This window comes from Nesterenkonia sp. AN1, assembly GCF_000582475.1.
GTDB classification, from domain to species: Bacteria; Actinomycetota; Actinomycetes; order Actinomycetales; family Micrococcaceae; genus Nesterenkonia; species Nesterenkonia aurantiaca.
Genome location: NZ_JEMO01000015.1, coordinates 114124 through 171794 on the forward strand (window position 1 = coordinate 114124; position 57671 = coordinate 171794).

53 protein-coding genes and 1 pseudogene (2 of these 54 only partly in view) are annotated in these 57671 nt (G+C 67.4%); 28 read left to right on the top strand and 26 right to left on the bottom strand.

The features are described 5' to 3' along the window. The 8 genes from gyrA to BG28_RS08570 form a co-directional block, all read right to left on the bottom strand. Nucleotides 1-820: the 5' end (the start) of a DNA gyrase subunit A gene (gyrA, locus tag BG28_RS08535; RefSeq protein WP_051501204.1), read on the bottom strand. Its footprint begins 1928 nt before the window's first position; only the first 820 of its 2748 coding nucleotides appear in the window; the start codon lies at nt 818-820; the stop codon falls past the left edge of the window. 70 nt (nt 821-890) lie between these two features. After that, nucleotides 891-2969 carry a DNA topoisomerase (ATP-hydrolyzing) subunit B gene (gyrB, locus tag BG28_RS08540; protein WP_051501205.1) on the bottom strand — a complete coding sequence of 693 codons (2079 nt, stop codon included), beginning with the start codon at nt 2967-2969 and terminating at the stop codon, nt 891-893. A 264-nt stretch (nt 2970-3233) separates the two neighbouring features. Next, on the bottom strand, nt 3234-3797 hold the full coding sequence (locus BG28_RS08545) for a DUF721 domain-containing protein (protein WP_036475727.1): 564 nt from the start codon (nt 3795-3797) through the stop codon (nt 3234-3236). Continuing rightward, nucleotides 3784-5088 carry a DNA replication/repair protein RecF gene (gene recF / locus BG28_RS08550; protein ID WP_036475728.1) on the bottom strand — a complete coding sequence of 435 codons (1305 nt, stop codon included), beginning with the start codon at nt 5086-5088 and terminating at the stop codon, nt 3784-3786. The genes BG28_RS08545 and recF overlap by 14 nt, the downstream gene beginning before the upstream one ends. A gap of 21 nt (nt 5089-5109) precedes the next feature. Beyond that, complete coding sequence (gene dnaN / locus BG28_RS08555; protein WP_036475729.1) at nt 5110-6237, bottom strand: DNA polymerase III subunit beta; 1128 nt, start codon at nt 6235-6237, stop codon at nt 5110-5112. A 716-nt stretch (nt 6238-6953) separates the two neighbouring features. Continuing rightward, nucleotides 6954-8531, bottom strand: coding sequence for a chromosomal replication initiator protein DnaA (gene dnaA, locus BG28_RS08560; protein ID WP_369797216.1), 1578 nt, complete (start codon nt 8529-8531; stop codon nt 6954-6956). Nucleotides 8532-8731: 200 nt separating this feature from the next. Continuing rightward, nucleotides 8732-10381, bottom strand: coding sequence for an ABC transporter permease (locus BG28_RS08565; protein ID WP_051501206.1), 1650 nt, complete (start codon nt 10379-10381; stop codon nt 8732-8734). A gap of 5 nt (nt 10382-10386) precedes the next feature. Continuing rightward, entirely contained in the window at nt 10387-11403 is a 1017-nt protein-coding gene (locus BG28_RS08570; protein ID WP_084479599.1) for an ABC transporter ATP-binding protein, read from the bottom strand. Nucleotides 11404-11655: 252 nt separating this feature from the next. Between BG28_RS08570 and rpmH the strand changes: the two genes are divergently transcribed. The 8 genes from rpmH (at nt 11656) to BG28_RS16785 (ending at nt 19191) form a co-directional block, all read left to right on the top strand. Beyond that, a complete protein-coding gene (gene rpmH / locus BG28_RS14970) occupies nt 11656-11793 on the top strand; it encodes a 50S ribosomal protein L34 (protein ID WP_083504652.1) in 138 nt (45 codons plus the stop codon). A 183-nt stretch (nt 11794-11976) separates the two neighbouring features. Further along, a complete protein-coding gene (rnpA, locus tag BG28_RS08575) occupies nt 11977-12372 on the top strand; it encodes a ribonuclease P protein component (RefSeq protein ID WP_036475731.1) in 396 nt (131 codons plus the stop codon). A 182-nt stretch (nt 12373-12554) separates the two neighbouring features. After that, the gene (gene yidD / locus BG28_RS08580) at nt 12555-12851 is read left to right on the top strand and encodes a membrane protein insertion efficiency factor YidD (protein ID WP_235181045.1); all 297 of its coding nucleotides are present in this window, start codon (nt 12555-12557) and stop codon (nt 12849-12851) included. A 68-nt stretch (nt 12852-12919) separates the two neighbouring features. Further along, complete coding sequence (yidC, locus tag BG28_RS08585; protein ID WP_036475732.1) at nt 12920-13882, top strand: membrane protein insertase YidC; 963 nt, start codon at nt 12920-12922, stop codon at nt 13880-13882. 8 nt (nt 13883-13890) lie between these two features. Further along, the gene (locus BG28_RS08590; RefSeq protein ID WP_084479586.1) at nt 13891-14544 is read left to right on the top strand and encodes a R3H domain-containing nucleic acid-binding protein; all 654 of its coding nucleotides are present in this window, start codon (nt 13891-13893) and stop codon (nt 14542-14544) included. An 86-nt stretch (nt 14545-14630) separates the two neighbouring features. Further along, a complete protein-coding gene (gene rsmG / locus BG28_RS08595; RefSeq protein ID WP_084479587.1) occupies nt 14631-15380 on the top strand; it encodes a 16S rRNA (guanine(527)-N(7))-methyltransferase RsmG in 750 nt (249 codons plus the stop codon). A 147-nt stretch (nt 15381-15527) separates the two neighbouring features. After that, nucleotides 15528-16523, top strand: a complete 996-nt coding sequence (locus tag BG28_RS08600; RefSeq protein ID WP_084479588.1) for a ParA family protein — start codon at nt 15528-15530, stop codon at nt 16521-16523. Nucleotides 16524-18381: 1858 nt separating this feature from the next. Then, on the top strand, nt 18382-19191 hold the full coding sequence (locus BG28_RS16785) for a ParB/RepB/Spo0J family partition protein (protein ID WP_036475733.1): 810 nt from the start codon (nt 18382-18384) through the stop codon (nt 19189-19191). A gap of 106 nt (nt 19192-19297) precedes the next feature. Here BG28_RS16785 and trxA read toward each other — a convergent pair whose 3' ends face one another. The 5 genes from trxA to BG28_RS08630 all read right to left on the bottom strand — a co-directional run bounded on the left by trxA (nt 19298) and on the right by BG28_RS08630 (nt 25114). Continuing rightward, nucleotides 19298-19624, bottom strand: coding sequence for a thioredoxin (gene trxA, locus BG28_RS08610; RefSeq protein ID WP_036475735.1), 327 nt, complete (start codon nt 19622-19624; stop codon nt 19298-19300). 14 nt (nt 19625-19638) lie between these two features. Next, the gene (gene trxB / locus BG28_RS08615) at nt 19639-20649 is read right to left on the bottom strand and encodes a thioredoxin-disulfide reductase (protein ID WP_051501207.1); all 1011 of its coding nucleotides are present in this window, start codon (nt 20647-20649) and stop codon (nt 19639-19641) included. A 116-nt stretch (nt 20650-20765) separates the two neighbouring features. Beyond that, nucleotides 20766-22685: a hypothetical protein gene (locus BG28_RS08620; RefSeq protein ID WP_036475737.1), complete on the bottom strand. Its 1920-nt coding sequence runs from the start codon at nt 22683-22685 to the stop codon at nt 20766-20768. Nucleotides 22686-22753: 68 nt separating this feature from the next. Then, nucleotides 22754-24538, bottom strand: coding sequence for a murein biosynthesis integral membrane protein MurJ (gene murJ, locus BG28_RS08625; protein WP_235181046.1), 1785 nt, complete (start codon nt 24536-24538; stop codon nt 22754-22756). A gap of 21 nt (nt 24539-24559) precedes the next feature. After that, entirely contained in the window at nt 24560-25114 is a 555-nt protein-coding gene (locus BG28_RS08630) for an NUDIX hydrolase (protein WP_051501208.1), read from the bottom strand. 123 nt (nt 25115-25237) lie between these two features. Here BG28_RS08630 and BG28_RS08635 point away from each other — a divergent pair, with 123 nt between their 5' ends. After that, nucleotides 25238-26662 (top strand): CCA tRNA nucleotidyltransferase, encoded by a 1425-nt coding sequence (locus BG28_RS08635; RefSeq protein ID WP_036475740.1) that lies wholly within the window; start codon nt 25238-25240, stop codon nt 26660-26662. Here BG28_RS08635 and BG28_RS08640 read toward each other — a convergent pair. After that, nucleotides 26648-28060 (bottom strand): glycosyltransferase family 87 protein, encoded by a 1413-nt coding sequence (locus BG28_RS08640; protein WP_152539252.1) that lies wholly within the window; start codon nt 28058-28060, stop codon nt 26648-26650. The two genes, BG28_RS08635 and BG28_RS08640, sit on opposite strands and share 15 nt — an antisense overlap. A gap of 142 nt (nt 28061-28202) precedes the next feature. Between BG28_RS08640 and BG28_RS08645 the strand changes: the two genes are divergently transcribed. After that, the gene (locus tag BG28_RS08645) at nt 28203-29288 is read left to right on the top strand and encodes an inositol-3-phosphate synthase (RefSeq protein WP_036475741.1); all 1086 of its coding nucleotides are present in this window, start codon (nt 28203-28205) and stop codon (nt 29286-29288) included. A gap of 39 nt (nt 29289-29327) precedes the next feature. Here BG28_RS08645 and BG28_RS08650 read toward each other — a convergent pair whose 3' ends face one another. Then, a complete protein-coding gene (locus tag BG28_RS08650) occupies nt 29328-30194 on the bottom strand; it encodes a potassium channel family protein (RefSeq protein ID WP_036475742.1) in 867 nt (288 codons plus the stop codon). A gap of 115 nt (nt 30195-30309) precedes the next feature. On the opposite strand from BG28_RS08650, the gene BG28_RS08655 reads away from it, so the two are divergent. From BG28_RS08655 to BG28_RS08705, 11 genes are all read left to right on the top strand, one after another. Then, nucleotides 30310-31602: a DUF418 domain-containing protein gene (locus BG28_RS08655; protein WP_051501210.1), complete on the top strand. Its 1293-nt coding sequence runs from the start codon at nt 30310-30312 to the stop codon at nt 31600-31602. 35 nt (nt 31603-31637) lie between these two features. Continuing rightward, a complete protein-coding gene (locus tag BG28_RS08660; RefSeq protein WP_036475743.1) occupies nt 31638-32549 on the top strand; it encodes an ABC transporter ATP-binding protein in 912 nt (303 codons plus the stop codon). Beyond that, a complete protein-coding gene (locus BG28_RS08665; protein ID WP_036475744.1) occupies nt 32546-33448 on the top strand; it encodes an ABC transporter permease in 903 nt (300 codons plus the stop codon). The genes BG28_RS08660 and BG28_RS08665 overlap by 4 nt, the downstream gene beginning before the upstream one ends. 34 nt (nt 33449-33482) lie before the next feature. Then, a complete protein-coding gene (locus BG28_RS08670; protein ID WP_235181047.1) occupies nt 33483-34862 on the top strand; it encodes a sensor histidine kinase in 1380 nt (459 codons plus the stop codon). A gap of 97 nt (nt 34863-34959) precedes the next feature. Continuing rightward, nucleotides 34960-35763, top strand: coding sequence for a response regulator transcription factor (locus BG28_RS08675; protein ID WP_036475918.1), 804 nt, complete (start codon nt 34960-34962; stop codon nt 35761-35763). A gap of 289 nt (nt 35764-36052) precedes the next feature. Next, entirely contained in the window at nt 36053-37372 is a 1320-nt protein-coding gene (locus BG28_RS08680; protein ID WP_152539253.1) for a M18 family aminopeptidase, read from the top strand. A gap of 174 nt (nt 37373-37546) precedes the next feature. Continuing rightward, nucleotides 37547-37846 carry a 30S ribosomal protein S6 gene (gene rpsF / locus BG28_RS08685; RefSeq protein ID WP_036475747.1) on the top strand — a complete coding sequence of 100 codons (300 nt, stop codon included), beginning with the start codon at nt 37547-37549 and terminating at the stop codon, nt 37844-37846. A gap of 57 nt (nt 37847-37903) precedes the next feature. After that, on the top strand, nt 37904-38491 hold the full coding sequence (locus tag BG28_RS08690; protein WP_036475749.1) for a single-stranded DNA-binding protein: 588 nt from the start codon (nt 37904-37906) through the stop codon (nt 38489-38491). 114 nt (nt 38492-38605) lie between these two features. Beyond that, nucleotides 38606-38845 carry a 30S ribosomal protein S18 gene (gene rpsR / locus BG28_RS08695; RefSeq protein WP_036475751.1) on the top strand — a complete coding sequence of 80 codons (240 nt, stop codon included), beginning with the start codon at nt 38606-38608 and terminating at the stop codon, nt 38843-38845. Between the two features lie 32 nt (nt 38846-38877). After that, on the top strand, nt 38878-39330 hold the full coding sequence (rplI, locus tag BG28_RS08700; protein ID WP_036475753.1) for a 50S ribosomal protein L9: 453 nt from the start codon (nt 38878-38880) through the stop codon (nt 39328-39330). A 226-nt stretch (nt 39331-39556) separates the two neighbouring features. Continuing rightward, nucleotides 39557-40678, top strand: a complete 1122-nt coding sequence (locus tag BG28_RS08705) for an LLM class flavin-dependent oxidoreductase (RefSeq protein ID WP_036475755.1) — start codon at nt 39557-39559, stop codon at nt 40676-40678. A gap of 62 nt (nt 40679-40740) precedes the next feature. Here the strand turns inward: BG28_RS08705 and glsA are convergent, their stop codons facing one another. Together glsA and BG28_RS08715 are read right to left on the bottom strand one after the other, a co-directional pair. Further along, nucleotides 40741-41751 (bottom strand): glutaminase A, encoded by a 1011-nt coding sequence (gene glsA, locus BG28_RS08710; protein ID WP_051501211.1) that lies wholly within the window; start codon nt 41749-41751, stop codon nt 40741-40743. A 698-nt stretch (nt 41752-42449) separates the two neighbouring features. Beyond that, a complete protein-coding gene (locus tag BG28_RS08715; RefSeq protein WP_036475929.1) occupies nt 42450-43232 on the bottom strand; it encodes an alpha/beta fold hydrolase in 783 nt (260 codons plus the stop codon). An 84-nt stretch (nt 43233-43316) separates the two neighbouring features. Here BG28_RS08715 and BG28_RS08720 point away from each other — a divergent pair, with 84 nt between their 5' ends. Beyond that, complete coding sequence (locus tag BG28_RS08720; protein ID WP_152539254.1) at nt 43317-44882, top strand: peptide synthetase; 1566 nt, start codon at nt 43317-43319, stop codon at nt 44880-44882. After that, nucleotides 44879-46240: a replicative DNA helicase gene (dnaB, locus tag BG28_RS08725; protein WP_036475756.1), complete on the top strand. Its 1362-nt coding sequence runs from the start codon at nt 44879-44881 to the stop codon at nt 46238-46240. The genes BG28_RS08720 and dnaB overlap by 4 nt, the downstream gene beginning before the upstream one ends. A gap of 40 nt (nt 46241-46280) precedes the next feature. Here dnaB and BG28_RS08730 read toward each other — a convergent pair whose 3' ends face one another. The 5 genes from BG28_RS08730 to BG28_RS08755 form a co-directional block, all read right to left on the bottom strand. Then, a complete protein-coding gene (locus tag BG28_RS08730) occupies nt 46281-47273 on the bottom strand; it encodes an SDR family oxidoreductase (RefSeq protein WP_084479592.1) in 993 nt (330 codons plus the stop codon). Between the two features lie 66 nt (nt 47274-47339). Further along, nucleotides 47340-47609, bottom strand: a complete 270-nt coding sequence (locus BG28_RS08735) for a hypothetical protein (protein ID WP_152539255.1) — start codon at nt 47607-47609, stop codon at nt 47340-47342. A gap of 454 nt (nt 47610-48063) precedes the next feature. Further along, nucleotides 48064-48246: a hypothetical protein gene (locus BG28_RS08745; protein WP_036475763.1), complete on the bottom strand. Its 183-nt coding sequence runs from the start codon at nt 48244-48246 to the stop codon at nt 48064-48066. A gap of 124 nt (nt 48247-48370) precedes the next feature. Continuing rightward, nucleotides 48371-49030 (bottom strand): hypothetical protein, encoded by a 660-nt coding sequence (locus tag BG28_RS08750; RefSeq protein ID WP_036475765.1) that lies wholly within the window; start codon nt 49028-49030, stop codon nt 48371-48373. Between the two features lie 123 nt (nt 49031-49153). Then, nucleotides 49154-50383 (bottom strand): galactokinase family protein, encoded by a 1230-nt coding sequence (locus BG28_RS08755; protein ID WP_051501215.1) that lies wholly within the window; start codon nt 50381-50383, stop codon nt 49154-49156. 119 nt (nt 50384-50502) lie between these two features. Here BG28_RS08755 and BG28_RS08760 point away from each other — a divergent pair, with 119 nt between their 5' ends. From BG28_RS08760 to BG28_RS08780, 5 genes are all read left to right on the top strand, one after another. After that, nucleotides 50503-50925: an organic hydroperoxide resistance protein gene (locus BG28_RS08760; RefSeq protein ID WP_036475934.1), complete on the top strand. Its 423-nt coding sequence runs from the start codon at nt 50503-50505 to the stop codon at nt 50923-50925. Between the two features lie 129 nt (nt 50926-51054). Next, complete coding sequence (locus tag BG28_RS08765) at nt 51055-52242, top strand: pirin family protein (RefSeq protein ID WP_036475767.1); 1188 nt, start codon at nt 51055-51057, stop codon at nt 52240-52242. Between the two features lie 91 nt (nt 52243-52333). Next, nucleotides 52334-52726, top strand: coding sequence for a YidH family protein (locus tag BG28_RS08770; RefSeq protein WP_036475770.1), 393 nt, complete (start codon nt 52334-52336; stop codon nt 52724-52726). After that, entirely contained in the window at nt 52726-53052 is a 327-nt protein-coding gene (locus BG28_RS08775; protein ID WP_036475771.1) for a DUF202 domain-containing protein, read from the top strand. The genes BG28_RS08770 and BG28_RS08775 overlap by 1 nt, the downstream gene beginning before the upstream one ends. Before the next feature lie 90 nt (nt 53053-53142). Beyond that, nucleotides 53143-53940, top strand: a complete 798-nt coding sequence (locus tag BG28_RS08780) for a SurA N-terminal domain-containing protein (protein ID WP_051501216.1) — start codon at nt 53143-53145, stop codon at nt 53938-53940. A 36-nt stretch (nt 53941-53976) separates the two neighbouring features. On the opposite strand, the gene BG28_RS08785 is transcribed toward BG28_RS08780, so the two are convergent. The 4 genes and pseudogenes from BG28_RS08785 to BG28_RS08800 all read right to left on the bottom strand — a co-directional run. Then, nucleotides 53977-55191, bottom strand: coding sequence for a glycerate kinase (locus BG28_RS08785; protein ID WP_051501217.1), 1215 nt, complete (start codon nt 55189-55191; stop codon nt 53977-53979). A 30-nt stretch (nt 55192-55221) separates the two neighbouring features. Continuing rightward, nucleotides 55222-55650, bottom strand: coding sequence for a universal stress protein (locus BG28_RS08790; protein WP_036475773.1), 429 nt, complete (start codon nt 55648-55650; stop codon nt 55222-55224). A gap of 38 nt (nt 55651-55688) precedes the next feature. Then, complete coding sequence (locus BG28_RS08795) at nt 55689-56609, bottom strand: sugar phosphate isomerase/epimerase (RefSeq protein WP_036475775.1); 921 nt, start codon at nt 56607-56609, stop codon at nt 55689-55691. Next, nucleotides 56606-57671, bottom strand: a pseudogene (locus tag BG28_RS08800) (dihydrodipicolinate synthase family protein); it runs 148 nt beyond the window's last position. The gene BG28_RS08795 and the pseudogene BG28_RS08800 overlap by 4 nt, the downstream one beginning before the upstream one ends.

The following is a 57671-nucleotide window of genomic DNA, read 5'->3' on the forward strand; positions in this document are numbered from 1 at the left end:
CCGCACGCATCGTGATCGATCCACGGCCGGTGCGGTAGGCGTCCTCGATCCCGCGGGTCCCCAGGATCTGCGCGCCGGTGGGGAAGTCGGGGCCCTTGATCCGCTGCAGCAGCGCCTCGAGCAGCTCTTCACGGCTGGCCTGCGGGTTCTGCAGGTACCACTTCACGCCGTCGGCGACCTCGCGCAGGTTGTGCGGCGGGATGTTGGTGGCCATGCCCACAGCGATGCCGGAGGAGCCGTTGACCAACAGGTTGGGGAACCTTGAGGGCAGCACGACGGGTTCCTGCTGCTTGCCGTCGTAGTTGTCCTGGAAGTCGACGGTGTTCTCGTTGATGTCCCGGACCATCTCCATGGCCAGCTGAGCCATCTTGGTCTCGGTGTAACGCGGGGCCGCGGGGCCGTCGTCGCCGGGGTTGCCGAAGTTGCCCTGGCCGGTGGCCAACGGGTAGCGCATGACCCAGTCCTGGATCAGCCGGGACAGGGCGTCGTAGATCGCCGAGTCACCATGCGGATGATAGTTGCCCATGACGTCGCCGACCACGCGGGCGCACTTGTTGAACGAGCGGTCCGGGCGGTAGCCGCCGTCGTACATGGCGTAGAGCACCCGGCGGTGCACCGGCTTGAGCCCGTCGCGCACATCGGGCAGCGCGCGGCCCACGATCACGGCCATCGCGTAGTCCAGGTAGGACCGCTTCATCTCGGTCTGCAGGTCGATCTGGCGGATCCGGTCGGTGGTCACGACGTCGTCGACGACGACGCCCTCCACGGCCTCGGCGGGTCCGCCCTGCGGGTCCTGGGGTTCTTCGGTGTTGTCACTCACGTGTGGTGTTCTCCCTTAGGCAAAGATCGGCGTCGTCTCGCGGCTGCGCCCTTCACGGGCTGGCAGCGGCTCAGATGTCGAGGAAGCGGACGTCCTTGGCGTTCTGCTGGATGAACCCGCGGCGGGACTCGACGTCTTCACCCATGAGGATGGAGAACACCTCGTCAGCGGCAGCGGCGTCCTCCATGGAGACCTGGAGCAGCGTGCGATGGTCTGGATCCATGGTGGTCTCCCACAGCTCCGAGTAGTCCATCTCACCGAGACCCTTATAGCGCTGAATCCCGAGCTCCTTGGGCAGCTTGCGCCCCTTGGCCCGGCCTTCAGAGAGCGCCACGTCCCGCTCGGCGTCGGTGTAGACGTAGTCCTGCGGGCCGGTCTGCCACTTGATCTTGTACAGCGGCGGCTGGGCCAGGAACACGTTGCCGTGCTCGATCAGCGGGCGCATATAGCGGAAGAGCAGGGTCAACATCAGCGTGGTGATGTGCTGACCGTCCACGTCGGCATCGGCCATGAGCACGATCTTGTGGTAGCGCAGCTTGGCCTGGTCGAAGTCCTCGCCGATGCCGGTGCCGAACGCGGTGATCATCGACTGGACCTCCTGGTTGCCCAGCGCCCGGTCCAGCCGGGCCCGCTCCACGTTGAGGATCTTTCCGCGCAGCGGCAGGATCGCCTGGGTGCGCGGGTCACGGCCGCGCTTGGCCGAACCACCGGCGGAGTCACCCTCGACCAGGTAGATCTCCGATTCCGAGGGGTCCTTGGAGGAGCAGTCGGCGAGCTTGCCGGGCATGCCCATGGTCTCCAGCGGGGACTTCCGGCGGGCGTTCTCACGGGCCTTGCGCGCCGCCACCCGGGCATGGGCGGCGGACTGGGCCTTGCGCACGATGTCTCGGGCCGGGCCGGGGTTGCGCTCCAGCCAGTCTCCGAGGTACTCGTTGACGACCTTCTGCACGAAGCCGCGGGCCTCGGTGTTGCCCAGCTTGGTCTTGGTCTGACCCTCGAACTGCGGCTCGCGCAGCTTGATCGAGATGACCGCGGTGAGGCCTTCGCGGATGTCCTCGCCGGTGAGGTTGTCATCCTTTTCGCGCAGGATCTGCTTATCCCTGGAATACCGGTTGATCAGCGTGGTCATCGCCGCGCGGAAGCCCTCTTCGTGCGTGCCGCCCTCATGGGTGTTGATCGTGTTGGCGTAGGTGTGCACCGACTCTGAATAGGACAGCGTCCACTGCATGGCGAGCTCAGCGGCCATGCCGCGCTCGGTGTCCTCGGCCTCGAAGGCGATGACGTCGTCGTGGACCACCTCGGCCCGCTTGGTGGCGTTGAGATGATTGACGTAGTCAAGCAGTCCTGCGTCGTACTGGTAGACGACGACGCGGCCGTTGGGGGTCTCGATGATGCCGTCGCTGCCGCCGCCCGCCTCGGTGGGCTCCAGCTCGGCTGGGGTGTCCTCGTGGTGTTCCTCGAGGATCTCGTCGTGGACCACCTCGTTGCCGGGGATCTTGCGCTCGTCGCGCAGGGTGATGCGCAGACCCTTGTTCAGGAAGGCCATCTGCTGGAACCTGGCGCGCAGCGTCTCGAAGTCGAACTCGATGCTCTCGAAGATCTCTGGGTCCGGGAAGAAGACCATCGTGGTGCCGGTCTCATCGGTCTCCCCGCCCTGAGACAGCGGCTGGGTGGTCTCGCCACCGTTGCCGAAGCCGATGCTCCACTCGTGGCCCTGCCGACGCACGGTGGTGCGCACCTTCCGGGAGAGGGCATTGACCACGGAGATCCCGACCCCGTGCAGGCCGCCGGAGACCGCGTAGCCACTGCCGCCGAACTTGCCGCCGGCGTGCAGAACGGTCATCACGACCTCGACCGTGGGCTTGCCCTCGGTGGGGTGCATGTCCACCGGAATGCCGCGACCGTCGTCTTCGACCCGGACGCCGCCGTCGTCCTGCATCGTGATCTGGATGTGCGAGCAGTAGCCGGCCAGCGCCTCATCGACCGAGTTGTCGACCACTTCGTAGACCAGGTGGTGCAGACCGCGCTCACCGGTGGAACCGATGTACATTCCGGGACGCTTTCGGACTGCTTCCAGGCCCTCCAGGACGGTGATGTCCGAGGCGCCGTAGTTGCCCTGATGCTGCTTGTTCTCGTTAGCCGAGGTCACGGGCTATGCCGTCTCCTTGAGTTGCCGGGAAGGTCGAGGATGCTGACCTTGTCATGACACAGACCAGCCCGAGTGGTGGATACGCTCGGGCCGTCCTCCCAGTCTACCGCGCCAGGGACGCAAAATCTCATTCCTAGAGCGCCGTGGGCGCACAGACTCTGCGATCAGCGGCCGAGGAACACCCCTGGAACCAACTCGGGGATGCCCGGGTGAGGTTGGGTTCCACTGTGAGGGCCCGAGCGCGGCATATCGCAGCCTGGCGTTTCAGCCGTAGGTGTCCCGGGGACCCCGCCCGCGGACCGAATACCGGCCCTTCTTCCAGCTGGGGGCCGCCGGACCCCGGATCGAGAGTCCGGTGACGATCCCCGGACCGAGCTGAGTGTTGAACACGTCCATGAGCTGCGGCTGCATGAGCTTGAGGTTCGTGGCCCAGGCGGTGGAGTCGCAGAGGACCTCCACCACCCCGTTCTCGAACTTCTCGGGTCTGCAGTGCGCAGCGATCGCGGAGCCGACGAGCTGTTCCCAGCGCGCTATCACCGAGCCCACGGCCACCGGGGAGCTCCACCCGCGGGTCTTGATCAGCCCGCCGACCACGCCGCCCAGCAGATTGGGGTCCCGCCGGTCGGCCCCGGACTTCGAGCCGCCGCTGCTCCTGGCCTGGGCCGGGGAGTCCTTGGAGGCGCTGCGCGGATCACCGGCCAGTGAGGAGCCGCGCGGGAGCCCACGCATCCGATGCTCGCCGCGGCCGCGTGCGGCGGCGCGCATCCGAGCCAGCAGGATCTTGGCGGCATCCTCATGGTCCTGGATCTGGTCGTCAATCGCGTTCATGGAGGGTCACCTGGCTGATCTGGTCCACCGACTCCACGCGCAGCGCGCTGCGCATGAGGCTGGCGGGGACGTCGTCGTCCACCGCCGCGGTCACGATGAGCTGCTCGGCCTCCCCGGCGAGCTCGGCAAGCCGACGACGCCGGCGGGCATCGAGCTCGGCGAACACGTCATCGAGGATCAGCACCGGCTGGGAACCTTCGCTGGTATCGTCGTCGATCATCACGCGATAGGCGGCCAGCCTCAGGGCCAGGGCGAAGGACCAGGTCTCGCCGTGGGAGGCGAAGCCCTTCACCGGCACCTCATCCAAGGTGAAGGCGATATCGTCGCGGTGCGGACCTACCAGGGTGATCGCTCGCTGCCGTTCTTCGCGCCGGGCACCGGCCAGCCCGGAGAGCATCAGCTCGGCCAGCTCCTGGCGAGAGGCGGACTCCAGCACCGAGGCATCGGCCGAGGGATCCACCGACCCGGCCCGGCTCGAGCTCCCACTCTCGGGCTCAGCCTCGGCGTCCAGCGGGGGTTCAGCCTCGGCGTCTCCACGCTCGTCGAGCTGCGCATCCTGGGGCCGGGAATCCTGGTCCGGTCCCGTTTCGACCTCGAGAGAGCTGAGGTACCGCAGCCGCGCCGTGCGGATGCTGCCCGAGAGCTGCTCATAGGCGGTGGCCGTATGGGGTCGAAGCGCGGTGAGCATCTCCAGTCGGGCCTTGAGCAGATGCGATCCCGCCTCAGCCAGCTGGTGGTCCCACACCGCCAGCGTGGACTCATGGGTGGCGGTGAACGACTCATGGCGCAGCGACTTGAGCAGGGCGTTGCGCTGCTTGAGCACCTTCTCGTAGTCCAGGCGCACCCTGCCCAGCGCCGGACGCAGCTGCACCGCGAGGTCATCCAGCAGCCGGCGCCGCACCGTGGGAGAACCCTTGATCAGGTCCAGATCCTCAGGTGCGAAGAGCACGGTGCGCAGGATTCCCAGCACGTCGGTGGCCCGCACCGGGTTGCCGCGGTTGATCCTGGCCCGGTTGCTGCGTCCCGGATTGATCTCGACCTCGAGCCGAGCCTGCCGAGATCCCCGGTGCGCCTCGGCGCGGATGAAGGCCTGCTTCTGTCCGTGTCGGACCAGGGGCCCGTCCTGGCTCACCCGGTGCGAGCTCAAGGTGGAGAGGTAGCCGATGGCCTCGGCGATGTTGGTCTTGCCCACCCCGTTGAAGCCCAGCAGCACATTGGGGCCAGGCTGCAGCTCCAGCTGCGCCTGGGCGTAGCTGCGAAAATCCGTGAGCGTGAGCTGTGAGAGCCGCATGGTCTCCTAGGCTGCCAGCCGCTACGGGTTGATCAGGCGCACCGGCATCAGCAGATACCGGAAGTCGATCGCCTTCTCACCCTCGGCCTCGGCCTGTCCGGTGATCATGGCCGGCTTGGGCGCCGAGACGAAGGAGAACCGCAGGAAGTCAGTGTCGATGACGTTGAGTCCCTCGTTGAGGTAGGCCGGGTTGAATCCGACGGTGATCGCTTCACCGGTCAGGGTCGCGGGGATGACCTCCGAGGCGGAGGCCGCGTCGTCGACCCCGGCGTCCAGGATGACCTCGTCGTCCTGGGTGAACTGCAGCCGGACATGACCGTTGCGTTCCGAGACCAGGGAGACGCGGCGCGCGGCCTCGATGAACTCAGCCGTGTTCACCACCGCGTGGATCGGAGTCTCTTCCGGGAAGAGCTGACGGATCTTCGGGTAATCCCCGTCCACCAGCACCGAGGTGGTGCGGCGTCCCCCGGAGGAGAAGCCGACAAGCTCGGCCGTCTCGGAGAGCGCGATCTGCAGCGAGCCGGCTCCGGCCAGGGACTTCGCCACGTCATTGAGCGTTTTGGCCTTGATCAGCACCGAGGTGGAGATGTCCGGGTCAGCGGGAGACCAGTTGATCTCGCGCATCGCCAGTCGATAGCGGTCAGTGGCGAGGAAGGTGATGGTGTCTCCCTCGATCTCGACCTTGACGCCGGTGAGGATCGGCAGCGTGTCGTCCTTCGATGCGGCCGTGATCACTTGGGAGACCGCCCGGGCGAAGACGGCGCCGTCCACGGTTCCGGCGAGTTCTGGCATGCCTGGAAGTTCCGGGTACTCATCCACCGGCATGGTCGAGAGCGTGAACTTCGAGGAGCGGCAGGTCAGTTGAACGCGAGAGTCCTGCAGGTGAACCGTGACCGGGGCGTTGGGCAGGGACTTCACGATGTCGTTGAGTAGCCGTCCCGAGACCAGGATCGTGCCCTCCTGCTTGACCTCAGCCTCGATGTGCAGCTGCGCCGAGATCTCGTGGTCGAAGCTGGAGATCGTGACGGTCTGATCTGCCGCAGTGATGTGCAGTCCGGCCAGGACAGGAGCGGGCGGTCGGGGGGACAGCGACCGGGCAGCCCATGAGACTGCTTCGGAAAGAACGTCCCGCTCAACAGTGAACTCCACTGATCCCTGCCCTTCTTGTGGCTCTCGGACAGCTCCGCGATGAATGTCAAGCATCTGGTGGCTGTGTCGAGTGTCGAGCTTACCTGCAAGAGCGAGTCAGAAGCCAGCAAAGAAGTTAGCGACCACCATATGAGCCGCAGCATTGTTCAGGAGCCACAAGATCTGGGATCAGGGCAGCTTCTGAGGCGTCGCAGCGAGGGAGGAACTGGAGGGAGTCTCCGGCCTCGGGGCGTTGTTCTTGATCGTTGGTCCTTCCTCGTTGGGACCGGCCAGGTGATTGTTCTTTGTCATATAAGGGGTTAAGGGTCAGAAGTGTTAACAGGTGCTGTGGAATCTGTGGATAACCCACTCGATCTCTGGGTCTGCCTGATATTTCCTGTGCACTCCGTGGTGGACCGACACCGCTTGGGCTGTGCATCACCAGGGGAGATTCTTCGGCGTGCAGATTGCCCGCTCCCCAACGCTGGCGTGGTTATCCACAGAAATCGAGGGTTCTGCACCGGTGGATGCACCGATTTATCCACAGCTGTTAACAAGAATCGGGAAAACTCCACCGCTGCTTGTGGATATGTGGGAAAACCTGTGGAGATCGCCGCTGTCAACCGCGCTGAATCCCAACCGGGAGAGGAAATGACAACGGTGTGAGTTGTGGAGCAGGAGTCTCTCCACAGGTGTCAGCCATGGGCTTGACTTAACTGCGGCCGATCTGCCGCAGGTCAGCGTTGCTGTTTGATCTTGTTCGTCAGTTCCGTGACCTGGTTGAACACGGCCCGCCGCTCCGCCATCAGCTCTCGGATCTTGCGTTCGGCATACATCACAGTGGTGTGATCGCGTCCGCCCAAGGCCTGCCCGATCTTCGGAAGTGACATCTCCGTGAGCTCGCGCAGCAGATACATGGCGATCTGGCGTGCCGTCACCAAGGTGCGGTTGCGCGACTTCGAGGTCAGCTCCTCGACCGTGAAGTTGTAGTAGTCCGCGGTGGCGTTGATGATCTGCTCGGAGGTGATCTCCTGGGCATGGTCATCGGAGATCAGATCCCGCATCACCTGTTCGGCCAGCGAGAGGTCCACCGCCTGCTTGTTGAGCGCAGCGTAGGCGGTGACCCGGATCAGCGCGCCTTCGAGCTCGCGGATGTTGGTGGAGATCTTGGAACCGATGTACTCCAAGACGTCGTCCGGGCAGGAGAAGTTCTCCGCGGTGGCCTTCTTGCGCAGGATCGCGATGCGCGTCTCCAGCTCAGGCGGCTGGATGTCGGTGATCAGGCCCCATTCGAACCGCGACCGGAGCCGCTCTTCGAACCCGGAGAGCTGTTTCGGCGGCAGATCAGAGGTGATGACGACCTGCTTGTTGTTGTTGTAGAGGGTGTTGAAGGTATGGAAGAACTCCTCCACTGTGCGTTCCTTGTCCGCGAGGAACTGGATGTCGTCGAGCAGCAGGATGTCGACATTGCGATAGAGATGCTTGAAGCTGGCGCCCTCGTCGTCGCGAATGGAGTTGATGAAGTCGTTCGTGAACTCCTCCGAGTTCACGTAGCGCACGCGGATGCCGGAATAGAGCCGCTGCGCGTAGTGCCCGATGGCATGGAGCAGGTGAGTCTTGCCCAGACCGGAGTCGCCATAGATGAACAGCGGGTTGTACGCCTTCGCAGGAGCCTCCGCCACGGCGTTCGCGGCGGCATGGGCGAACCTGTTCGAGGAACCGATGACGAAGGTGTCGAACGTGTAGCGCGGGTTCAACCGGGAGGTCTCATAGGACTCACCACCGCCGCTGGCGGTGAAGGACTCCGAGGGAGCCGGACGGCTGGGAGGGCGGCGCTCGACCATGCGTGGGTCCCGCTGCGCCGGCTCGGGCCGTTCGTACTGTGAATAATCGGTGGGTGCGAAGCTGGGCTGCCCGAACTCGTCACGCTCGCGACCCGAACCGATGCCCCGGCGTTGAGGGGACCGCTCGTCCCGGGCATATGGATTGGTCTCGGCCACCGGGCCCCGGCGCGGAGGCTCGACCACGGTCTCGCTGGGGTAGAGGTCATCCACCGCCGTGGAGGAGGCCGATGCGGCTGAGGGCGCCGAGGGCGCCGAGTGTTCGCTGGCTTTCTCCCGCTGGCGCTGGGACATCCCGAGGTCAACCACGTAGGCGCAGAGCACCTCCCTGCCGAACACCGCGCGCAGCGCCTCGCTGAGCTGCACGGCCAGAGTCGCCTGCATCAGTTCCCGCACCCGCTCATGGGGCACCGCCACTGTCAGCAGCAGCGTCTCACCGAGGAGCTGCTCCCCTTGGGGCACGGCGCGTCCCACATCGGTCAGGTTCAGCGCCCCGATGCCATGGTTCTCCCGGAGCTCTGCGAGCACCTGCTGCCACTGGCGCGGCACATCGATCTCTGACTCAGCAGGCACGCTGCTCCCCTCATGTACATCGGCGAAATTCTGCCCATAGTATTCCACAGCTTCTGTGGACAGCCCTGTGGAACAACTCGGTTCTTCCGCGTCATGGCAGGTCAGCCGCTGTTGATGACACGGCGCCGCCATCCTGTGAATCCCAGGAGGATCCCGGCCGTGCCGATGCCGCTGAGCCAGAGCACCGGACTCCATCGGACGGCCTCGACCGGGTATTGCGCGAGGTGCCCGAACACATTGAGCTCGGAGAAGACCGTCGGCAGATCCAGGAGCGGACCGAAGTTCGTCATCACTGCCGCATAGCCGAGCAGCAGCCACCCCAGCAGTCCGGCGAACCGCGGCACCCAGCCGTAGGCGGCGAGAGTGAGTCCCACTACGGCCAGGACAGCAGGTCCCTGATGCAGACTGGCCCACAGGATGTCGTTGAAGTATGCGGAGGGATCGTCCTGGAGCACGGCCACCGCCGCAGCGGCGGTGGCCAGCCCGGTGAACGAGAGCATGATGCCGAGTCCACCGAGGAGCACGGTGAGGTGCGCGCCCAGCCAGCGGGTGCGGCTCAGCGGAGCGCTGAGCAGCAGCTCGGCCCGCCCATGCTTCTCCTCGCCGCGCAGCTGTTGGATGCCGCCGACTCCCGCGGCCGCGACGAAGAGCGCCAGGAACATCGCCATATAGGCCAGGTATCCCAGCAGCACCGTCTCTCCGGCGAAGAAGCTGCGGAACTCTTCGGGGAGGCTCGCGGCGGTATCGACCATCGATTGGGCGTAGCTGCCGAAGAGCGCGCCGCAGAGGATGACGGCAGCGCCCCAGCCGCGCAGGCCTCCGCGCAGGGTGTGAGTCGCCACGCCGAGCGGGGTGGTCAGCCGGGGGCGTGCCTGCGCCCGCCCCAGCCGAGAAGGGAGCAGTCCGGCCCCGAGGTCACGCCGGGTGCTCAGCCCGAAGGCCCCGAGCACCGCCGCCGCGGCCAGTGCCAGGCAGAGCAGCAGGGGCCACCAGCGGTCCTCGACATAGGGCGCGGTCTGCTGGGACCAGCCGAGCGGGGAGAACCAGGAGAGCGCAGTGCCCTGAACGGCGGCCATGTCCCCGACCATCCGGATCAGATATGCGAGTCCCAGCAGTGCACCGGTCAACCCAGAGGCCGCGCGGGAGGTCTCGGTCAGCTGGGCGGCGAGGGCCGCCACGGTGGCGAAGAGCAGTCCGATGGCGGCCCCGGATCCTGCCACCAGCAGCGATCCCTCCTGCGCGAACCCGCCCGAGAGCGCACCGAGCAGCACCAGCATCGCAGCCGCTGCATTGGCCAGCAGCACCAGAAGCAGCGCAGCGGTGAGCGTGGCGTGCCGACCCAGCACGTCGGCGCGCAGAAGTTCGGCCCTGCCGGAGGCTTCTTCGGCACGCGTATGCCGGACCACGGTGAAGATGCTCATCAGGGCGGTGAGGATGTAGATGAACAGCACATACCCCGCCGCGTAGAAGCGTTCGAAGGTGGGCGACTCCATGCCATAGGCCGGACCTGTCATCAGGCGGCCCACCGGATCCGCGAAGAGCCCCGCCATCTGGGCCAGCTCCGCCTCGTCGGTGACCAGCGCCTGCACGGCGTTGGCCACATAGAAGCTCATCAGCCCGATGCCCAGCACCCAGAGGCTCAGCCGCACCCGGTCCTGGCGCAGCATGAATCGCAACAGGACTCCGGTGCCGGCCATGCCTGTCCGGGCTGAGTCGGTGGTGTCGGTCTTGTTGAGGGACCGGTTCTGCATGGTCGTCATGGTGCGCAGGGGTCGGGGGCTGGCGTGCGCGAGGTTGGAGAGTCAGCCGCGCCTTCGGTGGCCGGGGTAGTTGCGGCGGGGGTGGTGGATTCCGGAATCACACCGTAGTGCCTGATCAGCAGTTGTTCGAGGGTCGGAGGGTGGGCGACCAGGGACTGAACGCCCAGAGCTGCCAGGTGCGCAGTGATCGTAGCCAGCCGATCGCTGTCGACCTCCAGAACCGTCCGGCTGGCACCAGCTGTGTGTGTGATGCGCAGATCATGGACCCCCTCGAGATGCTGGAGCACGGCGGCGGATCGTGTGGTCTCGACCTCGATCGTGGTGCGTGTCATGTGGCGCATCTCAGAGAGGCTGCCGGATTCCACGGTGCGACCTTCGCGAATGATCGAGACCCGGTCTGCAAGTGCCTCGACCTGCGCGAGGATGTGGCTGGAGAGCAGCACGGAGCGGCCCTGCAGCCGGGTCTCGGCGATGACCTGCTGGAAGACCACTTCCATGAGCGGGTCCAGGCCTGAGGTGGGCTCATCGAGCAGCAGCAGGTCGACGTCGGCGGCCAGGGCCGCGATCAGCGCCACCTTCTGCCGATTACCCTTGGAGTAGGTGCGGGTCTTCTTGCGAGGATTCAGCGCGAAGCGTTCGATCAGCTCATCACGTCGCTGAGTCACATGCCTGGTCCCGGCGGCGCGGCTGCGCAGCCGCAGGAACACGTCGATGACCTCCCCGCCCGTGAGGTTGGGCCAGAGCTCCACCTCCCCGGGGACGTAGGCCAGGCGCCGGTGCAGCGCCACGGCGTCTCGCCACGGGTCTCCGCCGAAGACCCTGACCGTGCCGGAGTCGCGATGGAGCACACCCAGCAGCACGCGCAGCGTCGTAGACTTTCCGGACCCGTTGGGTCCCAGGAAGCCGTGCACCTCGGCCTCGTTGACCTGCAGGGAGAGCTTGTCCAGGGCGCGGACATCACCGAATGACTTCGTGAGGTCAGCCACCTGGATCACGGGATCATGACCAGCCATGTCCAGTCCCTTCTCGACCCCGACCAGCGCCGGGACATCCACGATGGAACAGCCCGGTCCCCGGTCCAATGGGTCACTGCCCGGTCTATCCACAGTGCTCTGCACAACTGTTGATAGTCGGATCCGCCTCGACTTGACGGCGCAGGGAAAGAACCCCTAGTGTTGGCAGGTCGCCCCAGAGTACTGCCGTGCCTGCACGCAGATCCTTTCCGGGGCCCGAATGACTTCAAACCATCCAAGTGGGAGTACACAGTGAGCAAGCGGACTTTCCAGCCGAGCAACCGCCGTCGCAGCCGTAAGCACGGCTTCCGTTCCCGTATGCGCACCCGTGCCGGCCGATCCATCATCTCGACCCGCCGCGCCAAGGGCCGCAAGGAACTCTCGGCCTGATCCAGAGCAATTCACGCTGACCACCTGGTCAGCAGGTCCCGGCGCAGTGCGCCAGGACCGACACCGCGGCCCGTCCCATCATCAGGGACCGGGCCGTTCGTGCATCCCGTGCCCCAGTCGTGGGCGCAGGTCCGAGACCCGGCACCGCACCCTGGCGGTCGCCTCGAAGGGAGTTCACACGCTGTGCTTCCCAAGGAACACCGCCTGACCTCCTCGGGCGATCACCGCGCCACCATGCGACATGGTTCGCGCGCCGGAGGCGACGGGCTGATGGTCTCGGTTCTGCTGCGGACCGAGGCTCCCGCCGCAGGTGGATCATCTTGGCGGTGCGGGCTCGTCGTGTCCAAAGCCGTGGGCAATGCCGTGGTCCGGCATCGGGTGCAGCGGCGACTGCGCCATATCGTGATGGATCTGATGCGCCATGAGGCGCTCGCGACCGATCCCGGGCACACCATGGACCTTGTGATCCGTGCCTTCCCCGAGATCACGAGGATGGACCACGCACAGCTGCGCGAGGAGGTTCTCCGGGCGGCTCAGCGCGCGCACCGGAAGTCCCTCCGCCGGGCGGTCCGCACGTGAACCAGCCTCCAGAGCCGGACCTGACGCCACCGCCCGGGCAGGCTCAGGGCCACGGACCGGAGAACGCGATCTGGGTCCGGCATCGAGACTTCTATGTCGAGCAGGGGATGGCCCCCGGGGTCCCCACCGTGGAGGTCACCGAGGCCGAGCTTCGGCGCGGCCACTGGGGATGGATCCGCTCCATGGCATCGATCCTGCTCTCCTGGCTCCTGCGGGCATACCGCAAAGTCATCTCGCCCCTGTACGGTCAGGTATGCAGCTTCTATCCGAGCTGCTCTGCCTACGGGCTGGAAGCGGTGACCGCTCACGGGGTCATCCGCGGCATCCCACTGACGCTGTGGCGAATTCTTCGCTGCAATCCCTTCACCGGTGGTGGAGTCGACCCGGTGCCACCGACGGCGAGGATTTGGCCGCAGGGTGGAGTACCGACGATCATAGAGACAAACCACCCACCGATACCCCGCGGCGATGATGACTGACGCCATCAACTCCCCCGAGCCGGCAGGCTGCTTCCGCATGACGCCTGGCCACGACATCTGAGAGATTCATGGGCTTTTTCGACACAATCATGTGGCCCTTCACCTGGGCCGTCTCCTTCATCCTGAGCACCTTCCACGGCGTCCTGACCGCGGTGGGGCTTCCGTTCGACTCTGGGTGGAACTGGGTGGTGTCCATCGTTCTGCTGGTGCTTGTCATCCGCATCATCTTGATCCCGCTGTTCGTCAAGCAGATCAAGTCTCAGCGCGGCATGCAGATCATCCAGCCCGAGGTGCAGAAGCTGCAGGCCAAGTACAAGGGCAAGAAGGACCCTGTCTCGCGGCAGCAGATGGCACAGGAGCAGCAGGCGCTGTTCAAGAAGCACAATGTGAACCCGTTCATGACGTGCCTTCCGCTGCTGGCCCAGATGCCGATCTTCTTCGCGCTGTTCTGGATGCTCAACCGGATGCGCGAACCACAGAACCAGGCCGAGGGCTACGGAGCGCTGAGCGCCGCGGAGGTGCAGAGCTTCGACGGCTCAGAGATCTTTGGTGTGGGGATGTCAGACATCTTCCTGCCCTCCTTCAGCGAGGATCCCACCCGGTGGGACGTGGTCATCCTGACCTCGATCATGATCGTGGCCATGGTTGCCACCCAGTTCTTCACGCAGAAGCAGCTGATGAGCAAGAACATGTCCGAAGCGGCCCTGACGGGTCAGTTCGCGCAGACCCAGAAGATGATGCTCTACGTGCTGCCCCTGGTCTTCGTGGTCGGCGGCGTGAACTTCCCAGTCGGCGTGCTCGTCTACTGGACCGCGACAAACTTCTGGACCATGGGCCAGCAGTGGTGGGTCATCCGCAACAACCCGACTCCCGGGTCCCTGGCGGAGAAGGAACTCAACCTGCGTCGTGCCGCGCGCGGACTGGCGCCGTTCAATGAGGCGCCCAAGCCCGTCGTCGAGGAGCCCAAGCCGACCGGAAAGCATCTGGGTCAGACTTCCCAGCCCGCGAAGAAGAAGAAGAAGAGGAAGTAGCAGCAGCTATGAGCGAGAACGTGACCCAGCGCAGCGAGACCGACACCCATGGCCAGGCAGCAGAGACAGAGCGCGACGCGCCGTCGGAGCAGCTGCTCAGCGCCTCAGCGTCGGGCGAACCTGCCCGGGAGGGCCAGGAGAGCGCCGAGGCCGGGAGCAGCGATGCTGAGGCCGGTCAGGGCGATCAGGCCGCCGTTGGAGGTGCCACGGATGAGGGTGACATCGCCGCTGACTATCTCGAAGAGCTGCTGGACATCGTTGACCTCGACGGCGACATCGACATCGAGGTCCGCGGGGGCCGCACCTACGTCTCGATCGTGACGGAAGAGGGCGGTGAGGAGCTGGATGATCTCGTCGGGGACGGGGGCGAAGTCCTCGATGCGCTGCAGGAGCTGACCCGGCTCGCCGTGCTCACCGCCACCGGGGAGCGGACCCGGCTGATCCTGGACATCGCGGGCCATCGCGACCAGCGACAGGACGAGCTCAAGGACCAGGCCGAGAAGGCGATCGCCAGGGTCAAGGATCGTGGTGAAGACGAACACCTGGAGCCTATGAGCGCCTACGAGCGCAAGATCGTGCATGACTTCGTCGCCGAATCCGGTCTCCTCAGCGAGTCCGAGGGTGAAGGCAAGCGTCGCCACGTGGTCATCTCACCGGCCTGAGCGCCGCCACGCGCCGCGGAGTCCGATACACCGAGGCCGGGGCTCAGCGCAGCTGAGGATCCGGTCCTGCAGCCAAGGAGCAAGACATGAGTGAGCCCCAGGACGACCGCGAAGCAGCCACCCACGAGGCGGTCAATGACGCCCAACTGGGTGAGCCGGAGCTCCCCGGGCAGGGGCCCTCGCTGGAGGCGCCGGAGCTGAGCGAGCAGGAGCAGCGGGCTGCCGAGTTGCTCTTCGGTGACCGGCTGGACCTGGCCAAGCAATATGTCGCGCATCTGTGCTCCACCGGTATCGAGCATGGACTGCTCGGGCCCCGTGAGGTGCCCATCATGTGGTCCCGCCATGTGCTCAACTGCGCCGTGCTCGGCCCTGAGCTGAGCGCAGGCACCACGGTGGCAGACGTCGGCTCAGGTGCCGGTCTCCCGGGACTTGCCCTGGCGATCGCACGTCCTGATGTGGAGTTCATCCTGATCGAGCCGATGGAGCGCCGCGTCGAGTGGCTCAGCACGGTGGTCCAGGACCTGCAGCTGGACAATGTCCAACTCATCCGCGCCCGCGCTGAGGAGGTCACCGACGAGGTCATGGCCGATGTGGTGACCGCCCGCGCCGTGACAGGTCTCAAGAAGCTTTTGCCACTGACAGTTCCGCTGCTGGACGACGACGGCGAGCTGATGCTCATCAAGGGGCGCAGCGCCCGTGGTGAGATCGCCGCGGCGGGCAAGTCCTTCAGCAAGCACAAGCTGACAAACCCCACGGTCGAGCTTCTCGGCGAAGACCTTCTGGAGGAGCCCAGCACCGTCGTGCGCTGCCGGCGACGCTCCGCCGGGCCGCGGTAGCCTCGCAGGCCTCCCGATCTCGCAGCGGGCCTGCAATCGTCTTCAGACGCGTTGCTACGGGTGTCCGGGTCACCCCCGTGGCCTAGACTCTTAGCTGTGCCCACCCCCGCTTGTCGGGGTGGTCTGCCCGACACAAGTGGTCCAGTCATGACAAAGGAAGGGTGGCTCGTGCAGGAGAAGCGCGTTTCACGTGAAACCAGTGGCGCCGCCAGGGCCGCAGAGGCGGCAGCGAGCACGGCGGAGGGTTCCTCGATCCTGGAGTCCCTGGCCGCGTCCTCTCCCCTGGCCGCCGAGCTCGCAGACGAGAATCGTCGCCGCAAGAAGCTCACGACCACCGAACTGAACCGACCCAGCCAGACTCGGGCGATCACCGTGTCGAACCAGAAGGGTGGAGTGGGCAAGACCACCAGCACCGTGAACCTCTCGGCCGCGCTGGCCGATCAGGGCTTCAACGTTCTGGTGATCGATATCGACCCGCAGGGGAATGCCTCCACAGCCCTAGGCGTGGACCACTCTGCAGATGCCGACTCGGTCTACGACGTGTTGATCGAGGACTTCGCGCTGGCCGATGTGGTCGCCGACTGCCCGGATGTGCCCCGGCTTCAGGTGGTGCCGGCCACGATCCATCTCGCCGGAGCCGAGATCGAACTGGTCTCCCTGGTGGCCCGAGAGCAGCGGCTGGCCCGGGCGCTGGCGGAGTACTATCGATACCGAGAGGACAACGGACTCGAGCGGCTGGACTTCGTATTCATCGACTGTCCGCCCAGCCTTGGCCTGCTCACCGTCAATGCCTTCGTCGCCGCCCAAGAGGTTCTGATACCTATCCAGTGCGAGTACTACGCCCTGGAAGGCCTGAGTCAGCTGCTCAACAACATCGGCATGATCCAGAAGCATCTGAACCCTCCGCTGAAGGTCTCGACGATCCTGCTGACCATGTACGACGGACGCACCAACCTTGCCTCCCAGGTGGCCGGAGAAGTGCGCGAACACTTCCCGGAATCGGTGCTGCAGTCGGTCATTCCACGCAGCGTGCGCATTTCCGAGGCTCCGTCCTATCAGCAGACCGTCATCACCTATGACCGGTCCTCTACCGGTGCCCTGGCGTACCTGGAAGCTGCCGCTGAGCTGGTCCAGCGCTCCTGACCAGGGACGATAGTCCTTTCTGAGCTCGTTCGGCGCCTGCACCCGGGGTGGCCCGACTCTGAAGCACGGGACGCTGAATTCGGTTCCACGTGAAACCCCGCTCCCCTGTGACGGAGCCTGCGACGGCGCGACGTGGTGTTCGCGCGCTCCCGGACCAGGGCATCTTTGCCACAATACGAGCGAGTCGAGGATATGCGGCGGGTTTCACGTGAAACCATCCCGTCGACCGCCATCATCGACTGGCCGTCCCGGACGGGGGTCTGTTTCACGTGAAACCAGCACCACGTACTTCCGGGCTCCCTGGGCCGGAGGACCTGGAGACAGCATGGGGTCTGGAGCGAGTGCGGTCCCACGGACGGAGGCTGCAGGACCCGCGATCACAGGAGCTGGGGTTTTCGCACCGAACGCCGCAGTCCGCGCGTTTCACGTGAAACCTGCGATGGACTCGAATACCCAGCTCGGCGCACCAGGTGGGACGTGGTTCCACGTGAAACCGACCTCAGATACTTGGGTTCCTGGAACGGACGGTCCTGCACGCCGCACGGGGTCTGGATCAGCGGGAATCCCGCGGGGCTGTTGATTCCAGGATCCGTGGTGTGAGCGCTGACCACCGGTATGTGCAAGTTTCATGTGAAACCCGTAGTGACATGCAAGTGATGAACCAGGCGCATCCTTCGGGTTCGGGTTTCACGTGGAACCAACACATGGCGCACGAAAGCATTGTCTCATACAAGTTGCACGCGGTCGGGATTCTGCATCGTCAGCATCATGCGCGTGAACTCGCTGCGGCACACTCTTCGAGAATGGTCACATCTGGGCGCGGTCGCCGGCCGTCCACGAGTTTCACGTGAAGCAACGGGTCAGCAAGCTGGAACCAGCAGCAGGAACGTAGGAGAGAAGTCCAGAGTCACGGTTTCACGTGAAACACGCCGAAGTGACATCTATCAGTGACAGCCAAGACCAGGATAGGGGCTCTCAAGTCGCCACCCGCCCCGTGGTGTCCCCCTGAGCTGGGGCTTTACCGCGCCATTCAGTCCCGAGGCAGAGATCACCTGCGGTGACACGCTGTTCCACGTGAAACCTTCCTGGTTGGGCGCCCGCCTACAGGGGTCTGACCGGTTGGCTCCGTAGAATAGATCGAGTTGCCGTTCCCACCGTGCGGCTCTAGTTCTATCCCCTAGGAGGCTGCCGAATGGCAGAACGAAAGCGGCGTGGTCTCGGTCGAGGCCTGGGCGCATTGATCAACAGCGATGCCCAGGACGCGGAAGCCGCAGAGGCCCTCCGTGCCGCTGAGGCGGCCGAGGCGGTCGAATCGGCTCAGGCCGCCCGGGTCGAGGATGGCCGCCCCGAGCCTGCTGGCGCCGCTCCGGCGGAGGCATCCGACTCTGCCACCCGTGAAGCGGCACCAGAACCAAGCGCGTCCCGCGAGGCGGAAACACGGTCGAACACCCGAGAGGCAGGGGCCCCAGCCACTCGTCAATCCGCTTCCCAGTCAACCCACGCCGTTCCACGTGAAACACGCGAAGCGCGTCCGAGTGCTCCTCGCCCCATCGATGTGTTCTTCTCCGCCAAAGCTGACCTCGACAGACAGGTCATTGCTCGGGAATCTGCCACCATCTCCAGGCCGAACACCACATCACGCCGCGCAGGCAGCGGCCAGCGGGCTCCGATGCCCGATGTATTGTCTCGAGGTGGAGCGAAGTCGACGTCCTCCAAGCGTTCGGCGGCTGAGGAGGACCTGCCGGAGGCACCGGTGGGGCCCGCGGTCGAGGGAGAGACGACTGCGCCGACCTCGGAGCGAGTTGCTTCCGTGCCGGAGAGCGCGTGGACCAGCTCCGTTTCACGTGAAACCTCCGGAATGGTGGATGGCGCCGAGTTCCGTTCCATACCGGTGGCCTCGATCGTGCCGAACCCGCGCCAGCCGCGCCAGGAGTTCGATGAAGAGCACATGGACGAGCTCGTCCACTCGATCCGTGAGATCGGTGTTCTGCAGCCCATCGTGGTGCGTCCCGCGGGTCCGGACCAGTTCGAGCTGGTGATGGGTGAGCGGCGTTGGCGGGCGTCCAAGGCCGCAGAGCGCGAGACGGTCCCGGCGATCGTTCGCATGACTGCGGATGATGACCTGCTGCGAGACGCACTTTTGGAGAATATCCACAGGTCACAGCTCAATCCGTTGGAGGAAGCAGCTGCATATCGCCAGCTTCTGGACGATTTCAACTGCACACAGGATGAGCTTTCCGAGCGGATCGGTCGGTCTCGGCCTCAGATCAGCAACACCCTGCGTCTGATGAAGCTGCCCCCCGCGGTGCAGCGCCGGGTGGCCGCCGGGGTCCTGTCCGCGGGACATGCCCGTGCCCTGCTGGGGCTGAAGTCTCTGGAGCAGATGGAGCAGCTCGCCGGACGCATCGTGGCCGAGGGCCTTTCGGTGCGTGCGACGGAGGAGGCCGTGACGCTGGCGCAACGAGATCAGGGCACCGGGGATCTCGGCCGTGAACGGGCAAAGAGTCCGCGGGTGCGACAGCTCGAGGAGTTCTCCGACGCCTTGACCGATCGGTTGGACACCCAGGTCAAGATCACTCTGGGAGCCAAGAAGGGTCGGATCGCCATCGATTTCGGGTCCATCGACGATCTGCACCGGCTGATGGAGATGATCGGGTCGCGGTCGTGATCCTGCGCTCTGGCCGAGCCAGACGTTTCATGTGAAACAAGTGGGGCCCGGGACGCAGATGCGTCCCGGGCCCTAACTGTGCGGCCTCATGTGTTGAGGCCCGTGCTTACTTCAGCAGGTCAGCGAACTCCTGTTCCAGCGCCTGCTTCGGCTTCGCGCCGATGGAGGACTGGACATGCTCGCCACCCTTGAAGGCGTAGACGGCGGGGATCGAGGTGATGCCGAACTTGGCGGCGGTGCCGGGATTCTCATCCACGTTGACCTTCACGACCTCGATCTTCTCGGGGTTCTCAGCGGCCAGCTCCTCGAGGATGGGAGTCAGCATGCGGCAGGGGCCGCACCATTCGGCCCAGAAGTCCACGAGGACCGGCTTGTCGGCCTGCAGGACATCCTGCTCGAAGCTTGCATCGGTGACGTTCTTGAGATCTGACATGTAGATCTCCTTTCTTAGGACGGGACGGGGGCAGTGTTGGTCGGCGGGGTCGGGACTTTCGCGGCCTCAGAGTTCAGCGTGTCGGCCAGCCAGTGTTCGACGTCGAGTGCTGCGACGCACCCGGAGCCTGCGGCGGTGATCGCCTGGCGATAGGTGGGGTCCAGCACGTCTCCGGCTGCGAAGACTCCCGGCAGCGAGGTCCTGGAGGTGCGACCCTCGACCCAGGCGGTGCCCTCTTCGGTCAGGGTGATCTGATCCTTGAAGAGCTCGGTGCGCGGGTCATGACCAATCGCGACGAACAGTCCTGTCACGTCCAGCGTGGAGGGCTCGCCGGTGGTGGTGTCCCGCAGGATCAGGCGGCTCACCTTGCCTTCACCCTGCACCTCGGTCACCTCGGTGTTCCAGATGAATTCGATCTTCTCGTTGGCCTTGGCCCGGTCGATCATGATCTGCGAGGCGCGCAGCTCCTGACGGCGGTGCAGGACCGTGACCTTGGAGGCGAACTTGGTCAGGAACAGCGCCTCTTCCATGGCGGAGTCGCCGCCGCCGACCACGGCGATGTTCTGTTCCCGGAAGAAGAAGCCATCACAGGTGGCGCACCAGCTCACCCCGTGTCCTGAGAGGGCCTTCTCGCCGGGAACGCCGAGCTCACGGTAGGCCGAGCCTGTGGCAAGCACCACTGCGCGGGCATGGAGGACGTCTCCGGCTCCGGTGGTGATCTGCTTGATCGGGCGGTCCAGGACCAGCGTGGTGGCGTCCTCGTGGCGGATGTCGGTTCCGAAGCGTCGAGCCTGCTGTTCCATGTTCATCATGAGATCAGGCCCCATGATGCCGTCTGGGAAGCCGGGGAAGTTCTCCACATCGGTGGTGTTCATCAGCTCACCTCCGGCGGTCACAGAGCCGGTGAGCATGACGGGTTTGAGGTTCGCGCGCGCCATGTAGACGGCAGCGGTGTAGCCAGCAGGGCCTGAGCCGATGATGACCACGTCGTGAACCTGGTCAGGGGTCTGTTCAGTCACAATCACATGTCCTTAGCAACGGTCGTGGTGTCTGGAATATTGAACATCATCGATGTTCAACATATTCCGTCACCCGCCAGCCTACTGGAGCGGTGCGTGCGGCCCCACTGCGGCGCCGAGGGTCAGTCGAGGCTGATCTCGGCCAGTTCGGTGCTGAACGGCAGGCCGTCGGCATTCGGGGTGGCCTGACTGGGCAGCTCGGTGATGTTGAGGATCACGTAGCCGACCTCGCCCTCCGACTCGACCTCCACGGTGGTCTCGTTCCAGTTCAGCGTGCCGCTTCCGACCTGCTCGGCGCCCTCGAAGCTAGGGGTGTCATTGACCAGGATCTCGAAGGATCCGCCCGAGGACTCACCCTCCTGGGTGACGGTGACCGCGGACAGCTCGGCGGGCTCCTGGAGTTCTGCCACCAGTCCGACGCCGGAGCTGAAGCCGCCGAAGTCAGCGGTCGCGAAGGACAGCGTGACCCACGTGGTGGCGGGGTCCCCGTCCAGGAGGTTGGCGAGCTGGCCGTCCCGGTCCGAGATCAGGTCTGGGGAGTCGGGGACCACTCGGTTGATGTTCGCGATCTCCGGTTCCGCAGCGTCGGCCTCGGTCGGGGTGGACTCCTCTGCGCCTGGCTCCTGATCGCCCTCGTCACCGCCCTCCTCCGCGCCGGTGTCCTCTGCGCCGGTGTCCTCTGCGCCGGCGTCCCCGGTGTCCTGCTCCGGGTCCTGGCCCTGGTCCTGCTCGTCGGAGACGTCCTCCGTCTCACCGCCGCGCAGGTTCATGAACATCACCAGGGCCGCGACCAGCAACACCGCGGCGAGCACCGCGGCGGTGATCCATCGGCCGATGCTGGGCCTCTCGTCCTGGAAGTCCTTGTCGGCGGGCTCGGCCGCCGGTGGTTCTGCGCCGGCCCCGGAGAAGCCCGCAGCGAGCGGGCCCTCGGAGCCGGAGTGCTCGGTGTGGGCCGGGCTGGAGCCCTGCAGCTCAGCCGCGGGGGCGGAGGTGGGGGCCCGCAGGGCCGCGTCATCCTCGATGCGTGGCACTGGCCGGATCAGCCCGGTGAAGGAGACCGCGTCACTGAGTCCTCGAGAGCGCGGGGGACCGGGAAGCGGGGCCAGCGGCGCAGCGGCGGGCGCCAGGGGGAGATCCTCGTCCTCCACGAAGGAGTCTGGCGGGTCGTCTATGACCTCGTCACCGTCGAGCCGCTCGGCGTCCTGGGCGGGCTCTGGCTGGGCGGGGTCAGAGTCCTGGGGCGCGAACCCTTCCGAGTCACCGGATGCGGCGTCCGCGCCGGCCTCGGTGGGCGCAGAGGAGCGGTCCTCGTCGGGGGCTGTGGGCTGGAGGCCCTCGGAGGGTTCGCTCGAAGCGGTCGTGGAGGCGTCCCGGGTGCCGGAGAAGTCCTCTGCGGTGTCCGCCGCAGGGTCTGCGCTGGTGACCTCCATGTCGCTGCGCAGATAGGCCGCGGCGGCCGCACGGCCCTGTTCTGCCTGGCCTGCCGCAACGGCGGCGGCGTCGCTCTCGGTGTTCAGCCGGCGGTTCAGCGAGTCGGAGACCTTGTCCAGGAAGGCGGGACGGCGTCGGCGGAAGCGACGGGCGGGATCCTCGGAGCGGTCCTCGGCGGAGCCGGCATGGAGTCCGGCGTAGTACTCGTCGTCGTCCTCGTAGGTCTCGGGCTCCATGATGCGGGACTGTCCGAAGAGCTCGGAGCCCAGCGAGTCGGTGAAGAACGGCTCCACGTAGGGCGCGGTGTCCGGCACCACCAGATCCAGCAGGGTGTTGGGATCGACCAGCGAGGAGATCAGGTAGGTCCGTTCCTCGGCGAGGCCGAGATCAAGCACCTGGACGTCGGAGTCGCGAGAGCCCATCGCGAGTTCCCGCGCGGAGGTGGCCACCTGTTTGGCGTTCGAGCGTGAGGCCAGCAGGATGCTCACGTCCCGGTCGAGGACCTCGTCGCTCGCCTGGAAGACGATGTCCTGATCAGCTGACGTCACCACGTGGTGGGTGATGCGGTACCGCCCGCCCACCACATCGCCGACGCCGAAAGGCTGCGCCACAAGTCCTCCTCGGTCCGGTAAACATCCTGGCCGCCTATCGCAGACAGCCAGGTCAGATCAGGTCAAGCCTACCGGGCCAGGCGGGACAGTGCTGGCACGCGCCTCGCCAGCGGTGCGATCGCCGCGGTGAACTCCTTGACCCGCAGCGCGCGCAGCATCAGCACGAAGACCACCGCCATCACCACACCGACGACGGCGCAGCTGATCACCGCGGTGAAGATCGAGTTCCAGGCGAAGCCCCAGTGATAACCGCCGAGCAGCCACAGCGCGGCTGCGCCGGCGAGTCCTGCGACGCCTGCGCAGGCCCCGGAGCGCAGATACGCGCTGAGCACGGAGGCGAAGTCGAAGCCGCCCCAGCGCCGGACCACGAGCAGGTGAGCGATCAGGTACTGCAGCATGTGCAGCGCGCTGAAGAGCCCGATCACCAGATAGGGGATCTGCTCCTCCGGGATGACCCCGGCAAGACCATAGGCGGTGCTCAGCCCGACCACGGCGATGATCGCGTAGATCAGCATCGGGGTCTTGGCGTCCTCGGCGGAGTAGAAGACCCGCATCAGGTAGAAGCTGGCGGAGCGGAACGGCATCCCCAGGGCGAGCAGCACCAGCAGCTGCCCGATGGCCGCGCCGGCCAGGTTGGCATCGGCTGCGGCGCCGCCGAAGATCCGGCCCAGTGGGCCGGCGAGCACCAGCACCGCCACCATGGCGAACATCACCGGGATGGCGAAGATCCGCAGCCCTTCGTTGATGATCTCCCGAGCCCTGCCATAGCGGCCGAGGTCCATCGCGCGGGCCAGCTGGTTGAACAGCACCGTGGCGATGGAGAGCACGAACACCGAATGCGGCAGGATCGCGATCAGCTCCGCGACGTTGGCCGCGTACTCCCCGGGCACCCCGGCGCCGAGCGCGCCCATCTCCTCACGCACCGCGGTGGCACCGGAGATCAGCCGCATGTAGAGCAGGTTGGCGATATTGCCGATGAGCATGGTCAACAGGGTCCAGCCTGCGATCCGGCCGGTGGAGGCCAGGCCCATGCCCTTGAGTCCGAACTTCGGGCGCAGCTTCAACCCGAGCCGGGACAGCGGCCACAGCAGCAGCAGCGCCTGGGCGATGATGCCCACGGTGTGACCGGCCGCGAGCCAGATGGTCTGCTGGGTGGTCCACTCGGTGAGCTGATCGTCACTCGCGGCGTATTGGCCGAAGGTGACGATGAAGCTGAGGATGACCCCGATGGCGATCACGTTGTTGAGCACCGGCGCCCACATGTACCAGCCGAAGCGGGCGTTGGCGTTGAGCACCTGTCCGGTGACCGCGTAGAGGCCGTAGAAGAAGATCTGCGGCAGGGTCCAGATCGCGAAGGCGGTGCCCAGCGCGAGCATCGGTTCGGTCCAGTTGCGGGTCAGCGTGAGGATGATCGGGTAGGCCGCGAGGGTGAGCAGCACGGTGAACGCGGCCAGCACCGTGATGGTCAGTGTGAGCAGCCGGGAGGTGTAGTCCGCGCCCCGATCGGAGCGCCGCGCGGCCTTGATCAGCTGCGGGACCAGCACCACGTTGAACATCCCGCCGGCGAGCAGCAGGTAGACCACGTTGGGAACCGTATTGGCCTTCTCAAAGACGTCGCCCACCAGGGTGGTCGAGCCGATCGCCACCGCCAGCAGCGCCGTGCGCACGATGCCGAGCACCCGGGACACCAGGGTGCCGGCGGCCATGATCGCACTGGCGCGGGCCAGGCCCTTCGCGGGGAGGTGGCTCTGGTCATTCGAGGCGTCAGGGGCCGTTGGGTCCGGGGTCGAGGGAGTCGAGGGCGGAGTTGGCGGTGGACCGGTCTCGGTCTGTCCGGGAGAAGCAGCAGTCATCGTCAGTGGACTATAGCCGGATCAGCTGGACTGGACCGACTCATCGATCACCGCACGGGCGAGATTCACGATCCGACGCTCGTTGGGGAAGGAGAGCGTGCGTTCCAGCGCATCCAGGTCCACCCAGGCGACGTCGACGGCCTCATGGTCGGGATCGTTCTCGATGCTGAGCTCCCCGCCCACGGCCTCCATCAGATAGTGGTGCACGGTCTTGTGGATCCGATGCGAGGGGACGGTGAACCAGTACTCGATGCTGCCCAGAGAAGTCAGGACAGCACCCTCGATCCCGGTCTCCTCGGCGACCTCGCGCAGCGCGGCCTCCTCGAAGGTCTCGTTGCCCTCCGGGTGGCCCTTGGGCAGGCACCATTCCAGGCGTCCACCGCGGTTGTACCGAGCGATGATCGCGACCTCGAACCCGGCGGCGGCCGGGCGGATGATCACCCCGCCGGCGCTGACCTCCTCCACCGTGGGGAGGCTGCCCTGCTGCCGCGTGGACTGCCGGGCCGGCATGCGCCGGGCACCCATTGACACCGTCAATGGGGTGCGCCGTTCATCGCCGGTCTCCGGTCTGTTCATACCCGACACTCTAATAGGAGTGCCGTGCAGATCACGGCGTCCCGCACGCACCGCAGCGCGCATGCCGGTGCTGGCGCGGATCCGGGCCTCCCCGGGCGCGGCATATGGGACACTGTTTGCGCTATGCCTTACCTTCCCTCTGGTTTCCCCGACGGCGCCTGGCTGCCCGAGGTCGTCGTCGAACTCGGCGAACGCTTCGCCGCCCGCGGCTTCGAACTCTCCCTGGTGGGCGGTCCCGTCCGGGACCTCTTCCTGGGCCGGACCTCCCCGGATCTGGACTTCACCACTGCCGCCACCCCGGATCAGATCATCGAGACGGTCTCCGGCTGGGCTGAGGCGCACTGGGACATCGGCCGGGACTTCGGCACCATCGGGATCCGCAAGGGTGCCGACACCATCGAGATCACCACCTACCGGGCTGAGGCCTACGACCCGGGCTCGCGCAAGCCCCAGGTCAACTTCGGCACCGACCTGGGCGAGGACCTCGTCCGGCGTGACTTCACGGTCAACGCGATGGCGCTGAAGCTGCCCAGCTTCGAACTGGTGGACCCGCACGGCGGGGTCAAGGACCTGCACCTTCGACTGCTGCGCACCCCCGCCACCCCCGAAGAGTCCTTCTCCGATGACCCGCTGCGCATGATGCGCGCGGCCCGCTTCGCCTCCCAGCTGCGCATGGAGGTCGCCCCCGAGGTGCGCGCGGCGATGACCGAGATGTCCCAGCGACTGAGCATCGTCTCGGCGGAGCGGATCCGCGAGGAGCTGGTCAAGCTGATCTGCGGTGCCGACCCGCGCGCCGGGATCGACCTGCTGGTGGACTCCGGCCTGGCCGAGATCATGCTCCCGGAGGTGCCCGCGCTGAAGCTCACCGACGATGAGCACCACAGGCACAAGGACGTCTACCAGCACTCCCTGCAGGTGCTGGAACAGGCCTGCGCCCTGGAGACCGACGACGAGGGCCCGGTGCCCGGCCCGGACTTCGTGCTGCGCTTCGCGGCCCTGATGCACGACGTCGGCAAGGCCAAGACCCGGCGCTTCGAACCCGGCGGCGGGGTCAGCTTCCGGCATCACGACGTGGTCGGCGCCAAACAGACCCGCCGGCGGATGCAGGAGCTGCGCTTCGACAAGGCCACCATCGCCGCGGTGAGCCTGCTCGTGGAGCTGCACATGCGCTTCTACGGCTACGGCGACCAGGGCTGGAGCGACTCGGCGGTGCGCCGCTACGTCACCGACGCCGGTGACCAGCTGCAGCGGCTGCACCGGCTCACCCGGTCGGATGTGACCACCAGGAACAAGAAGAAGGCCGCCCGGCTCGATCACGCCTACGACGACCTCGAAGCACGGATCGCCGAGCTGGCCGAGCGCGAGCAGCTGGACCGGATCCGGCCGCACCTCGACGGGGAAGCGATCATGGCCGTCCTGGAGATCCCCCCGGGCCCTGAGGTGGGCCGGGCGTATAAGTTCCTGCTCGAACACCGCATGGAGCACGGGCCGGTGTCCCGCGAGGACGCCGTGCAGATCCTCAAGGAATGGGCCTCAGCCCAGCTCTGAGCTCGGCACCGGTTCCTGCCGGCCACCCGGGGCTGGATCCGGGATCGCGCGTCGCACGGGATCGCGCTCCGGGCGCAGGATGTCGAGCACCACCTGGACCATCAGATAGATCGTGGCGCCGATGTGGCCCAGCACCGCGGCGATGTAGAGCGCGGTGTCGAAGGAATGCTGCGGATCCTGGTCCCCCACGATGCCTGCCAGGTACATCCACACCGCCCAGAAGTGCAGCAGCTGGAACCCCTGCCAGATCAGCGCGTCGCGCCAACGCGGTGCCGCCAGCGCGATGAGCGGGATCAGCCAGATCATGAACTGCGGCGAATAGACCTTGTTCAGCAGCAGGAACCCCGTCACGATCAGGAACAGCAGCTGCACCATCCGGGGTGGATGCTTCGCCAGCAGTCCCAGCACCAGCACTCCGGCGCAGGCCGCCACGAAGAGCCCGAGCGCGAGGCCCGAGATCATCTCGGGACTCGGGCCGCCGCGATCCCCGGCGAGCAGCTGCCAGAGGTGCCAGGGTGAGGAGTATCCGGCCCCGCGCTCGGCGGAGAGCTCGAAGAACTGGGACCAGGAGGTGAAGCTCAGCGCCATCGCCGGGATGTTGAGCACCAACCAGCTGGCCGCCGTGCCGCCGAGCACGCGCAGGAAGACCTGAAACCCCAGCCGGGTGTCGCGGCGCAGCACCAGGACCAGCACGGCGCCGAGCATGAACAGCGGGAACAGCTTGAAGGACACGCCGACGCCGATCATCACCCCGGCGCTGACATGGGCCCCACGCTGGAAGGCCAGGATCGCCAGGGCCAGCGCGGTCACGGCCCAGATGTCCCAGTTGATCCCGATGCCGAAGATGATCGCCGGAGAGAGTGCCACGATCGCGGCGTCCCAGGGACGCGCACCGGCGGCCTTCATCACCACCAGCACCAGCACCAGCCACACGGCCGCGGCCGCGGCGAAGCTGAGGTCCCAGTAGAGCAGCGAGGCGCGCTCGGCGGACCAGCCCAGCGCCACGGTCACCTCCTGGGTGAGCAGGAACCGGGTCGAGGCCGCCAGCAGCGCCGCGACCAGGCTGGTGAGCACCGGGTACTCGAAGTAGCTCGGGCCGATCAGCGGACCCCACGGCGCCTGGCCGAGTTCACGCTGGGTGAAGAGCGCGCTGATGTCTGAATAGCAGCCCGCGTGGTAGACCCCCACCCCGCCCCAGCCATTGATCCGACAGTACTGGCTGGTCAGCGCCGAGAGCAGGATTCCCAGCACGGTCAGGCCCAACAGCACCCGGGTCGGGGTGCCCCGAGGGCGCAACCGAGCCCCTGCGGGTCCGCCGAAGCGTTCCGAGAGGTGCCGCAGCAGCGGGTCATCCCGGGTCGGAGCGACCGGGGGTCCGTCCTTCGGGGGCTTGGTCATCGGGTCCACGATAACCTCCGAGGTCGACTCGCTATAGGCTTCTGACTCAGAGACACCAATATGACTGAGATCACCTTCCAGCTGGCGGCGGGACCCCCGCCGCGCTGGGAGACAGAGCTGCAAGACCCCAAGGAGAGCACTTTTGGCAGATCATCCCATCCGAGTCGCCGTGGTCGGCGTCGGAAACTGTGCGGCATCACTGGTCCAGGGCGTGGAGTACTACAAGGACGCCCCCGATGATCAGCGAGTTCCCGGGCTGATGCATGTCCGATTCGGGGACTACCACGTGAGCGACGTCGGGTTCGTCGCGGCCTTCGATGTGGACGCGAAGAAGGTCGGGCTGGACCTGGCCGAGGCGATCACCGCCTCGCAGAACAACACCATCACCATCGCAGAGGTCCCTGCCACCGGGATCACCGTGCAGCGCGGCCCGACCCTGGACGGACTCGGGAAGTACTACCGGGAGACCATCGAGGAGTCCGCGGCCGAGCCGGTGGACGTGGTGGCCATGCTGAAGCAGGCCCAGGCCGATGTGCTGGTCTGCTACCTGCCGGTGGGCTCCGAGGAAGCCGCCCGGTTCTACGCCCAGGCCGCGATCGACGCGGGCGTGGCCTTCGTCAACGCGCTTCCGGTGTTCATCGCCGGCACCCCGGAATGGGCGAGCAAATTCACCGACGCCGGGGTCCCGATCGTCGGGGACGACATCAAGTCGCAGATCGGGGCAACGATCACGCACCGCGAGCTGGCCCACCTGTTCGAAGACCGCGGGGTCCACCTCGACCGGACCTACCAGCTCAACGTGGGCGGGAACATGGACTTCAAGAACATGCTCGAGCGCGATCGGCTGGAGTCCAAGAAGATCTCCAAGACCCAGGCGGTGACCTCGAACACCTCCGCGCCGCTGGCCGACCGAGATGTCCATATCGGACCCAGCGACTACATCCAGTGGCTCGATGATCGGAAGTGGGCGTTCATCCGGCTGGAGGGTCGCAATTTCGGGGACGCTCCGGTCTCCATCGAGCTCAAGCTCGAGGTCTGGGACTCGCCGAACTCAGCCGGGGTGATCATCGATGCGATCCGGGCGGCGAAGATCGGGCTGGACCGCGGCATCGGCGGACCGCTGCTCTCGGCGTCGAGCTACTTCATGAAGTCCCCGCCGGAGCAGTTCCACGACGATGTCGCCCACGAGAAGGTCGAGGCCTTCATCCGCGGCGAGATCGACCGGTAGGAACTTCCCAGCTCGCGTCTCGGCAAGCCGCTGGAGGGTTCAGCGGGAGCTGGAGTGGTCTGCGGCATAGGCCGCGAAGATCTCATCCAGGTCCCGGCCCGAGACGAAGCTCGGGCTCAGCGTGGAGCCCAGGTGGTCCAGCAGCGACCCGAGCCTCGCGGCGCTGATCCGCACCTCCGGCGCGCTGCTGTCTGCTGCGGCTCGACGCAGCGCCAGGGCATGGTGCAGGTGCTGCGAGAGCGCGACGGCGTCCGCGTCGACTCGGAAGTAGTAGGTCTCGCTGTGCTGGGTGAAGTCCACACAGATCTGCGCGATCTGCTCCGAGAGCCGGTCAACCTCGGTCTGGACCGAAGCCGGGTCCAGTTCGGAGAGCTGCTTCAGGAATCCGGATTCCTGAAGCGCGTTGAGCATCAGCGCGGCAGAGCGCCGGCGGAACAGCGGCGGATAGATCTGCATGAACCAGGTGAGCGCTCCGGTGAGCAGCGCGAAGCCGGTCAGTCCCTGGACCGGAGCCACCAGCCTCAGCCCCGGCTCCACCGCGACCACATCGCCGAAGCCGAGCGTCGCCAGCGAGACCAATGAGACGTAGAGAGCCTCGGCGAAGACCGGGTAGTCGCCGGGGTTGACACCGTCGGCATAGAGGAGGCCCTCAGGGACATGTGGGTAGTAGATCAGTGCCCAACCCACCGCTTGGATCATCACCCACATCATGATGACGGCAACCATCGTGGCGGGACCGAGCGCGTAGCTCAGCCGATGCTTCGTGGTCCTGGAGAGCTTCCACACCGCTGAGAAGACCAGGCCGCTCAGCGGACCTGACCCGCGCGGGTGCAGTAGGTGGTGGAACATGTCCCAAAGGCCCACCAGGATGACGGCGATTCCGGCGATGGTCAGTACGGTGCCCAAAGAAGACTCCTGAGACTCGAAGGTGTCCTGCGACCTTAGCGCCACAGGGCCAGCCCAGATCCAGCCTGTGCCCCCTGAAGGGATCGTGTCCGGCAAGTCCCGGTATTTTGAGGGGATGGAACGACTTCACGCCGTGGACGCGCTGCGCGCGCTGGCCCTGTTGGGCATCTTGTCCGTGAACATCTGGTACTTCGCCTTTCCGGAGAACCTCGTCGGCGGCGGGCGCTCCGCCGGACTGAGCGAGACGGGCTCCGGAGACGACGGCGGGGCCTTCGCCGCTGCTGATCAGTGGGTGGCCTTCGCCGCGACAGCGGTCTTCGAGGGCAAGTCCTATGTGATCTTCTCCTTCCTCTTCGGTCTGGCCTTCGTGCTGCAGTGGAGCTCCGCGCACCGCGCCGGGGTCAGCGAGGTCTCCCGCTCACAGCGTCGCTTCACCGGACTGGTGGTCCTCGGGCTGCTGCATGGGGTCTTCCTCTTCGTGGGCGACATCCTGCTCGCCTACGCCGTCCTGGGCTTCGCACTGCTGGGGCTGCGCCGGATCAGCACCCGGGCCGCGCTGCTGCTCGCCGCCGGGCTCTGGGTCGTGGTGGCGCTGGCGCTCCTCGGACTGGGCGCACTGACCTGGTGGCTGGAGTCCGCTCCGCTGATGGACGGCGCGGCGATGAGCCCGGAGTCCATGGAGAGCTCCGGGCTGATCATGGCCAGCGAGGAGGCCCGGGCGGCCTATACCGGGAGCCTCGGCAGCTACCTGGCCTTCCAGCTGGACGCCTACGCGCTCGTGGCCCCCTCGATGCTGCTGGTGCAGGGGCCCATCGCGTTCGCGGCCTTCCTGCTGGGGCTGGTGCTCGGACGCCTGCGGATGCTGGAGCGGATCCTCGCCGGAGAGATCGCCACGGCGCGGCTGGTCTCGGTCATGCTGCCCGCCCTCGCGGTGGGAGGCGGGCTCAGCGTGACCGCCGCCTGGATGGTCTGGGGCGGCGAGCCGGGAGCCGGTGGACTGGGCGCTGGGACGCTCAGCGCCGGACTGATCTTCCTCGCAGGACCGGTACAGGCCACCGGCTATGTCCTGGCGGCACTGCTGGTCACGCGCCACCGCGGGTTCAGCTGGCTGGTGCGCCTCCTGGCCCCGGCCGGGCGGATGTCGCTGAGCAACTACCTGGGCCAGTCCCTGGTGCTCGCCCTGATCTTCTCCGCGCTGGGCGCCCCGCTGGGCCTGGGACTGGCCGGGCAGCTGAGCTCGAGCCAGGTGGGCGGCGTCGTCGTCGTGCTCTGGCTGGGCCAGCTCGGGCTCTCGCACCTGTGGCTGCGCTTCTTCGACCGCGGCCCGATGGAGGCGCCGCTGCGCGCCTGGACCTACGCGGTGAAGCCGCTTCACGTGAAACCGGCCCAGGATCATCCTTCAGCGTGATGCGCACCGCACCGGTGCGGACCTAGCGTGGAGCCATGATCACAGCCAGCGGCCTGCGCAAGACCTACGGGGAGCGAACCGCGGTGGACGGGATCAGCTTCGCGCTGGAGCCGGGCCGGGTCACCGGCTTCCTGGGTCCCAACGGGGCGGGGAAGTCCACCACGATGCGGCTGGCCATGGGGCTGGACCGGCCCAGCGCCGGGCAGATCACGATCAACGGCAGGCCCTACGCCGAACACCGCGCCCCGCTGCGCGAGGTCGGGGCGGTGCTCGACGCCGGGGCGTGGCATCCGGGATGGACCGGGGAGCAGCAGCTGCGCATCCTGGCCGCCACCCACGCCATCCCCAAGGCTCGGGTCCAGGAGGTCATCGAGATGACCGGACTCAGCTCCGTGGCCACCCGACGGATCAAGAGCTACTCCCTGGGGATGACTCAGCGGCTTGGGATCGCCGCTGCGATGCTGGGTGACCCCGGGGTGCTGATCTTCGACGAGCCCATCAACGGGCTGGACCCTGAGGGCGTGCGCTGGGTCCGCCAGCTGGTCCGCCGACTCGCCGCCCAGGGACGGACCGTGTTCATCTCCTCTCATCTGATGTCGGAGATGGCGCAGACCGCCGATCATCTCATCGTGCTCGGACAGGGGCGGATCATCGCCGATCAGCCGCTGGGCGATTTCATCGACCCGGCGGGAGAGACCCGGGTGCTGGTGCGCACCGAGGACGCGCAGGCGCTCATGACCGCGCTCGCCGGAGCCCAGATCACCCTGGTCTGCCAGGACGCCGAGACCTTCGAGGCGCGCGGCATCGACGCCCGCAGCATCGGCCGCCGGGCACTGGAGATCGGCGTGGTGATCCACGAGCTGACCCCGCTGCACTCCTCCCTGGAGGAGTCCTACCTCAGGCTGACCGGGAACTATGTCGAACACCGCTCCGGAGGACTGCTATGAACCCCAACACCTCCCGCGCCCCGGGAAGCACCCAACCCGGCGCCGTTGATCATCCGGCGGGCAACGCCGCGGCCTCGGCGTTCGGTCCCGCCGAGGTCAGCTTCACCCGTGCGCTGCGCGCGGAGTGGCTGAAGCTGACCAGCCTTCGGCTGAACTGGTGGCTGAGCCTGGCCGCACTTGCGGTGATGATCCTCACGCTGACCGCCACCGTGTTCAGCACCCGCTACCTGTTCTCCGAACCTCCGGTCCAGGGCCTGGACACTGAGCTGACCGGGCTCGGCCTCTTCGAGAGCGTCTACTTCAGCTTCACCCTGGTCACGCTGCTGATGGGGGCGCTCGCGGCGGTCGCGATCACCACCGAGCACACCTCGGGCTCGATCCGGTCCTCGCTGGCCGCGGTGCCGAACCGCAGCATGTTCTTCACCGCGAAGCTGCTGGCGGTCTGCGGCTTCATCGCAGCGCTCACCGCGGCGCTGATGCTGCTCTGCTTCCTTGTCCTGCTGCCGCTGGCCGGGTTCTACGACGTGATGCCCCCGCTGGGGGAGCCCGAGCTCTGGTGGATGACGCTGAGCAACGCGGCGGTGGTGATCATCACCGCCTCACTCGGGTTCGGGCTCGGAGCGCTGCTGCGCAGCACTGCCGGAGCGGTGGTCACCTACTGCCTGCTGCTCTTCAGCGGACCCATCGCGCTGGGTCTGCTGCAGGCGCTCACCGACTTCGCCCCATGGGTCGAGGAGCTGGCCCGCTTCGAGATCTTCGCGCTGCAGCGCCAGTTCACCGCCGGCAGCGCCTCCCTGGCCACAGACCTGCCGGTGCCGCTTGCCGGTGGGCTGCTGCTGGCCTGGGCCGGCGTCGTGCTGATCCCGGGGTGGCTGCTGTTCACTCGACGCGATGCCTGAGCCGGGTGCCGCGCCACTGGGTAGAGTCGGTGCCGTGATCACCCAGGCGCCCTCCGAATCCCCCACCGGACAGGTCATGCCGGCCGGCTTCGAGGATCTCGCGATCGTGCGTCGGCGCGGCCTGCGCGGCTGGTTCCGCAGGCATCCGAGGTCGATGGACGCGGTGGTCATCGGGGTCTATGTGCTGCTGACCCTCTGGGTCTACCCCTACGCCTTCTACGATCTGGGCAGCGGCGCGCTGTGGCTGCTGATCGGCTATGGCGTGATCATCGCTGCGCTGTGCTTCCGTCGCTCGCATCCGCTGAGCGTGCTTGCCCTGGTGGCCCTGGCCGAGGCGGTGCTGCTGCTGTTCTACCCCTGGCAGGGCGTGCAGATGATGGGACTGTGCTTCGCCGCCTACGCCGTGGCGCTGCAGCGCGGACTGCTGGTGGGGCTGATCACCGGTCTTCCTGCCTGTGTGCTGGGGTATCTGACCTTTCTGCGCACCGAGATCTGGGCGGATCGGAACCAGCCCAGCTGGTGGATGGAGAACTACTACGATCCGATGGGGCTCAGCGAGTTCGAGTCGCTGAGCATCCTGGCGGTGATGATGTTCTTCAGCGTCGGGATCTCCGCCGGCATCGGTGCCGCCGTGCGCCGCGGCCGCAGCCATGAACAGGAGGTCCTGGAGTGGGCCCGGCGCAGCCAGCAGCTGGCCCAGGTCGCCGAGCGCAACCGGATCGCCCGAGAGATGCACGACGTGATCGCCCATTCGCTCTCGGTGATGATCTCGCTGGCCGACGGCGCCCGGATCGTGGCGCGCAAGGATCCGCACCGCGCCGGCGAGGTCCTCGAAGAGCTCTCCGGCACCGGCCGCACCGCACTGGGAGACATGCGGCGCGTGATCGGGGTGCTGCGCGAGGGCCAGGACGTCGGCGCCGCCCGGCGCCCGGTCGGGGAATCCCTCGAGGACCTCTATGAGAACTTCCGACAAGCGGGCCTGCCGCTGACCGTGAGCCTCACCGGGCCCTCGCTGCCCGAGGACGCCGGCTTCGGTCTCACGGTGCACCGGATCATCCAGGAATCGCTGACCAACGTGCTGCGCTACGGGCGCCAGGTCACCGAGGTGGCGGTCCACATCGAACACCGCCCCGGTCCGAGCCTGGAAGAGTCGCGACGGCTGCGCTCTGAAGGCCTCAGCGCGGCGGACCAGGCCGCGCTGGGAATGCCGGCCACCGGTCAGGTGGTGCTCACGATCACCGACGACGGCGTGCACCCGGCCCATGGTGAGCGCCGCGAATCGGTGGGCAGCGGCCTGGGGATCCATGGCATGGAGGAGCGCGCAGGCTTCTACAGCGGTTCGGTCTACGCAGGCCCGGCACCGCGCCGGGGCTGGATGGTGCGCGCGGTGCTGGAACCGCCGCAGAAGGGATGACCAGGTGAACAACCACCACCACGACGACGCGGCACACCCCGCACGCCTCGAGGCCGCCGTGCCCGGGGACGAGCCGCGCACCGGCCCGTTGAAGGTGATGCTGGTCGATGATCAGCACCTGCTCCGGATGGGCTTCCGGCTGATCCTCGAGGGCGAGGAGGACCTGGAGGTCGTGGCGGAGGCCGCCGACGGGATCGAGGCGCTGCAGACGCTCAACGCGCTCCCCCCTGGCCAGCGCCCAGAGGTGGTGCTGATGGATGTGCGGATGCCTCGGATGGACGGGATCGAGGCCACCACGAAGGTGGTCGAGCAGTTCCCGCAGACCCGCGTGATCATCCTGACCACCTTCGACCTGGACGAATACGCCTTCTCAGGACTCCAGGCCGGCGCGAGCGCCTTCCTGCTCAAGGACGTCACCCCGGAGGACCTGGTCCACGCGGTGCGCGTGGTGGCAGAGGGCGACGCCGTGGTGGCCCCGCGGATCACCCAGCGGCTGCTGGAGGTCTACCTGCGCGGTGGAGCCCGGATCGAACCCTCAGCAGCGCAGAGCCCCAGCGGCGGGGCAGCTCGCCGCGCTCGCGGAGCTGCAGGCGGCGCGGGGACCGGCACTACCGACGCGACCGGCGCCGGGACCGGCACGGGGCGGCCGCTGCCCGATGGTCGGGAGATCGCCGAGGCCATGGACGATGGAGTCCCGCGCGAACCCCTGACCCAGCGCGAGACCGAGATGCTCTTCGCCGTGGCCGAGGGTCTCTCCAATGCGGAGATCGCCGCGAAGTTCTTCCTCTCCGAGGCCACGGTGAAGACCCATGTGCGTCGGATCCTGACCAAGCTGCAGCTGCGGGACCGGGTGCAGGCCGTGGTCTATGTGTTCCAGACCGGGCTTATCGGTCCGCTCTAGCCCGTAGGGTGCGCGGCGGGTCAGGTCTCGGACTGGCTGCGGATCCGATCTGCGGCCTGAGCCTGGGCATGGGCATGGGCCTGGGTCTGGGCCTGCTCCTCGCGGTAGGCGTCGTGGTCGCGCAGCGCATTGCGCACCGCGGATCGTGGCGTGCAGCACGAACATCACGATCAGCAGCAGCGCCACCAAGAGCAGGAGATTGATGAGAAGGCCGGCCCACATTGCTGACATGCGGCCACGCTGGCAGCGGGCCCCGCAGGAATCGAGGCCTCTGATTAGGATGGCGAGCATGACATCCGAAGAGCTGATCGAAGACCTCGCCGACTATGTGACCGCCTCGCCCTCCTCCTACCATGCGGCGACCGTGGCGGCGCAGCGGCTGGTCAGCGCCGGATTCACCCAGCTGGGTGAGCATCAGGACTGGCCCGCCGAGCCCGGACGCTACGTCGTGGTCCGCGATGGAGCCGTGCTGGCCTGGGTGGTGCCTGCCGGGGCGTCCCCGATGACCCCGCTGCGCATTCTCGGGGCACATACCGATTCCCCCGGGTTCAAGCTCAAGCCCAAGTCCACGATGATCAGTCAGGGCTGGCTGCAGGCCGGCGTCGAGGTCTACGGCGGACCGCTGCTGAACTCCTGGCTGGATCGGGAGCTGCGCCTGGCCGGGCGCCTGGTCACCCGCGACGGAGCCACACACCTGGCCTCCACCGGGCCCGTGGCTCGCATCCCGCAGCTGGCCATCCATCTGGACCGTCAGGTCAACGAGGGCCTCAAGCTGGGCAAGCAGGCGCACACCGCTCCGATCCTGGGACTTGCCGGCTCCGCGGAGCAGGCGGCTGCCGCCGACGTGCTGGGCCTGCTGGCCGCATCCGCCGGGGTGGACCCCGCCCAGGTCGACGGCTATGACGTGGTCCTCGCCGACGCCCAGGCCCCGGCGACCTTCGGTGCGGCGCAGGAGTTCCTCGCCTCGAGCCGGCTCGACAACCTCTCCTCGGTCCACGCCGGACTCAGCGCCCTGATCGGCACCGCGGAGGCGGCCGAGGCGGGCACGGTCATTCCGATGCTGGCCGCCTTCGACCACGAGGAGCTGGGCTCGGCCTCGCGCTCCGGCGCGGCCGGGCCGTTCCTGGAAGAGGTGCTGGGCCGGATCTATGAAGGCCTCGGCCGAGCCGCAGGTCAGCCCGATGCCACCACCACCCAGCGGGCTCAGGCGCTGGCGGCCTCCTGGCACCTCTCCAGCGATGCCGGGCACGCGGTCCACCCGAACTACTCCGAACGCCATGACCCGGCGAACCGGCCGCTGCCCAACGGGGGTCCGCTGCTGAAGATCAACGCCAACCAGCGCTACACCACCGACGCTCCTGGGGCGGCGATGTGGGCCCAGGTCTGCCGCGCCGCCGGAGTGCCCACCCAGGAGTTCGTCTCCAACAACGACCTCCCCTGCGGCTCCACCATCGGGCCGATCACCGCCACCCGGCTGGGCATCCGCACCGTCGACGTCGGCATCGCGCTGCTCTCGATGCATTCGGCCCGGGAGATGTGCGGGGTCCAGGACATCGCTCATCTCCGGGACGCCGTAGCGAGCTTCTTCACCACCTCGCTCAACAGCTGAGCGGGCGCGTTCGTCGCCCTGGCGCAAAGCCGGTAGGATGGTGCAGGTTGTCTGACCTTGATCCTTCCTGCCCTCATGCCGAGGGCGGAGGAAAAGGCCCAGATGCAGATGCAGATAGACCCTCCTGTTACGGAAATCCCGTGACCGCAAGGCCAAAGGAGGTGGGTTAACACAATGCGTCACTATGAACTGATGGTGCTCGTCGACCCCGAGGTTGACGAGCGCACCGTGGAACCGACTCTCGGCAAGTACATGGAGGTCGTCAAGAAGGACGGCGGCACCGTGGACAACGTCGATGTCTGGGGCCGTCGCCGCCTGGCTTACGAGATCCAGAAGAAGACGGAAGCGGTCTACGCCGTCGTCAACTTCCACTCGACTCCTGACGCCGCCGCCGAGCTCGACCGACTGCTGCGCCTGAACGAGACGATCATGCGCACCAAGATCACCCGCCCCGAGGAACAGAAGATCGATTAATCCTCCAGGTGGTCTATTCCACCTGTCAGGGCGAACCAGCAACCAAGGAGCATTTCCATGGCCGGCGAGACCATCATCACCGTTGTAGGCAACCTGACGGCAGATCCAGAGCTCCGCTTCACCCCCTCGGGTGCAGCGGTCTCCAACTTCGCCATCGCGTCTACGCCGCGGTTCTTCGACCGTCAAGCCAACGAATGGAAGGACGGAGAGACTCTCTTCGTCCGTTGTTCGCTGTGGCGTGAAGCCGCAGAGAACGCCGCCGAGTCCCTCACCAAGGGCACCCGCGTGATCGCGCAGGGTCGCCTGAAGGCTCGGTCGTTCCAGACCAAGGAGGGGGAGAACCGCACCTCCTGGGAGCTCGACGTCGATGAGATCGGTCCCTCGCTGCGCTTCGCCACGGCAAGCGTCCAGCGCTCGAGCGGCGGCCAAGGCGGCCGTCCGAGCGGCGGAGGCGGCTTCGGCGGCGGCAACGCCGGCGGCGCGGCCTCCGGCGGCGGCTTCGGCGGTGGGAACTCCGGCGGCGGCTCGTCATCCGGCGGCTCCGGCGGGTGGAACAACGATTCCGCACCGCAGGATCCGTGGGGCGGCCAGCCCTCCGGCGGCGGAAGCTGGGGCACCCCTGACAACAACGAGCCACCGTTCTGAGCTTGAGCAGCGCCTCGCGCTCCTCGAGCCCACGAACAGCGGCTTGAACACACACACTATCCACCATCCCGCATCCCACAGGTGCGGGCTCCGAGAATGAGAAGGAGCACCACGATGGCAAAGGCTGAACTCAAGAAGCCAAAGCCCAAGGCGAACCCGCTGAAGGCTGCTGACATCACGGTCATTGACTACAAGGACACCGCCCTGCTGCGGAAGTTCATTTCCGACCGAGGCAAGATCCGCGCACGCCGGGTGACCGGCGTGACTGTCCAGGAGCAGCGAAAGATCGCCCAGGCGATCAAGAACGCTCGCGAAGTCGCACTGTTGCCGTACGCCGGCGCAGGCCGCGGCTGATCCAGGACTGACTGGGAAGGAAAGGAACAACCATGGCAAAGCTCATCCTGACTCAGGAAGTGACCGGTCTCGGCGCCTCCGGAGATGTGGTCGACGTCAGAAGCGGCTACGCACGCAACTACCTGTTGCCGCGTGGCTTCGCACTGGCCTGGACCAAGGGCGGCGAAAAGGATGTGGAGCGCCTGCGCTCCGCTCGCAAGGCTCGCGAGATCGCAACGGTCGAGGAAGCACAGGCAGTGGCCACCAAGCTGCAGTCTGCCCCCGTGAAGATCACCGTGAAGACCGGCGACTCCGGTCGCCTGTTCGGAACCGTCGGTTCCGCACAGATCGCCGATGCGGTCGAGGCCTCCGGCCTGGGCTCCATCGACAAGCGCACCGTCGAGATCCCCGCACGTATCAAGGCAGTCGGCAGCTACAAGGCCACCGTTCGCCTGCACGCTGATGTCTCAGCGACCCTCGACCTGCAGGTCGTCGGCTCGAAGTAGGCAGCACGCAGCATCCCAGCCGAACCCGGCTGAAACACGAGAGAGCCTCGGACTCCTGCGGGAGGCCGGGGCTCTCTTGTGCCCTGGAGGAAGCCCCGGCCGACCCGCGATCAGGGGCGTCTGTGGGGAATGACCTCGGGCAGGCGCCGGTTATGCTGAACGTGCTTCAAATTTGAATCAGTGACCGGGGTGGACCGGGTCACCCGTGACGGCGCAGGGAGCAGCTATGCAGTTCGGCATATTCAGCATCGGCGACATGACCCCGGACCCGAGAACTGGACGGGTGCCCACCGAGCACGAGCGCATCCAGTCGATGGTGACGATCGCGAAACGGGCGGAAGAGGCAGGGCTCGACGTCTTCGCGGTCGGGCAGCACCACAACCCGCCCTTCGTGGCTCCGGCCAACCCGCCGATCCTCATGGCCTACCTGGCGGCGCAGACGAGTCGGATCCAGCTCTCCACGGCGACCACCCTGATCACCACCACGGACCCGGTGCGGATCGCGGAGGACTACGCCTTCGCGCAGCACCTGGCCCAGGGCCGGATAGATCTCACCCTGGGTCGGGGGAACACCGGTCCGGTCTACCCCTGGTTCGGGAAGGACATCCGCAGCGGGATCCCACTGGCCCTGGAGAACTACGCGCTGCTGCACCGGCTCTGGCGCGAGACCGAAGTCGACTTCTCCGGGCGCTTCCGCACCCCGCTGCAGGGATTCACCTCCACCCCTCGCCCGCTCGATGGCATCCCGCCCTTCGTCTGGCACGGCTCGATCCGCTCACCGGAGATCGCTGAACAGGCCGCCTACTACGGCGACGGGTTCTTCCACAACAACATCTTCTGGAACAAGGAACACACGGGGCGGATGATCGAGCTCTACCGCTCTCGCTACGCGCACTACGGCCACGGGCCGGCCGAGCAGGCCATCGTGGGCCTCGGCGGCCAGGTGTTCATGCGCAGGAACTCGCAGAACGCGATCCGGGAGTTCCGGCCCTACTTCGACCGGGCGCCGGTCTACGGCAACGGACCCTCGCTCGAGGACTTCAGTGCGCAGACCCCGTTGACCGTGGGCACGCCCGATCAGGTCATCGAGCGGACGCTGAGCTTCCGAGACTACGCCGGGGACTATCAGCGTCAGCTCTTCCTGATCGACCACGCCGGACTGCCGCTGAAGACCGTGCTGGAGCAGATCGACCTGCTGGGGGAGGAGGTCGTGCCGGTGCTGCGACGAGAGGTGGCCGCACGCGCCCCGCAGAGCACCCCTGAACCGCCTACCCATCAGGTCCTTGCCCGTCGCCGCGCCGAGGGTCGCGACCCCGTCCCAGGGGGCGGCACGGCGGCGGCCGCCTGAGGCTGCGCCGCGCGCGTGGGCTCGGTCTAGGCTCAGGCCCCGCCTGAAGCCGGGGGTCCGGCTCAGCCGCGGCGTTCCAGCTCCTCGATCACGTTGATCCGTTCACTGCTCATCAGGTGCAGCGAGAGCTCGTTCGAGAGGTGCTGGAACATCGCCACGCCCTGGACGCTGCTGCCTTCCTCGTTGAGCCGCGGCGCGAAGGAGGCGATGCCGACCTGGCCGGGAAGCACCCCGATGATGCCTCCGGAGATGCCCGACTTCGCCGGGATCCCGATCTGGGTCAGCCAGCGCCCGGAGGCGTCATACATCCCGCAGGTCGCCATGATGCCCAGCGTGGTGCGGGCCGACTCGGCGGAGACCACGCGCAGACCGTTCTCCGGATTGATCCCGTTGTTCGCCAGCGTGGCCGCCATCCGGGCGATGTCTTTGACCGTGACCAGGATCGAGCACTGATCGATGTAACCGCGCACGGCCTCATCGGGCTCGGTCTCCAGGGAGCCGTGAGACTTCAGCATGTGGGCGATCGCCATATTGCGGTAGGCGGTGGAGTACTCCTCCTCGGCCGCGTCCCAATCGATCTCGAGCGGACGCCCGGCGAAGGCCGACATGCCATCAAGGATCCGGGTGGTCCTGCTGCGGACCTCGGAGGTGCGAGATTCGCTCTGCCGGCCACCGGGATGCTCCTCGTGGCTGGTGTGGTCCACCAGGTGGTGCGTGGCGATGGCGCCGGCGTTGATCATCGGGTTCAGCGGCCGCCCGGTGCCCCCCTCCAGGGAGAGCTCGTTGAACGCCTCACCGGAGGGTTCCATCCCGACCATCTCGCGGACTCGGTCCAGACCGATGTCGTCCAGCGCCAGCGCGTAGACGAACGGCTTGGAGATGGACTGGATGGTGAACAGGTGCTCGTCGTCCCCGGCGGAGCATTCCTGTCCGTCCGCAGTGGCCATCGCGAGCGCCTGCAGCTTCTCATCGGCGTCTCGCAACCGCGGGATGTAGGCCGCAAGCTTGCCGCTGACATCCGCGCTGGATTCCTTGAGCACCTCACGGAGGTATGTGTTGATCGACTCGTGCACCGGATGTCTCCTCGGGGGTTGGTCCTCCCACGCTACCCGCTGGGATCCGCGGATCCGCCGGACAGGTTCTCACCAGGGTGTGGACAACTTGTGGAAAACCAGGGGTCGAAGGGTGCATACACCTAACGAGGGGGTTACGGCAACACGACGCAATGATGGAAAAACTGGTATCCGTCATGGGCGGTGCACAGACGAGTCGGCATAAAACTCCTTGTCAGCAGCGTAATGGGGGTGTTACTGGGATGTTATCCACAGCTTGCTGCACATGTTGTGCACAAGACACGCCGCGTAGTCCACATTTACTCCACAGGCAGGGGCATTTCGTCCTATTGCCCCTGCTGGGCTCGGGACCTAAAGTGTGGAAAGTCCCTCGGACGTGAATATTGGCTGGGCCCCGCCCAGCGCGCATTCACGCGGCGCCGCAGTCTGCGGCGGGAGCGGAGACACGGGGCCGGCAGGCATGTTTTCAGGCTGGCCCGTGGTCGACGTGTCTGAGGCCTCGGAGAAACAGAGGAGATCCTGCTCACCGCGTCCCCGCGCACACACAGCGTGGGAGGCCCAGCGGCGGGATCTGGGGCACATCGGGTCGCCGGGAGACCGGCCAAGGGAAGGGGATCACGCGCTCACTGTCCGTGATCCTGCTGGGTCTTCCGGCGATCCGATCTCCGCCCCCTCAGCGCACCCCCGTCTGGGGGCGCTCAGCAGGGGTGTGCAGCGATGAAGCGCGCCACCCGGCGCGGCCAGGTGTCCAGCTCCTCGGGTGTCTCTGCGATCTGCAGCCGTGAGTTCGGGATCAGCTGGTGCAGCTTCTCGGCGGTGGAGACCGGGTGGGCATAGTCATCCACCCAGGCAAGGATCAGTGTGGGCACCTCGAGCTCGCGGATCTTCTCCGCACTGGGAAGATCGCTGACTCCGGCCCCGCGGAAGATCGAGGGCAGCAGCTCTTGGCTGACCGCCGGGACGCGCTCCTTCGGCCGGTCAGCCAGGGCGGGCGGCGGCAGCACCTGGCGCCCCACCCGGACGAAGGCGCCGATCCCGTGGTCCTCGATCAGCTCGGCGGACCTCTGGTAGGTCTCGGCCTGGCCCGCGCGGGTCGCCCAGGCCGTGGGTGGAACCATCAGGGTCAGCGTGGCGAAGCGGTCGGGATCGCGCAGTGCGGCATAGAGCAGGGTCGCGGCGCCCATCGAGGGGCCCGCGGCGTGGACCTTCGCTCCGGGTGCGAGCTCGTCGAGCAGCTCGAGCAGGTCCTCGGCGAGCCGGGGCCACAGGTAGTCCTCCGGCACGGCACGGCCGGTGGAGGAGCCGTGTCCGCGGGCGTCGTAGCGCAGGACCCGGCAGTCAGCGAGGCTGAGCGTCATGTCCAGCCCGGCGCGCTGCTCGCGTGAGGCGCAGGAGGTCAGTCCGTGCAGCTGGACGAAGGTCGGACCCTCACCGGCGACCTCGTAGGCGAGTTTCGCCCCTGCCGTCTGGAAAAGCCCCACGGTCTTCGACTCCTCCATCTCAGGTGAACAACAAGTTGTGCCGGAAGCATGCCAGCGAAGTGAACGCCACCTAGACTACGCCGTATGCGGTTGACCAATGTGGCGCAGATGCACGCCAGGCCAGGACGTCTGTCCAGCTATTCGGTGGTGGCCCAGCCTGCCGCCGCCGTCGCACCGGACCGGGGCGTCGGAGCCGGATTCAGTGCCGAGCCTCAGCAGAACGGTGCCCAGGCCTCTGCCCCACCGGGCGGACTTCCGGTCTCTTTCGACCAGAACCGCCATGTCAGCTTCGGGTCTCGGCCAGGATCGTGGATGGCAGTGTCTTTCCAGCTCGACGGGCCCGCCTCGCTGGACGAGATCGCCGCCGTCTGGCAGGTGGTGATCCAGCGCCACGGCACGCTGCGCACGGTCTTCGAGTGGCGACCCGAGCATCTTCCGCGCCGCAGTGACACACATCACGCCAATTCCGGTCCAGGGGGAGACTCCGGCGGACCGATCAGCGACCTGTTGCTGCAGGAGGTCGCGATGCTGCCCGGCACCTGGGAGCAGCTCTCGGACCCCGAGTCGCCCCGGGCCCCCATAGGATTCAGCACAGGCTCGCGGGCGGGGCTGCAGACTGCGCACCTGGCAGCGCCGAGGGAGCAGCTCAACGCGGCCGAGGTCAAGGCCGCCCTGCGCGCCCATTTCGACACCGTCTGTGACCCCTTCGGCATGCCCTCGCATCGGCTCTGCGTGATCGACGACGGTGAATCCGCTGCGGTGCGCGAGACCGCGGGGTCGCCGCAGATCGTCATCGGCTCCGACCACTCCCACGTGGACGCCTGGTCCCTGCTGGTGCTGGTCCGAGACTTCAACGCGGTGCTGAACAACCTGCGCGCCGGTCATCCCGCAGCCCATGGGCTTCCGGCGCCGGAGTCCTTCGCGGCCCATACCAGGGCGATGGAGGCCAAGCCGTTTCCACCCGAGGCGGTCGTCACCCGCTGGCGGGAGATCCTGGAGGCAGGAGGCGGGGTGATGCCGACCTTCCCGCTGCCGCTGGGTGATATCTCACTGCCGGTCAGTGAGAAGGTCGAGGTCCGCGACGTGCTGGACTCCGCAGAGCTGAACAAGCTGGAGGCCCACGCCAAGGCGGAGGGGGTCCGACTGATCGCCGTCGCCGTCTCGGTGATGACCCGGCTCTTCCGCGAACTGGGTGACCAGCCGCTGCGCACGGTCTTCCCGGTGCACAGCCGAGACGAGCCGCGCTGGTTCGACTCGGTGGGCTGGTTCATCACCAACGCGGTGCTGGAGAACGACGACGACAGCCTGCGCGGCAGCTACCAAGCGGTGAAGGAGGCGATCCGGCTGGGCTCGCATCCGCTGGCCCCGATCATGCGCCCCTACGGCGGGATGCCCGCTGAGCCGGGGATGTTCGCGATGAGCTGGCTCGATCACCGCAGGCTCCCGGTCAACGTGGACGAGGCGCTCAACGCCCAGCACATCTCTGCCGTGGTCCAGACCGACGGGGTGATGATCTGGTTCGTGGTCAACGAGACCGGACTGCACCTGCGCTGCCGCTATCCCGATACTCCCCAGGCCCGAGAGACGATGCACACCTGGCTGGAGGCAGTGGTCGAAGGACTGCGTGCACCGAGTATCGTGGAGGGGTGACTACCGAGCTCTACGACACCGGATCGCCCGCAGGGGTGGACTCCCGCACGCCCCCGCAGGACATGGTGGCGGAGCAGTCCGTGCTCGGCGGCATGATGCTCTCCAAGGATGCCATCGCCGATGTCGTGGAGGTGCTGCGCGGCTCAGACTTCTACCGGCCCGCGCATGAGCTGATCTACGACGCGATCATCGACCTCTACGGGCGCGGCGAGCCCGCCGACGTGGTCACCATCTCGGATCACCTGACCAAGCGCGGCGAGCTGCAGCGCATCGGCGGCCCGGCCTACCTGCACAACCTGGCCCAGTCGGTGCCCACCGCCGCGAATGCCGGGTTCTACGCCGAGATCGTGCGCGAGCGCGCGATCCTGCGCCGACTGGTCGACGCCGGGACCAAGATCGTGCAGCTCGGACATACCGCCGACGGCGAGGTCGAGGGCATCGTCAACCAGGCGCAGTCCGAGATCTACAACGTGGCCGAGAACCGGCAGAGCGAGGACTATGTCGCGCTCTCCGAGATCCTGGGCCCCACGATCGATGAGATCGAGACCAACTCCGCCCACGACGGCGGACTCACCGGCATTCCCACCGGGTTCCGCGAGCTCGATGACCTGACCCACGGCTTCCACGGCGGACAGATGATCATCATCGCCGCCCGCCCCGCCATGGGTAAGTCCACCCTGGCGCTGGACTTCGCCCGCGCCGCCGCGGTGAACAACAAGATGACCGCCGCCTTCTTCTCCCTGGAGATGGGTCGCAACGAGATCGCCATGCGTCTGCTCTCCGCAGAGTCCCGGATCCTGTTCTCCGACCTGCGCAAGGGCAATATCCGTGATGAGGACTGGGAGAAGATGTCCGAGGCGGTGGACCGGCTCAACGATGTGCCGCTGTTCATCGACGACTCCCCGAACATGTCGCTGATGGAGATTCGGGCCAAGTGCCGCCGGCTCAAGCAGCGTCATAACCTCAAGCTCGTGGTGCTGGACTACCTGCAGCTGCTCTCCTCGGGCAAGCGGGTGGAGTCCCGTCAGCAGGAGGTCAGCGAGTTCTCCCGTACCTTGAAGCTGCTGGCCAAGGAGCTCGACGTCCCGATCATCGCGCTCTCCCAGCTCAACCGTGGCTCCGAGTCTCGCCCGGACAAGAAGCCGCAGGTCTCGGACCTGCGTGAATCCGGTTCGATCGAGCAGGACGCGGACATGGTCATGCTGCTGCACCGGCCCGAGGTCTATGACAAGGAGACCGAGCGCGCCGGGGAGGCCGACATCATCGTCGCGAAGAACCGTAACGGCCCCACCCGCGACATCACCGTGGCGTTCCAGGGCCACTACGCCCGCTTTCAGGACATGGCCCGCGACTTCTAGCCGGGTCCGTGGTGTGCTCTGCCGGGCGGGGGACCCAGGCTCACCGGTAGTCCGAGGCCTCCAGCGTCGCGGCGTCGGTGGTCTCCAGATCCGTGATGAAGCGCCACGCATCGGGCCGGGATCCATCGACGTCGGTGAGGCCGTAGTGCTGAGCCAGCTCGAAGGAGCTCATCGAGAGGGTGTTCCATGCCGTCCGCTGCGGATCCGCCGCGAGCGCGGTGATCCCGCGCGCAAGCATCGCCGGGGTCTCCGAGATGACGAACTCGTAGGGCGGGACCACCTCGGTCTTTCCGCGGTTGGCCTCGGCAGCGGTGCGCCAGGTCTGTTCGGTCACCCCGAAGCCGTCGAGCATCATCTCTGAACGCAGCCAGCCGGGGAAGACCGAGACGGCGGTCCCGCCGTGAGGGGCCAGCTCATGGCCCTGGGCGAAGGCCAGCCGGTCCACCGCCGTCTTGGTCAGGTCGTGGAAGACGTTCTCGCGGAAGTGAGACGCGTTATAGCCGCGGGTGCCGTCGGTCACCTCCACCACCAGGCCCCCGGAGCTGCGGATGAGCAGCGGAAGTGCGGCGTGGCTGGTGTTCAGATGCGTGGAGAATCCGGTGTCGAAGAGCTTCCTTCCGGCTGCGAGGTCGGAATCCCACAGCGTCTTGCCGAACTCCACATAGGCCTCTCCGCCGATGTCATTGATCAAGATGTCCAGCCGACCCTGCTCGGTGTCGATCCGCTGGATCAGCGCCCGGACCTCCTCGACCTGGAGGTGGTCCACGATCACCGGATGCGCGGTACCCCCGGCGGCACGGATCAGCTGCGCGGTCTCTTCGACGGTCTCGGTTCGGCCGTAGTCAGAGGGAGCCTGGGCCGTGGAGCGCCCGGTGCAGTACACCACGGCCCCGGACGCCGCGAGCTCGCGGGCGATCGCGCGGCCCGCTCCGCGGGTGGCCCCGGTGACCAGGGCGATCCGCCCGGAGAGTCCGGTGGGGGTCAGCGGTGCGCTCGCGGGGGATGCCGGGCCAGGTGCGGACCGTGCAGACATGAGGTGCCTCCCGGAGAGATGATCGGTGATCTTCAGGGTCCCACGGCGCGGGCTGGGGATGTGGGTTCAGAGGGTGCCGAGGATGACGTCGAGGAACGTGAACCCCAGGGTGCCGTAGAGCAGCCCGATCCAGAGCGAGTGGGTCAGGGACTTCCAGAACTGGCCGGTGGCGATGAGCAGCCCGAAGGCCGCGGGGGTGCAGGCCATGGCGTATCCGCCCACCAGCATCCAGAGCCCGGTGAACTCACCCAGGGCCAACATGTAGAAGCCCACCCCGATGGTCCAGATCATGGTGAACTCGAAGAGCAGCGCGGCGATGACCACGGTGACGATCACCGCCCAGAGATATCGGCCCCAGTCTCTGGCGAAGCGCCGCAGGGCGCTGGGTCGCCGTTCCGGCGCGGACCTCGCACGGGCTCTCCCGTTCGACCCGGCCTTGGCCGTTGAACGGGACTTGCCGGTTGACTGGGCCTTGCGGGTTGACTGGGCCTTCCCAGCAGTCCGGGCTTTTTCAGCGGACCGGGCCCTACCAGCGGGTCGGGTCTTCTCGACTGACCGGGCCTTCCCGGTCGTTCCGGTGCCGGCGGGTCGGCGCGCCGCCGTCGTGCTCCGCTTCCGCGGCGGGGTCGAGGACCGTCCGGCGGGCCGCTTGGCGGTGGACTTCTTGCTGGTGCTCACAGCGTGTCAGCGTACCGGGACTCGGGCGTGACCAGGACACCGACCGAAGCGGCGCGGTGGAACCGGGTCGGGGGCTGTCCAGTCCTTGGGGTGGGGTTGCCCGGCTGAGGGGTCAGATCCCGCCGAGGTAGGGCAGGACCAGGAGAAAGACGATCACCCCGATGCCGACGCCCAGGGTGACCGCGACGGTGACGTCGGAGTTGGCGCGGCCGAGCCCCGGGACCTGATGGTCGGAGGGTTCCGGGGCCGGGGGATCCAGCTCCTGGCGGGAGGAATGTGCGGGAAGAGATGACATTCGTGCACCTCGCTTGGCAGAGTCGTGCCTGGTGGATGGGCAAAACGTTCTGACCTGGATTCTAAGCAGGATCTCTGAAAATGAGCTGGGCACGAGGTCAACCTTGGCCGGGTGCTGGGGCGGCTCAGTGCAGGAGGCCTGCGGGCACCTTCAGATCGGGTCCCTGGTGCAGCGATTCGGTCAGGAGCAGGTCCACCGCACGCACCGCCTGCGCGCGGCTGACCGGCGATCCTGCCCCGGACAGCTCCGGGACGTGGACGAATCCGGCCGGCATCGAGGGCGGGGCCGCGTGTAGCAGCGCATAGAGCAGGTTGTTGCACACGAAGCTTCCGGCGCTGAGCGAGAGCGCCACGGGAATTCCTGCGGCGCTGATCGCGGCATGGGCTGCCTTCAGCCGCAGGGTGGAGAACATCGCAGGAGGGCCTCCCGGGACCACGGGTTCCTCGGTGGGCTGGTGCCCGGCATTATCGGGGATCCGGGCATCGCGCAGATTCAGGCCCACCCGCTCCAGGCGCACCGCATCGATGCCGGCCGCCAGGCCCACCGCGATCACCAGATCTGGGGCAGCGTCGGCGATCTGTTCGAGCACAAGCTCGGCGCTGGCATGGAACTCCACCGGCAGCAGCGCGGTGCGCACCACGATCTCGCCATGGACCTGCTGGGCGTGCAGCGCGGTGCGGGCGGCTGCGGCGGCCAGGTCGGTGACCACGTCCCAGGAGGGGTTGTGGTCCATCCCCGCGAAGGGCTCGAAGCCGGTCAGCAGCACGGTCGGTGAAGGGTTCATGGCGCGGCCGGCTGCGTGGTCACAGCGCCTGTGCGGCGGAGGAGGGCGCGACGTCGAGCAGGCGGATGCCGCGGCTGATGCGTTCCAGGGCCACGGTGAGCTTGGGGATCGCCGCGGGGGTGATCAGAACCAGCACCGATCCGCCGAAGCCACCCCCGATGAGTCGGGCCCCCTCGGCGCCTGGGCCAGCGCGGTCTCCACCACGAGGTCGGCGACGTCGAAGGAGACCTCGGCGTCGTCGCGCATGCTCATGTGCCCGGCGGTGAGGATGTCGCCCACCGTGGAGGCGATGTGGCGCACGCCGTAGGCCTCCCCGGAGAGCAGATGATGCAGCTTTTCGGAGCGCACCATCTCGGTCAGGGCGTGCCGCAGTCGCCGCCGGCAGGCGTCGATGCTGCGTCCCTGGAGCGTCTCCAGCTGTTCTGCGAGCCGATCAAACTCCTCCAGCACATGGGAGACGTCGGCCTTGCGCGGGCGCTCGGGCAGCGCGTCGCGCAGCCGGTCGAAGCCCAGCAGGCGGGCGGCGGCCTCGGCGTCTGCTCGACGGTCCCCGAACTGGCCGTCGGCCAGCCGATGCGCCTCCCCGGTGTCCACGGCGATCAGCCGGTAGCCGCGAAGGATGCAGCCGATGTCCAAGGGGGTGACGCTGAAGTCCCGGCAGTCCAAGGAGAGCACCTTGCCCGGCCGGGCGCGCATCGCCGCGGTCTGATCCAGGCCGCCGGTGCCGGCGCCGACGACCTCGACCTCGGCGCGCACGCAGGCGGCGGCGAGATCTCGACGGTTCTCCCGGGTCAGCGCGGCGTTGAGATCCTGGAGCGGATTGTCCTGGCCGAACGGGGTGCCCAGGGCGAGGAACGCGAGGATCGAAGCGCATTCAAGCGCGGCCGAGGAGGACAGGCCCCCGCCGATGGGCAGCGTGGAGACCACCAGCAGGTCGGCGCCGAAGCCCTCGTCCACGGCGAACGTCGGCTGGGACCTGCCCAGTTCGCGCAGCGCCCAGAGGACCCCGGAGACGTAGTGGCTCCAATGGGCCTCTTCCGGCGTTGCCTCTGGTCCGATCTGGTCCGGGTTCACGGTGGTGACCCCGTCGTCGAGCGAGGCGTCGAGGGTGCGCAGGCGAAGTCTGCCATCGGTGCGCGGGGCTGCGGCCACATAGGTCCCGTGTGCCAGGGCCATCGGGAGGCAGCGACCGGCGTGGAAATCGATGTGCTCGCCGTTGAGATTGGCTCTTCCCGGGGCGAACCAGGTGCCCGAAGCTGCCCGGCCATACTCCTGTTGGAAGCGGCTGACCAGGTCAGATTGGATCTCTTGTGGTTCGCCAGGGGCAATCCAGACGGCATCGGTAGTTCGCACGATGTTCCATTGTGCCACTCACGGCGGTGTGGTGTTTTATGGGGATGACCGGCACTGCTGCGGAATCGCCGCGGCGGCCGGGGACCCCGCAGGACTATCGAGAGGATCCCTCCATGGCGATCGAGACCGTGTACACCGCAGAAGCACTGGCCACCGGCGATGGACGCAACGGGCGCACCCGCACCTCAGACGGCATGATCGACCTGAATCTGAGCACTCCGGCGCCGATGGGCGGCTCGGGTGAGGGAGCCAATCCGGAACAGCTCTTCGCAGCCGGCTACGCCGCCTGCCTCCACGGGGCGCTGCGCAAGATCGCCTCCGGGGAGGGCGCCGATGTGAGCGACTCCTCGGTCGGGGCGAAGGTGAGCATCGGCAAGGACGAGGACGGCGGCTTCGGGCTCGCCGTGGTCATCGAGGTGGTCATCCCTCACGTCGATCAGGCCCAGGCCGAGGCGCTCGCCGAGAAGGCCCACGCGTTCTGCCCCTACTCCAAGGCCACCCGCGGCAATATCGAGGTCACGGTCACCGTCTCCGACGACTGAGCCCCGGTCTCCGGCTGGGCCCCGGTCGCCGACGCGCTCCCTGCGCCCGGAGCGGACACCCTGGGCTTATTCATTCAACTTTGAAATAATCAAGGTTGAAGCTGGCCGCCCGCAGCAGAGGAGACGTCGATGAGCAGCACCGAGACCGAACCGCAGGAGCAGGTCTGCATCAACGGGCCCTACACCTTTGAGGGTCTGCGCGATGGCGTCACCCGCGCCGAGGACGGGGTGGAGCTGCTCGAGCCGCGAACGGTGCCGCTGGGCGGACCGCGGGCGATGACCGTGCGCCGGACCCTCCCGCAGCGCGCCCGATCGCTCGTCGGCGCCTGGTGCTTCCTGGACTTCTACGGGCCCGATGACCTGACGCAGGCCACTCCGATGCGGGTGCCCCGGCACCCGCACACCGGACTGGCCACCGTCTCCTGGCTCTTCGAGGGCCGGATCGATCATATGGACTCCGCAGGAAACTGGGCCACCGTGCGCCCCGGGGAGGTGGCGGTGATGAACGCCGGCAGCGGGATCAGCCACTCCGAGTACTCCTCCGCCGACACCACCGTGCTGCACGGCGCCCAGCTCTGGTACGCCTTCCCCGAGGCACACCGCTTCGTGGAGCCCTCCTTGGAGACCGCCCGCCCGGATCCGGTGCAGGGTCCCGGCTGGGAGGCCCGGGTCTTCCTGGGAGAGCTGCTGGGTCAGCGTTCGCCGGTGAAGACCTATCTTCCGCTGACCGGGGCGCAGCTGCGCCTCGAGCCGGGCACGGTGCTCGAGATCGAGGTCCCCGCCGCCCATGAGCACGGACTGCTGCGGATCTCGGGTGCGGTGCGGCTCAACGGCGCCCTGGTGGAAGAGGATCATCTGGCGGTGACCGAGACCGGGACCACCATGCTGCGCGTGGAGGCGCTGAAGGAGCCGGTGCTCGCGCTGCTCATCGGCGGCGAGCCCCTGGGCGAACAGATCGTGATGTGGTGGAACTTCGTGGGACGCAGTCACGAGGAGATCGTGGCGTTCCGCCACGCCTACCAGGCAGAGATGGGCTTCGAACCTCCGGCGCAGGACTCTCCGCTGCACATGCTGGCCGGGGCCGCCGAGGACGGCTCTACCGAGCGAGCGGCCCGGGCCGACGGCTCGGAGCATCAGGTCCCGGTCCCCGCAGGGGCGCTGGGCAGCCCGGTGCACGGGCGGCTGCGCGATGTGCTGGCCGAGGCCCGCTACGACGACGGACGGTCGTTCCCGCAGTTCGGCGACTTCCCGCCCGGACAGGCCGCTCCACTGCCGGCCCCGGAGCTGCCCAACACCCGGATGAAGCCCCGCGGCTGAACCCGGCAGCCCCGCTGGGGGGCGACTGCTGTGAAAGACTTGGCCTCGCTCACACGGTGAGCGGCACCAGCACCGGCGAGCAGGAGGCTCAGTGAGCGAAGACCCATTGCGCGCGGACCCGCAGCGGGGACGGCTGAGTTCTCGCCTGCTGGCTCACGGGCAGGAGCCTGACCCACGCTTCACCCTCGCCAATGAGCGCACCTTCCTGGCCTGGATCCGCACCGCGCTGGCGTTCCTCGCCGGTGGAGTCGCCGTGGAAGCCTTCGCCGCCGAGGTGTTCGCCGACCCCTACCGCACCGTGGTCTCGGTGCTGACGATCAGCGTAGGACTGCTGATCAGCGTGGGCGCGGGCATGCGCTGGCTCAACGTGGAGCGCAGCATGCGCCTGGGACATCCGCTGCCGATGCCGCTGATCATCCCGGTGCTGAGCTTCGCCTCAGGTGTCGCCATGGCTGTGGTCATCGCGCTGGTGGTGCTGGACTGATGTCCCCGGCGGCCCCGCTGCACGCGGATCCGGGTCTGCAGCCCGAACGCACGGTGCTCTCCTGGGGTCGGACCATGATGCTCTTCGCGCTGGTGGGGGCGGTCTTCCTGCGCTGGCTGCCGCACTATGGCTTCTGGACCGTGGGGCTGGCGCTGAGCTGCGCCGTCGTCGCCGGTGCGATCTACGCCACCCAGCGGCGGCGGTACACGCGGCAGTCTCGTGGCATCGCGGCCGAGCAGATGGAGGCCGATGTGCCCGCCGTGCTGACCACGACCGTGGCCACCGTGGTGCTCGGCCTGCTGGGCATCCTCGCGGTGCTGTCCTGAACTCGAGCTGAATGCAGGCTGGTCCCGGTGTTGGGCTGGGCGTGCTACGTTTCGCGCTCGACTACCAATGAGGAGGTCCTTGCCTTGTCGATGAAGATGATGACCACAGGTTTCGCCCTGGCCGGCGTGCTGGCCCTGGCGGCATGCAGTGACGCCCCCGCCGCCGAGAACGAGGACGCGGGCGCCCAGGAGCAAGGTGCCGAAGCCGGCGCGGCGAGCCCGGAGGAAGGCGCCGAGGGCGAGCAGCCCGAGCTGCCCGAGGCGGACACCTCAGACATTCCGGAGGTCGTCGCGGAGGTCAACGAGGAAGAGATCAGCGGCGAGGACTTCACCGTGCTCTATGAGTCTCAGTTCCAGCAGATGGCGATGCAGTCCCAGATGACCGGCGAGGAGCCCGACCAGGATCAGCTCAAGGATCAGACCCTGGAATCGATGATCGGCAACGAGCTGCTGCTCCAGGATGCCCAGGAAGAGGGCTATGAGGCCTCCCAGGAGGAGATCGATGCGCTGATCGCCGACGCCGCGGAGACCGCGGGAATGGGATCCTCGGAGGAGTTCATCGAGGCCTATGAAGAGCAGGGCATGGACGGGGAGCAGCTCACCCAGGACGCGGAGAACCAGGTCCTGATCAATCAGGTGCTGGCACAGCTGGAGGTCCCCGAGCCCTCTGAGGAGGAGCTTCGTGAGGTCTACGATGAGGCCGTCGCCGCCCAGGAGGAAGCCGGGGGCGCCGAAGGTGCGGAGGGTGAAGACGCCGCCGAGATGCCGTCCTTCGAGGAAGCTCGTGAGGACCTTGAATCGCAGGCCGTGGACCAGGCCCGCAACGAGGCCGCGCTGGACCATGTCGAGGATCTCCGCTCCGACGCAGAGATCCAGACCCACCTGTGATCTGAGCGCGACGCCCTGGAGCGGCCGAGTGTGCCCTCAGGGCAGGTGGCGCCGCGCCGAGGAGTTGGTCTCAGCGGAGTCCATAGCCTGTGGCAGGTGATGTTCCAGCAGCCCGCAGGCCTGCGCCGTGGTGTCGGTGATCAGCTCCACGGCCCGGTCCAGCAGATCCGGCAGCGAGGCCGCGCCAGGGGCGATCGAGAACGCCGCGGTGAGCCCCGCGGCTCGGCACTGTTCCGCGCTGAGCTGCACCGCCCCGGCGATCACCAGCACCGCCGCCTCGGGCGGGGCGCAGCGCTGCACGGCCTGGACCACCTTGCCGCCGAGGGACTGGGCGTCCAGCGAACCCTCCCCGGTGATCACGAGATCGGCCCGGGCCAGGGTCTGCTGGAGGTCCAGCGCCTCGGCCACCATCTGCGAACCGGGCAGCACCTGAGCCCCGAGCAGCACGGTCAGCGCCAGCGGCATGCCGCCGGCCGCGCCGAAGCCCGGGGCTGCGCACAGCTGCTCCGGATCGGTCTCGCCCATGACGCCCAGCACCTCGGCGAGTCGGGCGAGACCGGCATCGAGGAGACCGACCTGCTCCGGCGTCGCGCCCTTCTGAGGTCCGAACACCGCCGCCGCCCCGCGCTCGCCGGTGAGCGGATTGTCCACATCCACTGCGACCCGCCAGCGCACCTGACGGGCCCGGGGTTCCAGCGCGCTGAGGTCCACGGAGCTGATCTCGCCCAGGCCTGCGCCGCCGGGGTCCACCGGCGTCCCGGTCGCGTCGAGGAACTCGGCACCCAGGGCGCGCAGCAGACCGGTACCGCCGTCGGTGCTCGCGGAGCCGCCGATGCACAGCAGAATCTCGGTGCAGTCCGGTTCGGCCAGCAGCGCACGAGCGATGAGCCCGACTCCGAAGGTGTCGGCGCGCAGCGGCTGCGGCGCGACATCAGAGACCTGCGGAAGCCCGTTGCCCTGCGCCGCCTCGATCACCCCGGTGCGCCCATCGGCAGAACGCCCGTACTGCGCGGTCGCCGGGCGACCCAGCGCGTCATGGATTTCCACGGTCTCCGGAGTGCGTCCCCAGGCGGCCAGCAGCGCCTCCAGGGTGCCCTCACCGCCGTCGGCGAAGGGCAGCTCGAGGATCTCTGCCGCACCGAAGACCTGGCGGGCCCCGCGGGCCATGGCCGCTGCGGCCTCGGCCGCACTCGCGGAGCCCTTGAACGAGTCCGGGACGCAGACGATGCGCGGCGCGGCGGTGGTGCTCATCGCGTGTGGATCTCCCTGGGTCTGCGGGTCCTAGTCGACATAGGTGTTGGCGATGTAGACGTCGCAGCCCGCGGTGTGTGACACGGTGTTCGCGACGCTGCCCAGCACCCGACGGGCTCCGCGCATGCGCTGGTTGCCCACCACGATCAGCTGGGCGCCCGCCTTCTCCGCGTAGTCGATCAGCGCCTCCGCGGGCTTGCCCTGAGCCGATCCCGCGTGGATCTTCAGCCCGGGGGTGCGCAGACCTCGGACCACCTGCTCGGCGATGTAGAGCGCGTTGTCGGCACCCGAGACCACCCACTGGTCCGAGCCGCTGTTGACGTGTTCGATGGTGGCGTCGGTGTGCGCGGACACCACATGCAGCGCGACATCGAGCTTCAGCGCGAGATCGCGGGCCTTATGGGCGGCACGCTGGGCCGTCGGACTTCCGTCCACGCCGACGATGATCGGACCTGTCATGGTGTTCTCCTTCTTTGAGGTGTGAGGGTGACCACAGATCAGCGTACTGGAGCTTCGGCGGCTGGGCGCGCACCCTTCAGGGCGGGCAGGACCAGCTGGGCGAAGCGCTGCTTCATGGTCTCCAGCGTGATCGCCGCGTCCTGGTCGTTGATCTGCTGGTTGAAGATCTCGACCTCGACCGGCCCGGTGTAGCCGGCCTCGGCCACCCATCGGCTGATGGTGGGGAAGTCCACGTACCCATCGCCCATCATGCCGCGGGACTTCAGCGCGTCGGCGGCCAGCGGGAGGTTGAAGTCGCACACCTGATAGCTCGCGATCCGGTGCTCGGCGCCGGCCCGCGCGATCATCTCGCGCAGCTGCGGATCCCACCAGACGTGGAAGGTGTCGAGGACGACGCCGACCGTCTGCGCCGGGTGCGGGGCCGCGAGGTCCAGGGCCTCGCCCAGGGTGGAGAGCACCGCGCGGTCCGCGGCGTACATCGGGTGCAGCGGCTCCAGGACCAGCCGGACCCCATGTTCAGCGGCGTAGGGCACCAGCTCGGCGATGCCCTCGGCCACGCGCTCGCGGGCGCCGAGGATGTCCTTGTCCGCGATGCTCTGCTCCACGGCGTCGCCGCGGCCGTCGATGAGGTGCGCCGCGGCCGGCAGCCCGCCGACCACCATGATCAGCTCGGCCGTGCCGATCATCGCCGCCTCGCGGATCGCGGCCCGGTTCGATTCCAGCGCCGCCCGGCGGCCCGGGGCGTCGGCCGGGGTGAGGAACCCGCCGCGGCACAGGGTGGTGGCGGTGAGTCCGGCGGCGGCGATGATCGCCGCCGACCGCTGCGCCCCACCGGCCTGCTCCAGCAGGTGGCGCCAGGGGCCGATGTGCGTCAGCCCCGCCTCGGCCACCGCCTCGGCGGCCTGCTCCAGGCTCAGGTTCGGCGTCGTGCCGGTGTTCAGCGAGAGTTCGAAGCTCATCTGAGTCCTCCGGTGTCTAACAGCGCGGTCATCCGTTCGGCGGCCAGCTGCGGTCGCGCAGCAGCCCGGCCTGATCGGCGAGCACGAAGGTATGCGCCAGGTGGGTCAGTGAACGTCCGGAATGCAGCCCGCCCACCAGCTGGAATCCGCTCTGGTGTCCGTTGAGCCAAGCCAGGAACGCGATCCCGGTCTTGTAGTACAGGGTGGGGGCGGTGAAGATGTGTTTGCCCAGCGCCCGGGTGGAGTCCATGATCGCCAACCCGCGCTCCGGGTCTCCGGCGTCGTAGGCCTGCAACGCCGCCGAGGCCGCCGGGTAGATGGCCGCAAAGATGCCCAGCAGCGCATCGGAGTGCACGCCGTCCTCGCCGTGGATCAGTTCCGGATAGTTGAAGTCATCGCCGGTATAGAGCCGGACACCCGAGGGAAGAGCGGCGCGCAGCTGCTTCTCGTGTGCGGCGTCGAGCAGCGAGACCTTCACGCCGTCGATCTTCTCGGCGTTCTCCTGGATCAGTCGAAGGAAGGTGCTGGTCGCGGCCGTGACGTCCGTGGAGCCCCAGTATCCGGTGAGCGCGGGATCGAACATCGGGCCCAGCCAGTGCAGAATGACCGGCTCCTTGGCCTGGTCGAGCAGCGGCGAGTAGACCGCGAGGTAGTCCTCGGGGCTGCCAGCCACCTTGGCCAGCGCGCGGGAGGCCATCAGGATGACCTTGGCCCCAGAGTCCTCGACCACGGCGAGCTGCTCGCGGTACGCGGCGAGCACCGCATCCAGGCCAGCCGTTCCGGGCTCAAGGGGGCCGGGGTCCAGCTGGTCGGTGCCGGCGCCGCAGGCGATCAGATCCCGCACCGAGCGGCCGATCACCGCGGGGTGGCGCTGCGTGCGCACCACGGCGGCGGCCTCGGCGGCCGAGCGCCGGATCAGCTCCTGGGTCGCCGCCCAGTCCAGCCCCATTCCGCGCTGCGCGGTGTCCATCGCGTCGGCGACGCCGAGCCCGTAGGACCACAGCTCATGCCGGTAGGCCAGGGTGGCCTCCCAGTCCAGCTGCGCGGGTGCACCGGGGACGT

What these genes read in the sequence shown, in the direction of transcription:
- BG28_RS08545 (WP_036475727.1), bottom strand. Translation starts at nt 3,797, where the DNA reads ATGAACGCGATTGACGACCAGATCCAGGACCATGAGGATGCCGCCAAG.
- recF (WP_036475728.1), bottom strand. Translation starts at nt 5,088, where the DNA reads ATGCGGCTCTCACAGCTCACGCTCACGGATTTTCGCAGCTACGCCCAG.
- BG28_RS08565 (WP_051501206.1), bottom strand. Translation starts at nt 10,381, where the DNA reads ATGCAGAACCGGTCCCTCAACAAGACCGACACCACCGACTCAGCCCGG.
- BG28_RS08570 (WP_084479599.1), bottom strand. Translation starts at nt 11,403, where the DNA reads ATGGCTGGTCATGATCCCGTGATCCAGGTGGCTGACCTCACGAAGTCA.
- yidD (WP_235181045.1), top strand. Translation starts at nt 12,555, where the DNA reads ATGGCATCGATCCTGCTCTCCTGGCTCCTGCGGGCATACCGCAAAGTC.
- yidC (WP_036475732.1), top strand. Translation starts at nt 12,920, where the DNA reads ATGGGCTTTTTCGACACAATCATGTGGCCCTTCACCTGGGCCGTCTCC.
- BG28_RS08590 (WP_084479586.1), top strand. Translation starts at nt 13,891, where the DNA reads ATGAGCGAGAACGTGACCCAGCGCAGCGAGACCGACACCCATGGCCAG.
- rsmG (WP_084479587.1), top strand. Translation starts at nt 14,631, where the DNA reads ATGAGTGAGCCCCAGGACGACCGCGAAGCAGCCACCCACGAGGCGGTC.
- BG28_RS08600 (WP_084479588.1), top strand. Translation starts at nt 15,528, where the DNA reads ATGACAAAGGAAGGGTGGCTCGTGCAGGAGAAGCGCGTTTCACGTGAA.
- BG28_RS16785 (WP_036475733.1), top strand. Translation starts at nt 18,382, where the DNA reads ATGGTGGATGGCGCCGAGTTCCGTTCCATACCGGTGGCCTCGATCGTG.
- trxA (WP_036475735.1), bottom strand. Translation starts at nt 19,624, where the DNA reads ATGTCAGATCTCAAGAACGTCACCGATGCAAGCTTCGAGCAGGATGTC.
- murJ (WP_235181046.1), bottom strand. Translation starts at nt 24,538, where the DNA reads ATGACTGCTGCTTCTCCCGGACAGACCGAGACCGGTCCACCGCCAACT.
- BG28_RS08630 (WP_051501208.1), bottom strand. Translation starts at nt 25,114, where the DNA reads ATGAACAGACCGGAGACCGGCGATGAACGGCGCACCCCATTGACGGTG.
- BG28_RS08635 (WP_036475740.1), top strand. Translation starts at nt 25,238, where the DNA reads ATGCCTTACCTTCCCTCTGGTTTCCCCGACGGCGCCTGGCTGCCCGAG.
- BG28_RS08640 (WP_152539252.1), bottom strand. Translation starts at nt 28,060, where the DNA reads ATGACCAAGCCCCCGAAGGACGGACCCCCGGTCGCTCCGACCCGGGAT.
- BG28_RS08655 (WP_051501210.1), top strand. Translation starts at nt 30,310, where the DNA reads ATGGAACGACTTCACGCCGTGGACGCGCTGCGCGCGCTGGCCCTGTTG.
- BG28_RS08660 (WP_036475743.1), top strand. Translation starts at nt 31,638, where the DNA reads ATGATCACAGCCAGCGGCCTGCGCAAGACCTACGGGGAGCGAACCGCG.
- BG28_RS08665 (WP_036475744.1), top strand. Translation starts at nt 32,546, where the DNA reads ATGAACCCCAACACCTCCCGCGCCCCGGGAAGCACCCAACCCGGCGCC.
- BG28_RS08675 (WP_036475918.1), top strand. Translation starts at nt 34,960, where the DNA reads ATGCTGGTCGATGATCAGCACCTGCTCCGGATGGGCTTCCGGCTGATC.
- BG28_RS08680 (WP_152539253.1), top strand. Translation starts at nt 36,053, where the DNA reads ATGACATCCGAAGAGCTGATCGAAGACCTCGCCGACTATGTGACCGCC.
- rpsF (WP_036475747.1), top strand. Translation starts at nt 37,547, where the DNA reads ATGCGTCACTATGAACTGATGGTGCTCGTCGACCCCGAGGTTGACGAG.
- BG28_RS08690 (WP_036475749.1), top strand. Translation starts at nt 37,904, where the DNA reads ATGGCCGGCGAGACCATCATCACCGTTGTAGGCAACCTGACGGCAGAT.
- rpsR (WP_036475751.1), top strand. Translation starts at nt 38,606, where the DNA reads ATGGCAAAGGCTGAACTCAAGAAGCCAAAGCCCAAGGCGAACCCGCTG.
- rplI (WP_036475753.1), top strand. Translation starts at nt 38,878, where the DNA reads ATGGCAAAGCTCATCCTGACTCAGGAAGTGACCGGTCTCGGCGCCTCC.
- BG28_RS08705 (WP_036475755.1), top strand. Translation starts at nt 39,557, where the DNA reads ATGCAGTTCGGCATATTCAGCATCGGCGACATGACCCCGGACCCGAGA.
- BG28_RS08720 (WP_152539254.1), top strand. Translation starts at nt 43,317, where the DNA reads ATGCGGTTGACCAATGTGGCGCAGATGCACGCCAGGCCAGGACGTCTG.
- BG28_RS08730 (WP_084479592.1), bottom strand. Translation starts at nt 47,273, where the DNA reads ATGTCTGCACGGTCCGCACCTGGCCCGGCATCCCCCGCGAGCGCACCG.
- BG28_RS08745 (WP_036475763.1), bottom strand. Translation starts at nt 48,246, where the DNA reads ATGTCATCTCTTCCCGCACATTCCTCCCGCCAGGAGCTGGATCCCCCG.
- BG28_RS08750 (WP_036475765.1), bottom strand. Translation starts at nt 49,030, where the DNA reads ATGAACCCTTCACCGACCGTGCTGCTGACCGGCTTCGAGCCCTTCGCG.
- BG28_RS08765 (WP_036475767.1), top strand. Translation starts at nt 51,055, where the DNA reads ATGAGCAGCACCGAGACCGAACCGCAGGAGCAGGTCTGCATCAACGGG.
- BG28_RS08775 (WP_036475771.1), top strand. Translation starts at nt 52,726, where the DNA reads ATGTCCCCGGCGGCCCCGCTGCACGCGGATCCGGGTCTGCAGCCCGAA.
- BG28_RS08780 (WP_051501216.1), top strand. Translation starts at nt 53,143, where the DNA reads ATGAAGATGATGACCACAGGTTTCGCCCTGGCCGGCGTGCTGGCCCTG.
- BG28_RS08785 (WP_051501217.1), bottom strand. Translation starts at nt 55,191, where the DNA reads ATGAGCACCACCGCCGCGCCGCGCATCGTCTGCGTCCCGGACTCGTTC.
- BG28_RS08790 (WP_036475773.1), bottom strand. Translation starts at nt 55,650, where the DNA reads ATGACAGGTCCGATCATCGTCGGCGTGGACGGAAGTCCGACGGCCCAG.
- BG28_RS08795 (WP_036475775.1), bottom strand. Translation starts at nt 56,609, where the DNA reads ATGAGCTTCGAACTCTCGCTGAACACCGGCACGACGCCGAACCTGAGC.